At 70.0% G+C, this 53,279-nt stretch carries 55 protein-coding genes and 7 pseudogenes (2 of these 62 cut by a window edge); 28 read left to right on the top strand and 34 right to left on the bottom strand.

Features of this window, described 5'->3' with window-relative positions; all coding sequences use genetic code 11:
• The 6 genes and pseudogenes from ACYCO6_RS35325 to ACYCO6_RS35300 all read right to left on the bottom strand — a co-directional run.
• Window positions 1–160, bottom strand: a pseudogene (locus tag ACYCO6_RS35325) (rcc01693 family protein); its annotated part reaches 8 nt to the left of the window's first position; the annotation flags it as partial.
• Window positions 161–219: 59 nt separating this feature from the next.
• Complete coding sequence (locus ACYCO6_RS35320; protein WP_459768205.1) at window positions 220–552, bottom strand: gene transfer agent family protein; 333 nt, start codon at window positions 550–552, stop codon at window positions 220–222.
• A 3-nt stretch (window positions 553–555) separates the two neighbouring features.
• Window positions 556–966 carry a phage major tail protein, TP901-1 family gene (locus ACYCO6_RS35315; protein ID WP_459768203.1) on the bottom strand — a complete coding sequence of 137 codons (411 nt, stop codon included), beginning with the start codon at window positions 964–966 and terminating at the stop codon, window positions 556–558.
• Window positions 967–977: 11 nt separating this feature from the next.
• Complete coding sequence (locus ACYCO6_RS35310; RefSeq protein ID WP_459768201.1) at window positions 978–1,394, bottom strand: DUF3168 domain-containing protein; 417 nt, start codon at window positions 1,392–1,394, stop codon at window positions 978–980.
• Window positions 1,391–1,744 (bottom strand): head-tail adaptor protein, encoded by a 354-nt coding sequence (locus ACYCO6_RS35305; RefSeq protein WP_459768199.1) that lies wholly within the window; start codon window positions 1,742–1,744, stop codon window positions 1,391–1,393. Before ACYCO6_RS35305 ends, ACYCO6_RS35310 begins: the two co-directional genes overlap by 4 nt.
• Window positions 1,745–1,788: 44 nt before the next feature.
• Window positions 1,789–2,352, bottom strand: coding sequence for a head-tail connector protein (locus ACYCO6_RS35300; protein WP_459768196.1), 564 nt, complete (start codon window positions 2,350–2,352; stop codon window positions 1,789–1,791).
• A gap of 26 nt (window positions 2,353–2,378) precedes the next feature.
• On the opposite strand from ACYCO6_RS35300, the gene ACYCO6_RS35295 reads away from it, so the two are divergent.
• Window positions 2,379–3,116 (top strand): S1 family peptidase, encoded by a 738-nt coding sequence (locus ACYCO6_RS35295; RefSeq protein ID WP_459768194.1) that lies wholly within the window; start codon window positions 2,379–2,381, stop codon window positions 3,114–3,116.
• Between the two features lie 475 nt (window positions 3,117–3,591).
• Here ACYCO6_RS35295 and ACYCO6_RS35290 read toward each other — a convergent pair whose 3' ends face one another.
• Window positions 3,592–3,831, bottom strand: coding sequence for a hypothetical protein (locus ACYCO6_RS35290; protein ID WP_459768192.1), 240 nt, complete (start codon window positions 3,829–3,831; stop codon window positions 3,592–3,594).
• A gap of 427 nt (window positions 3,832–4,258) precedes the next feature.
• On the opposite strand from ACYCO6_RS35290, the gene ACYCO6_RS35285 reads away from it, so the two are divergent.
• Both ACYCO6_RS35285 and dps read left to right on the top strand, forming a co-directional pair.
• Window positions 4,259–5,170, top strand: a complete 912-nt coding sequence (locus ACYCO6_RS35285; RefSeq protein ID WP_459768191.1) for a S1 family peptidase — start codon at window positions 4,259–4,261, stop codon at window positions 5,168–5,170.
• A gap of 114 nt (window positions 5,171–5,284) precedes the next feature.
• The gene (gene dps / locus ACYCO6_RS35280; RefSeq protein ID WP_459768188.1) at window positions 5,285–5,830 is read left to right on the top strand and encodes a DNA starvation/stationary phase protection protein Dps; all 546 of its coding nucleotides are present in this window, start codon (window positions 5,285–5,287) and stop codon (window positions 5,828–5,830) included.
• Window positions 5,831–6,058: 228 nt separating this feature from the next.
• On the opposite strand, the gene ACYCO6_RS35275 is transcribed toward dps, so the two are convergent.
• The 6 genes and pseudogenes from ACYCO6_RS35275 to ACYCO6_RS35250 form a co-directional block, all read right to left on the bottom strand.
• Entirely contained in the window at window positions 6,059–7,351 is a 1,293-nt protein-coding gene (locus tag ACYCO6_RS35275; RefSeq protein WP_459768186.1) for a phage major capsid protein, read from the bottom strand.
• Between the two features lie 26 nt (window positions 7,352–7,377).
• A complete protein-coding gene (locus ACYCO6_RS35270) occupies window positions 7,378–7,890 on the bottom strand; it encodes an HK97 family phage prohead protease (RefSeq protein ID WP_459768184.1) in 513 nt (170 codons plus the stop codon).
• Window positions 7,891–8,078: 188 nt separating this feature from the next.
• Window positions 8,079–8,474 (bottom strand): annotated as a pseudogene (locus ACYCO6_RS35265) (phage portal protein); the annotation flags it as partial.
• A 98-nt stretch (window positions 8,475–8,572) separates the two neighbouring features.
• A pseudogene (locus ACYCO6_RS35260) lies at window positions 8,573–9,150 on the bottom strand (MFS transporter); the annotation flags it as partial.
• A gap of 189 nt (window positions 9,151–9,339) precedes the next feature.
• Window positions 9,340–9,597, bottom strand: coding sequence for a DUF6894 family protein (locus ACYCO6_RS35255; RefSeq protein ID WP_459768182.1), 258 nt, complete (start codon window positions 9,595–9,597; stop codon window positions 9,340–9,342).
• A 4-nt stretch (window positions 9,598–9,601) separates the two neighbouring features.
• Window positions 9,602–10,312: pseudogene (locus tag ACYCO6_RS35250) on the bottom strand (Crp/Fnr family transcriptional regulator); the annotation flags it as partial.
• A gap of 268 nt (window positions 10,313–10,580) precedes the next feature.
• On the opposite strand from ACYCO6_RS35250, the gene ACYCO6_RS35245 reads away from it, so the two are divergent.
• Window positions 10,581–11,714: a helix-turn-helix domain-containing protein gene (locus tag ACYCO6_RS35245; protein ID WP_459768180.1), complete on the top strand. Its 1,134-nt coding sequence runs from the start codon at window positions 10,581–10,583 to the stop codon at window positions 11,712–11,714.
• Window positions 11,711–11,956, top strand: a complete 246-nt coding sequence (locus tag ACYCO6_RS35240; protein WP_459768178.1) for a hypothetical protein — start codon at window positions 11,711–11,713, stop codon at window positions 11,954–11,956. Before ACYCO6_RS35245 ends, ACYCO6_RS35240 begins: the two co-directional genes overlap by 4 nt.
• Before the next feature lie 418 nt (window positions 11,957–12,374).
• Here ACYCO6_RS35240 and ACYCO6_RS35235 read toward each other — a convergent pair.
• Window positions 12,375–12,593 (bottom strand): annotated as a pseudogene (locus ACYCO6_RS35235) (MFS transporter); the annotation flags it as partial.
• Here ACYCO6_RS35235 and ACYCO6_RS35230 point away from each other — a divergent pair.
• Window positions 12,594–12,755: pseudogene (locus ACYCO6_RS35230) on the top strand (arsenical resistance protein ArsH); the annotation flags it as partial. It lies immediately after the preceding pseudogene.
• 62 nt (window positions 12,756–12,817) lie between these two features.
• Window positions 12,818–13,348, top strand: a complete 531-nt coding sequence (locus ACYCO6_RS35225; RefSeq protein ID WP_459773872.1) for a DUF6428 family protein — start codon at window positions 12,818–12,820, stop codon at window positions 13,346–13,348.
• 47 nt (window positions 13,349–13,395) lie between these two features.
• On the opposite strand, the gene ACYCO6_RS35220 is transcribed toward ACYCO6_RS35225, so the two are convergent.
• The 3 genes from ACYCO6_RS35220 to ACYCO6_RS35210 form a co-directional block, all read right to left on the bottom strand.
• A complete protein-coding gene (locus tag ACYCO6_RS35220; RefSeq protein WP_459768176.1) occupies window positions 13,396–14,277 on the bottom strand; it encodes a ParB/RepB/Spo0J family partition protein in 882 nt (293 codons plus the stop codon).
• Window positions 14,277–14,945, bottom strand: coding sequence for a hypothetical protein (locus ACYCO6_RS35215; RefSeq protein WP_459768174.1), 669 nt, complete (start codon window positions 14,943–14,945; stop codon window positions 14,277–14,279). Before ACYCO6_RS35215 ends, ACYCO6_RS35220 begins: the two co-directional genes overlap by 1 nt.
• Before the next feature lie 82 nt (window positions 14,946–15,027).
• Window positions 15,028–15,591 (bottom strand): recombinase family protein, encoded by a 564-nt coding sequence (locus tag ACYCO6_RS35210; RefSeq protein WP_459768172.1) that lies wholly within the window; start codon window positions 15,589–15,591, stop codon window positions 15,028–15,030.
• 331 nt (window positions 15,592–15,922) lie between these two features.
• Here ACYCO6_RS35210 and ACYCO6_RS35205 point away from each other — a divergent pair, with 331 nt between their 5' ends.
• Together ACYCO6_RS35205 and ACYCO6_RS35200 are read left to right on the top strand one after the other, a co-directional pair.
• Complete coding sequence (locus ACYCO6_RS35205; RefSeq protein WP_459768170.1) at window positions 15,923–16,138, top strand: hypothetical protein; 216 nt, start codon at window positions 15,923–15,925, stop codon at window positions 16,136–16,138.
• Between the two features lie 479 nt (window positions 16,139–16,617).
• Window positions 16,618–17,358: a hypothetical protein gene (locus ACYCO6_RS35200; protein WP_459768168.1), complete on the top strand. Its 741-nt coding sequence runs from the start codon at window positions 16,618–16,620 to the stop codon at window positions 17,356–17,358.
• Here ACYCO6_RS35200 and ACYCO6_RS35195 read toward each other — a convergent pair.
• A complete protein-coding gene (locus ACYCO6_RS35195) occupies window positions 17,341–18,963 on the bottom strand; it encodes a recombinase family protein (RefSeq protein ID WP_459773871.1) in 1,623 nt (540 codons plus the stop codon). The genes ACYCO6_RS35200 and ACYCO6_RS35195 overlap by 18 nt on opposite strands.
• A 46-nt stretch (window positions 18,964–19,009) precedes the next feature.
• Window positions 19,010–19,816, bottom strand: a pseudogene (locus ACYCO6_RS35190) (phage portal protein); the annotation flags it as partial.
• Window positions 19,817–19,886: 70 nt separating this feature from the next.
• On the opposite strand from ACYCO6_RS35190, the gene ACYCO6_RS35185 reads away from it, so the two are divergent.
• On the top strand, window positions 19,887–20,120 hold the full coding sequence (locus ACYCO6_RS35185; protein ID WP_459768165.1) for a hypothetical protein: 234 nt from the start codon (window positions 19,887–19,889) through the stop codon (window positions 20,118–20,120).
• A gap of 304 nt (window positions 20,121–20,424) precedes the next feature.
• Here ACYCO6_RS35185 and ACYCO6_RS35180 read toward each other — a convergent pair whose 3' ends face one another.
• From ACYCO6_RS35180 to ACYCO6_RS35170, 3 genes are all read right to left on the bottom strand, one after another.
• On the bottom strand, window positions 20,425–21,753 hold the full coding sequence (locus ACYCO6_RS35180; protein WP_459768163.1) for a DNA-packaging protein: 1,329 nt from the start codon (window positions 21,751–21,753) through the stop codon (window positions 20,425–20,427).
• Window positions 21,719–22,369, bottom strand: coding sequence for a helix-turn-helix domain-containing protein (locus ACYCO6_RS35175; protein ID WP_459768161.1), 651 nt, complete (start codon window positions 22,367–22,369; stop codon window positions 21,719–21,721). The genes ACYCO6_RS35180 and ACYCO6_RS35175 overlap by 35 nt, the downstream gene beginning before the upstream one ends.
• A gap of 259 nt (window positions 22,370–22,628) precedes the next feature.
• Window positions 22,629–22,964 carry a DUF3761 domain-containing protein gene (locus tag ACYCO6_RS35170; RefSeq protein ID WP_459768159.1) on the bottom strand — a complete coding sequence of 112 codons (336 nt, stop codon included), beginning with the start codon at window positions 22,962–22,964 and terminating at the stop codon, window positions 22,629–22,631.
• 285 nt (window positions 22,965–23,249) lie between these two features.
• Here ACYCO6_RS35170 and ACYCO6_RS35165 point away from each other — a divergent pair, with 285 nt between their 5' ends.
• The 4 genes from ACYCO6_RS35165 (at window position 23,250) to ACYCO6_RS35150 (ending at window position 26,195) form a co-directional block, all read left to right on the top strand.
• Window positions 23,250–23,981, top strand: coding sequence for a Crp/Fnr family transcriptional regulator (locus ACYCO6_RS35165; protein WP_459768157.1), 732 nt, complete (start codon window positions 23,250–23,252; stop codon window positions 23,979–23,981).
• A 4-nt stretch (window positions 23,982–23,985) separates the two neighbouring features.
• Window positions 23,986–24,408, top strand: a complete 423-nt coding sequence (locus tag ACYCO6_RS35160) for a DUF6894 family protein (protein ID WP_459768155.1) — start codon at window positions 23,986–23,988, stop codon at window positions 24,406–24,408.
• Between the two features lie 248 nt (window positions 24,409–24,656).
• The gene (locus tag ACYCO6_RS35155) at window positions 24,657–25,685 is read left to right on the top strand and encodes a sensor histidine kinase (protein WP_459768153.1); all 1,029 of its coding nucleotides are present in this window, start codon (window positions 24,657–24,659) and stop codon (window positions 25,683–25,685) included.
• An 81-nt stretch (window positions 25,686–25,766) separates the two neighbouring features.
• Window positions 25,767–26,195, top strand: coding sequence for a SufE family protein (locus ACYCO6_RS35150; protein WP_459768151.1), 429 nt, complete (start codon window positions 25,767–25,769; stop codon window positions 26,193–26,195).
• 9 nt (window positions 26,196–26,204) lie between these two features.
• Here ACYCO6_RS35150 and ACYCO6_RS35145 read toward each other — a convergent pair whose 3' ends face one another.
• Together ACYCO6_RS35145 and ACYCO6_RS35140 are read right to left on the bottom strand one after the other, a co-directional pair.
• Entirely contained in the window at window positions 26,205–27,047 is an 843-nt protein-coding gene (locus ACYCO6_RS35145) for a DUF6456 domain-containing protein (protein WP_459773870.1), read from the bottom strand.
• 102 nt (window positions 27,048–27,149) lie between these two features.
• Window positions 27,150–27,374 carry a hypothetical protein gene (locus ACYCO6_RS35140; protein WP_459768149.1) on the bottom strand — a complete coding sequence of 75 codons (225 nt, stop codon included), beginning with the start codon at window positions 27,372–27,374 and terminating at the stop codon, window positions 27,150–27,152.
• A gap of 210 nt (window positions 27,375–27,584) precedes the next feature.
• Here ACYCO6_RS35140 and ACYCO6_RS35135 point away from each other — a divergent pair, with 210 nt between their 5' ends.
• Window positions 27,585–29,720: a S9 family peptidase gene (locus ACYCO6_RS35135; RefSeq protein WP_459768147.1), complete on the top strand. Its 2,136-nt coding sequence runs from the start codon at window positions 27,585–27,587 to the stop codon at window positions 29,718–29,720.
• Between the two features lie 16 nt (window positions 29,721–29,736).
• Here ACYCO6_RS35135 and ACYCO6_RS35130 read toward each other — a convergent pair whose 3' ends face one another.
• Window positions 29,737–33,165: an AsmA protein gene (locus ACYCO6_RS35130; protein WP_459768145.1), complete on the bottom strand. Its 3,429-nt coding sequence runs from the start codon at window positions 33,163–33,165 to the stop codon at window positions 29,737–29,739.
• A 220-nt stretch (window positions 33,166–33,385) separates the two neighbouring features.
• On the opposite strand from ACYCO6_RS35130, the gene ACYCO6_RS35125 reads away from it, so the two are divergent.
• The 7 genes from ACYCO6_RS35125 to ACYCO6_RS35095 all read left to right on the top strand — a co-directional run bounded on the left by ACYCO6_RS35125 (window position 33,386) and on the right by ACYCO6_RS35095 (window position 40,217).
• Window positions 33,386–35,752 (top strand): ATP-dependent helicase, encoded by a 2,367-nt coding sequence (locus tag ACYCO6_RS35125; protein ID WP_459768143.1) that lies wholly within the window; start codon window positions 33,386–33,388, stop codon window positions 35,750–35,752.
• Window positions 35,753–36,170: 418 nt separating this feature from the next.
• The gene (locus ACYCO6_RS35120; RefSeq protein ID WP_459768141.1) at window positions 36,171–36,887 is read left to right on the top strand and encodes a PhoH family protein; all 717 of its coding nucleotides are present in this window, start codon (window positions 36,171–36,173) and stop codon (window positions 36,885–36,887) included.
• A gap of 133 nt (window positions 36,888–37,020) precedes the next feature.
• On the top strand, window positions 37,021–37,215 hold the full coding sequence (locus tag ACYCO6_RS35115; protein ID WP_459768139.1) for a hypothetical protein: 195 nt from the start codon (window positions 37,021–37,023) through the stop codon (window positions 37,213–37,215).
• Between the two features lie 166 nt (window positions 37,216–37,381).
• Window positions 37,382–37,666: an accessory factor UbiK family protein gene (locus ACYCO6_RS35110; RefSeq protein ID WP_459768137.1), complete on the top strand. Its 285-nt coding sequence runs from the start codon at window positions 37,382–37,384 to the stop codon at window positions 37,664–37,666.
• Window positions 37,667–37,956: 290 nt separating this feature from the next.
• A complete protein-coding gene (locus ACYCO6_RS35105; protein WP_459768135.1) occupies window positions 37,957–38,466 on the top strand; it encodes a type III secretion system chaperone family protein in 510 nt (169 codons plus the stop codon).
• Window positions 38,467–38,492: 26 nt separating this feature from the next.
• The gene (proC, locus tag ACYCO6_RS35100) at window positions 38,493–39,296 is read left to right on the top strand and encodes a pyrroline-5-carboxylate reductase (RefSeq protein ID WP_459773868.1); all 804 of its coding nucleotides are present in this window, start codon (window positions 38,493–38,495) and stop codon (window positions 39,294–39,296) included.
• Between the two features lie 105 nt (window positions 39,297–39,401).
• Window positions 39,402–40,217 carry a TetR/AcrR family transcriptional regulator gene (locus ACYCO6_RS35095; protein WP_459768133.1) on the top strand — a complete coding sequence of 272 codons (816 nt, stop codon included), beginning with the start codon at window positions 39,402–39,404 and terminating at the stop codon, window positions 40,215–40,217.
• Between the two features lie 63 nt (window positions 40,218–40,280).
• Here the strand turns inward: ACYCO6_RS35095 and ACYCO6_RS35090 are convergent, their stop codons facing one another.
• The 3 genes from ACYCO6_RS35090 to ACYCO6_RS35080 form a co-directional block, all read right to left on the bottom strand.
• Window positions 40,281–40,820 (bottom strand): methyl-accepting chemotaxis protein, encoded by a 540-nt coding sequence (locus tag ACYCO6_RS35090; RefSeq protein WP_459768131.1) that lies wholly within the window; start codon window positions 40,818–40,820, stop codon window positions 40,281–40,283.
• Window positions 40,775–42,235 (bottom strand): HAMP domain-containing protein, encoded by a 1,461-nt coding sequence (locus ACYCO6_RS35085; RefSeq protein ID WP_459768129.1) that lies wholly within the window; start codon window positions 42,233–42,235, stop codon window positions 40,775–40,777. The genes ACYCO6_RS35090 and ACYCO6_RS35085 overlap by 46 nt, the downstream gene beginning before the upstream one ends.
• A 601-nt stretch (window positions 42,236–42,836) precedes the next feature.
• Window positions 42,837–43,271, bottom strand: a complete 435-nt coding sequence (locus ACYCO6_RS35080) for a response regulator (protein ID WP_459768127.1) — start codon at window positions 43,269–43,271, stop codon at window positions 42,837–42,839.
• A 229-nt stretch (window positions 43,272–43,500) separates the two neighbouring features.
• Here ACYCO6_RS35080 and argJ point away from each other — a divergent pair, with 229 nt between their 5' ends.
• Genes argJ through ACYCO6_RS35065 form a run of 3 tightly spaced genes read left to right on the top strand, consistent with a single transcriptional unit; the run spans window position 43,501 to window position 45,886 of the window.
• Entirely contained in the window at window positions 43,501–44,751 is a 1,251-nt protein-coding gene (gene argJ, locus ACYCO6_RS35075; RefSeq protein WP_459768125.1) for a bifunctional glutamate N-acetyltransferase/amino-acid acetyltransferase ArgJ, read from the top strand.
• Window positions 44,748–45,461, top strand: a complete 714-nt coding sequence (locus ACYCO6_RS35070) for an SIMPL domain-containing protein (RefSeq protein WP_459768123.1) — start codon at window positions 44,748–44,750, stop codon at window positions 45,459–45,461. The genes argJ and ACYCO6_RS35070 overlap by 4 nt, the downstream gene beginning before the upstream one ends.
• Window positions 45,458–45,886, top strand: a complete 429-nt coding sequence (locus ACYCO6_RS35065; protein ID WP_459768121.1) for a (deoxy)nucleoside triphosphate pyrophosphohydrolase — start codon at window positions 45,458–45,460, stop codon at window positions 45,884–45,886. The genes ACYCO6_RS35070 and ACYCO6_RS35065 overlap by 4 nt, the downstream gene beginning before the upstream one ends.
• A 12-nt stretch (window positions 45,887–45,898) precedes the next feature.
• Here the strand turns inward: ACYCO6_RS35065 and ACYCO6_RS35060 are convergent, their stop codons facing one another.
• The 5 genes from ACYCO6_RS35060 to ACYCO6_RS35040 all read right to left on the bottom strand — a co-directional run bounded on the left by ACYCO6_RS35060 (window position 45,899) and on the right by ACYCO6_RS35040 (window position 49,107).
• A complete protein-coding gene (locus ACYCO6_RS35060; RefSeq protein ID WP_459768119.1) occupies window positions 45,899–46,195 on the bottom strand; it encodes a hypothetical protein in 297 nt (98 codons plus the stop codon).
• Entirely contained in the window at window positions 46,192–46,875 is a 684-nt protein-coding gene (locus ACYCO6_RS35055) for a Gfo/Idh/MocA family oxidoreductase (RefSeq protein ID WP_459768117.1), read from the bottom strand. Before ACYCO6_RS35055 ends, ACYCO6_RS35060 begins: the two co-directional genes overlap by 4 nt.
• A 147-nt stretch (window positions 46,876–47,022) precedes the next feature.
• On the bottom strand, window positions 47,023–47,454 hold the full coding sequence (locus tag ACYCO6_RS35050; RefSeq protein WP_459768115.1) for a DoxX family protein: 432 nt from the start codon (window positions 47,452–47,454) through the stop codon (window positions 47,023–47,025).
• 39 nt (window positions 47,455–47,493) lie between these two features.
• Window positions 47,494–48,126 carry an alpha/beta hydrolase gene (locus tag ACYCO6_RS35045; RefSeq protein WP_459768113.1) on the bottom strand — a complete coding sequence of 211 codons (633 nt, stop codon included), beginning with the start codon at window positions 48,124–48,126 and terminating at the stop codon, window positions 47,494–47,496.
• 57 nt (window positions 48,127–48,183) lie between these two features.
• A complete protein-coding gene (locus ACYCO6_RS35040; RefSeq protein ID WP_459768111.1) occupies window positions 48,184–49,107 on the bottom strand; it encodes a ring-cleaving dioxygenase in 924 nt (307 codons plus the stop codon).
• Between the two features lie 122 nt (window positions 49,108–49,229).
• Between ACYCO6_RS35040 and ACYCO6_RS35035 the strand changes: the two genes are divergently transcribed.
• The 3 genes from ACYCO6_RS35035 to ACYCO6_RS35025 all read left to right on the top strand — a co-directional run bounded on the left by ACYCO6_RS35035 (window position 49,230) and on the right by ACYCO6_RS35025 (window position 52,622).
• The gene (locus tag ACYCO6_RS35035; RefSeq protein ID WP_459768109.1) at window positions 49,230–50,186 is read left to right on the top strand and encodes a LysR family transcriptional regulator; all 957 of its coding nucleotides are present in this window, start codon (window positions 49,230–49,232) and stop codon (window positions 50,184–50,186) included.
• Window positions 50,187–50,503: 317 nt separating this feature from the next.
• Entirely contained in the window at window positions 50,504–51,199 is a 696-nt protein-coding gene (locus tag ACYCO6_RS35030; protein ID WP_459768107.1) for a GntR family transcriptional regulator, read from the top strand.
• Window positions 51,200–51,419: 220 nt separating this feature from the next.
• Entirely contained in the window at window positions 51,420–52,622 is a 1,203-nt protein-coding gene (locus tag ACYCO6_RS35025) for a pyridoxal phosphate-dependent aminotransferase (protein ID WP_459768105.1), read from the top strand.
• A gap of 16 nt (window positions 52,623–52,638) precedes the next feature.
• Here ACYCO6_RS35025 and ACYCO6_RS35020 read toward each other — a convergent pair whose 3' ends face one another.
• Window positions 52,639–53,279, bottom strand: partial view of a dihydrodipicolinate synthase family protein gene (locus ACYCO6_RS35020; RefSeq protein ID WP_459768103.1) — the 3' portion only. The gene runs 286 nt beyond the window's last position; 641 of the gene's 927 nt are visible here — the last part of the coding sequence; its start codon lies beyond the right edge, outside the window; it ends in the stop codon at window positions 52,639–52,641.

Here is a 53,279-nt window from a genome sequence, read left to right as displayed (position 1 = left end):
GGTCGGGAAAGGCGGCGAGCAGATGCTCGAAGGCGGCGCGGCTCAGCGGCTCCGGTCCGGCACGCCGCCCGAGCGCCGCGGCGAACTCGCGCGGCGTCACCGTCCAGAAGTCACGGGGGCGCCAGCGAAGCACCCCGAGGCCGAGCGCCAGGGCGTCGTCCCAAGGGAAGCCGGCGGTGTTTCGAGCCGTGGCCGGAAGCGGGGCGGCCGACCACGGCTCTAGCGAGGGTTTGCCGGGCCCGGCGCCTCCCCGAACGCGGCGGCGAGGACCTCTCCGAGGGCTGTCGAGACGGCGTCCAGTCCCCCCGCCAGCGGCAGCCGCGCGACCGCCGCGTCGTCAAGGTCGTGGCCGCCGCCCCGCAGGGCGACGCCCAGCAGGGCGATCAGGTCGCGCGCCGAGATCCGGCCGCCCGCGAAGCGCTCGGCCAGGCCCGCGAGGTCGCCGGCCTGCAGCGCGCTCTCCAGCTCGGCGAGCGCCCCGAGGGTCAGGCAGAGGGTGTAGCGCTGCCCACCCAGCGCGAGCGGCACCTCGCCGCGGATACGGTTCGCCATGGCTCAGGCCGCCGTGAAGGCGAGCGCGCCCGCCGAGTCGAGGCTCATATCGAAGGTGACCTCGCCGGCGTGGTCGCCCCGATATTCCAGGCTCGCGATCTGGAACGGGCCCTCCAGGAGTCCGAAGGCCGGCACCACGATCTGGTAGTTCTCGATGGCGCCCTCGAAGAAGATCAGCCGCAGGCGCGCATCCGAGGCCTGATCGCGGAACACGCCCGCGCCGGCGATGGCGGCCCGGCGGACGCCGGCGCCGGCGAGCAGCTCGCGCCAGCGGCCGGCGGAATCGGCGTTGGTGACGTCCACCGTCTCGGCATTGAGGGTGATCTGCCGGCTGCGCAGGCCCGCCACCGCCACGAAGCCCCCCGCGCCGTCCCCGGCCCGGATCAGCAGGTCCCTGCCCTTCTGCGCGCCCATCGACTGCCTCCTCACAGGGTCTCGGTGATCGCCTCGACGGTCAGGCTCGCCCGCGCCTCGCCGGTCCGGGTGTCGCGATGGGCCCGGATGGCCCGCACCCGCAGGGTGACGAGACGACAGCCCACGAGCGTCAGGCCGACGTCGCCGAGGAGCGCCGCCATGCGCTCGGCGGCGTCGAGCGCGGTCCGGACCGAGCCGGGCCGCGCGATCACCGCGATCTCGTGGCTGTGGCGATGGCGCTCGGCGCCGTCGACGGAATCGTCTTGGATCTCGGAATCGCCGAACAGCGCGTAGACGGGAACGGAGCCCCGGGGCGGCTCGTCGTAGAGCCGAACCCGGCCGCCCAGCAGGGAAGCGAGGGCGGCATCGGCGGCGAATCGGGCGATCAGGCCGGCGCGGAGCGCCAGAAGTGCGCTCGGATCCGTCACGACAGGCTCTCCCGCGGCAGCTCCTCGACATGGCAGACGAGGTCGCGACCCCGGGCGTCGGGCTCCGTCACCGCCCGGATCGCGAACCGGCGGGGTCTGGCGGCGAGACGCATGGTCGGGTCGAGCGCGGGCCGCCCCCGCAGGGTGATCCGGTAGGCGGGGAGCGTGTCGGTGCGTCCGCCCGCCGGCCGGTCGACCACGCCCGCCGGAACAAGCGCGCCCCACAGGACCGGACCAGCCACGTAGCGGCGCAGCACGCCCCCGAACCCGTCCGGCTCCTCCAGGGGCCGCTCGAGCACGAAGCGCCGCCGACGCGACCCGACGGCCGGCCGTTGGAACAGGGTTGCCATCGGGGAGGCTCCGGTGGATCGCGGACAAGGCGCGGAAGGCGGGCTCACAGCCGCATCCGGCGGAAGGGCGCCGCGAGGTCGGCGGCATCGGTGCGGACGCCGTCCGGCTCGTCGCCGCGGTGCTCGTAGCGGGCGGCGGCCAGCCGCAGGATCGCGAGGCGCAGGGCGGCCGGCAGCGGCGGCCCGTCGCCCCCGAAACCCGCCGCGACCTCAATCAGGATGGTGCGGCCGGCGGGGTCCGGCACGGCCGGATCGACCAGCAGGCACGGGGCCTCGACCGGGTCGGGTCCCAGGCGGACGAGGCCGGTGGCGAGGTCGGTCACGCGGCCCGCCGCCTCCACGAGGCCGGCGCGGACCGGCGCCACCAGCGGGCTCAACGGCAGCGGGATCTGCCCGTCCGCCGGCCAGGCGGCCAGGGCGATGCGGTAACGGCCCGGGACCAGGACACGCCGGGTCTCGATCTCCAGGCTCGCGCGCATCGCCGTGATCAAAGCCTGGAGCAGCCCGTCCTCGGCACCGCCGTCGTCGGGATCGAGGCGCAGATAGGCGCGGAGTTCGGCCACGCTCACCGGCTCGACGGCGGCGGCGTCGATGCGTAACGGGATCATCGCGCGTCCCTCTCGCAGGTGGTTCGATGCTGGTCTCGAAGCGCCGCCCGGCGGCTGTCGCCGTCCTCGCGGCGGCCCTGTCGCTCACAGGTCTCCCGGCCGGGGCGGTCGTCGGCGGCACGGAGGCGCCGCCCGGTGGGGCCGTGATGGTGCTGTCGTCGAACGGCGGCGTCTGCTCGGGCGTGGTCCTCGCCCCCGATACGGTGCTGACCGCCGGCCATTGCGCGGCCGCGGGCGAGCACCGCGTCCATTTCCGCGACGCCGCTGGTGAGCCGGTCCTCATCGAGGTCGCGGCGCGCGCCGTGAATCCGGGCTACGATGCGGGCGCCGCCAAGGCCCGGCGGCGCTCCATCGACCTCGCGCTCCTGCGCACCGCGACGCCGCTGCCGCCGCGCTTCGCCCCGGTGACCCTGAGCACTGCCCTGCCCCGGGCCGGTGAGAGCCTGACCCTGGCGGGCTACGGTGCCGCCACGCCCGGCGGCGATCCGCGCTCCACCGGCACATACCGGAGCGTCACCCTGCCGGTGATCGAGCCTCACGGGCCGAGCCGCATCCTGGTCTGGCTACAGGGCGCGGCCGGCGGCGCCTGCCAGGGCGATTCCGGCGGCCCGATCAGCGGACCGGAGGGCAACGTGGTCGCGCTCTCCGCCTGGATCGGCGGCACCTGCGGCGGCCTCACCCAGGGTGTCTTGTTGGGTCCGCAGCGCAGCTGGATCGACCGCGTGCTCGGCGGCTGGGACCGAAGCGCCCGCTGGACGGATTGATGCCCGATCGGCTGGCAAGGTCCAGAACGATCCGACCAGGCCTCGATGGCTCTGATGCGACGCCGTCAGCGGTCCCGGCGGGGCGCTCGCGGACGTAACCGTCCGCGGGTGCGTCGGCTCGATCGGCGCGATCGATGCGCCGTTAGCTGCCAGCGCATCAGCGTTACCAGATACGAATTGAATACCAATTTGGTCAGATTGACGGAACGCAGGTTTCTTAAGGTCTATATGAAAAAGCAGATTAGCGCATAATCGACGCCGTCATGGACGCAGTTGCAGGCCTCATACGTGAAGAGGCGTACATTCAAAGAATCGACATGATCGCGGATGATGGCGCGCCAATAATTTCATCTCAAGGCAATTTCGGCGGATGTTGACTCAACGGCAACGTTTAGGTCTGGGCCTGACGCTCGCGGCTGCGGCCATCCTTCTTTGGTCGACCGCGAGTTACCTCCGCGGCAGTTTCATTTGGTGGCTATAGACCGCATCCTCCGGCACGGCCACGCTTTGCAAAGGCTCCCAGCAAGAATCCACCCTGCAATGCGGCGAGATAGGCAAACAACAACAGAATATCTTCGAGCACGATATCGCGTTTCAGCACGATGTACCAGCCATCCAAGACGAAGAGCGCTACACTAGCCGCGACAAGCAGGCTGACCCTGAAAAACCAACTGATCAGGAATCCCGCCAGAGCCGACAGAATCAAGCCGATCATCACCCTCACCCCTCAGAACTGACGCGATGTCCAAGCAATTCATCGAAATATCTCCTGTATTTCTCTTCTGGTGCCCCGAAATTTGAACGCTAATCAGTATCAGTTATCAAGCTTCGCTTATCGCTAGGCGATGGGAACGCCCAGCTCTGTGATCGGTTGCTCGGCTTCGTTTTCATAGCGAGGTAGGGCTACCGGATTGCTGCGGGCCGCGACGGTATTTTCTGCAAACGGCTGCGCATTTCCGGCTCCGTCCGCCGCCCCAGCGCTCCGCCTCCTCAATCCTCCCGGGGGAGGCCAGCGGCGCGAACCGACGCGTCTCCGCAAGGAACCTCAGCTTGGCCGGGCCATTGCCTTGCTCTAGGCTCACCTGGCGCCGCGCTCCTGCCGTTGGCGCCCCTCACCGCGCCGCGCGCGCCCGGAGTGCCCGATGTCCCCTCGCCCGATCCGCAAGGCCGGCCTCCGCGAGCGCACCCTTCACGGACGCTTCGGCGGCGGCCTCCTCGGCGCCGCGCTGCTGGGCGCCCTTGCCGGCCTGATGCCAGGCCCGGCGGCGGCCGTCATCAACGGCACGACCACCCACGACCCGAACGGGGCGCGCACCTTCGTGGTGCGCATCGAGAGCACGGAGGGCGAGATCTGCTCGGGTACGCTGATCGCCCCGGATCTCGTGCTCAGCGCCGCCCATTGCGTGATGCGCCCGGCCGGCTACACGGTGATCAGCGTGGATCGCGGCTTCCGCCAGCAGCGGACCCCGGTCATCGCCGCCACGATGCATCCCGACTTCGTGCCCGGCACGACCCCGGAGGACCAACCCGGTGTCGATCTGGCGCTGCTCAAGCTCGAACGTCCACTCGGCAACGATTACGCGCCCCTCGACCCGCGCGGGGCCGCCTCGATCGGCACCGGCGAGAGCGTCGACATCGCGGGCTTCGGCGTCGTGGCCGAGAACCGGCGGAACACGGCGCGCATCCTGCGGCTCGCGCATCTCGTCTCGATCGGCTCGCTGCAGGTGGCCAACCGGGTGACCGTGGTGGCTGATCGGCGCCGTATGGCGGAGACGTCCGGAGCCGGCGCGTGCCTGGGCGATTCGGGCGGCCCGATCCTCGCCGGCGGTCCCGGTGGCTACCGGATCGTCGGCGTGGTGAGCTGGTCGAGCGGCGCCCTGCAGCAGGGCGCGCGCCGGACCGCCTGCGGCGGCTTCACGGCCGTGACGCCGGTGGCCGAGCATGCCGGCTGGATCGCCGCCCGGTCCGCGGAACTGTCGCGGATCCAGGTGGGCGACGCTCTGCCGCGCGGCAATCGTTCCGACTGGATGGCGCGTCCCGGCCGGCGCCGCTGAGCCACGCACCGTCGGGCGGCCCTCACGGTTCCGTGGATCCTTCGCGGCTGCGGGAACCAGCGGGCGCAGCAGCGCTTTCGCATCCGACCCATCGACGGATCACGGAGCGAAAGCATGGCTGAGACCGGCACCAGCAACACTCCCCGGGCGCACAAGACCCGCAACAACACCGACTCGAACGCCAAGAAGGTCTCGATCGAGGCCCTGAACGCCCGCCTGGCGGACGGGATCGATCTCGCCCTGGCGATCAAGCAGGCTCACTGGAACCTGAAGGGACCGCAATTCATCGGCGTCCACCTGATGCTGGACGGCTTCCGCACCGAACTCGACGATCTCAACGACAAGGTCGCCGAGCGCGCCGTGCAGCTCGGCGCCACGGCTTTCGGCTCGACCCAGGCAGTCGCCGAGCGCACCAAGCTGCCGCCCTACCCGACCGGTATCTACGCCGTCGCCGACCACATCGCCGCGCTGATCGACAGCTACGCCGGCTACGCCAACGCGGTCCGGCAGAACATCGACGAGACCGACGAGGCGGGCGACCCCGACACGGCCGACCTGTTCACCGAGATCTCGCGCGCGGTCGACAAGCATCTCTGGTTCCTCGAAGCCCACGTGCAGGAGCCGACCGGCACCCTGCGCGACGGCAACCAGGGGCGCTGAGGACGGTCGTCGACCTGCGGACCGCGCCACCGCCGCGGTGCGGTCCGGACCCGACACGCGCCCTCTCCCCTCGGCGGGCCATGATGTTCACGGATCGGCCTGGGAAGAGGGCGACGTGTTCCCTCTCCCTCCCGGCGCGGGAACACGCTCCTCATCCTCGGCCGGTACCGGTCTGCAAGTCCCTTGCGCCCGAGGCGTGCGGGAGACCCGCGCGACTAGCCGGTCGCCTCAGCTGAACTTCAACAGCTTGATCGCGTGGAAGTCCTGCACCCCGCCACCGACGCGCTTGGTGGTGTAGAACAGCACGAAGGGCTTGGCCGAGTACGGATCGCGCAGCACGCGGATCCCGGTGCGGTCGACCACCAGATAGCCGCGGCGGAAGTCGCCGAAGGCCACCGACAGACTGTCCTTGCCGAGATCGGGCATCGCTTCGGCCTCCGTGACCGGGAAGCCGATCAGGGTCGCGGCCCGGCCGGCGGCGAGCGGCGGCTGCCAAAGGTAGTTGCCCTCCGCGTCCTTGAACTTCCGGATGGCGCTCTGGGTGCGCCGGTTCATCACGAAGCCGGCATTCTGGCGGTAGCCCGCCCGCAACCCGTAGACGAGGTCGAACAGCACATCCCCCGGATTGCTCGACGGGAAGGCCCCGGCCGCTCCGGTGGCAACGAAGCCGAGCTTGCCCGGTCCCCAAGCGGTATTGGCCACCGCGTCGTAGCTCAGGAAGCCGCGCGGACGGCTCGCGCCGTTGCCGGACACGAAGGCGATCCCCTCCTGCTCGGCGAAGGCGGCCTCCACCTCGCTCGACAGCCAAGCGTCGAGATCCACCACGGCATCGTCGAGGAGCGACTGCGTGGCGGCCGGCATCGCGTAGAGTTCCATGGCGGGGAACGCGATCTCGGACAGAGCCGGCGCAGCGGTCTCCGGGCGCGGCGCCGTCTCGGCCGCCCAGCCGGTGGCGGGCGCTCCCACCGACACGGCGCGCTTGTACTGGGCGCCGGAGATCTGCTGCACGCTGGCGATGGACCGGATCGGCGACACCTCGGCGAGGCGCGCCAGCACGGTCCGCTCGATCGTGTCCGGCACCAGATAGCCGCCGTCCGGCCCCGAGCCGGCCGCGAGGGCCTTAGCCTCGAGGCGCTTGAGCCCGGCGCTCTCGCCGGCCCGGACGTAGAGATCGAAGGCCGCCTTGTGCTCGTGCGCGGCCACCTCCCCCCCGGACCCCGGCCGGCCCAGCGGCGGCCGGGCCTGCTCCAGGCTGATCCGGTCGAGGCGGGTGCGGGCGGCGTCGAGCGCCGCGTCGATCCGGGCCAGCTTCTCCTCGGTGAGCACGTCGGCGCCGAGGCGTCCCTCGATTGCACCGAGTCGGGCGTCGTTGGTCTCCTTGAACGCCGCGAAGGCGGCGGCGAGTTCGTCGAGAGCCGAGCGGACCGGCCCGCCCTCGGGCCGGGCGGCCTTGTTCTCCAGGTCGGACGGCCCGGTCCTGGTCTCGAGGGCGGTGCGCGCAATCAGGGTGTTGGCATCCATCGTGGGCCTCGTCGGCGGGGGTGAAGTCAGGGCCGGACGGCCGGCGTCAGCCAGGCAGCGGATGTCGGCGGACAGGCGGGCGCGATCCGTCGGGCGAGGCCGCGGATCGCGTCGGGCAAGGGGTCCGGGTCGGCGTCCGGACTGACCCGGGCGCCCGGCTGGAGCGGGAAGGTCACCAGGGAGATCTCCCAGAGATCGACCCGGTGGAGCCGGCGCACGCCGCCGGCGCCCGTCCGGGCCAGCAGCGTGCGGAAGCCGATCGACAGCCCGTCGAGCCCGCCCTGGCGCATCAGGGCGTCGACCTCCCGGGCGCGCTGCACCGCGAGGTTGAGCTGGCCTTCGGCGCGGAGGCCGCGGGAATCCTCGCGCAGGGAGAGCCAGCGGCCGATCGGCTCGGCCGGGTCGTGCTGGAACAGCAGCCGCACGCCCGCGGCCCCCCGCTGGGTCAGACTCGCCGCGAAGGCGCCCGGCATCACCACGTCGCGGCCGAGATCGGGCACGCCGAAGAGGCTGGCATAGCCGGTGAAATGGCCGTCCATGGATGGTCCTCGGCTGGGGAGCGGTTCTTGAGACGGGCGACCCGGACGCGCTCGGCCCGCTTCCATGCAGAGGCTGACGGGCTCCAAGAGCGCGGCGGGTGCAGGACCGGAGAGGGGGCACGTCGCGTCCCCAGGAGCCGTCGCGTGAACAGCGAGGCCCGCAGAGGCGGAGGGAGAGGCCCGGACCGTCAGGCCCGCATCCCTGGCGGCATCTCCGGCGGGTAGCCCACCGCCTCGCGTTTCTCCGCCACCGCCAGGAACTCCGCGGCCTGGACCCGGCGCGACAGGGATTCCCGCTCAGCCGAGAGAGCCTCGATCCGGTCGAGATCCGGCTCCAGGTCAACCGGTCCGAAGGCGGGTTCGAGCCAGACGGCCAATGCCTGCGCGGTCCGGGCGGCCAGGGGGATCAGGGTCTGGCGGTAGAGGGCCCGGTTGGCCTCGGCGTAGTTGGCGTGGGTGTTGTCGCCGGGCAGGCCGAGGAGAAGCGGCGGGACCCCGAAGGCCAGGGCGATCTCCCGGGCCGCCGCGTTCTTGGCTTCCACGAAATCCATGTCCCGGGGCGACAAGGCGAGCGGCTTCCAGTTGTCAACAAAGGACCTCGAAACGCAGACGCCGATGCGCGGGGCTTGCCGTCAGCGAGAGGACTTCGGTTGTATAAAAAGTACCCCGTAGGAGATGTACATCACCTCTGAGGAGCTGCCCTTCGAGTTCTCCAGATCACCCCGATCAAGGCGAGGTTCACGAGCGCAAAGAGGGCGAGCATCAGCCACAGGGCATCTGCGCCAACTCGCGTGAGGAGGAAGGCCCCGAGCGGGGGAGCCAGGGCCTGGGCGACCAAGCCTGGACGGGCCCCAGACGTCCGACCAGCCCGGCGTAGCGGTCAGGCCCGAACAAGGCCAGCGGCACCGTCCCGCGTGCGATCGAGTAGATGCCGTTCCCGCCACCGTAGAGCACCAGCCAGACGCCCACGCCCGGCACTCCAAGGGTCAGCAGGATCAGCCCGAGAGCGACCAGCCCGAACGCGGCGGTCAGCGTCCAGAGCGGATGATGACGGCCCTTGGTGGACATCTCGACCACCCGTGCCCCAACCTGCGCAGGGCCGATGATCGCGCCGTAGGAGATGGCCGAGACAAGCTCCACCCAACGGGCCTGCAACAGCGTGATCAGGTGGACCGACACCAACGACATGATCGCGCCGCCGACCACCAGCACAGCCGCGAACAGGAGGAACAGCCGCCGCTCAAGGGGCGGCAGGAACCCATCCGCGGTCGCATTCGTGCCAGCCTCCACTTGCCGCTCCGGGACGCCTCGTGGTCCAGATCTGACATTTGGCACCCGCAGCAGGGGTCTGCTCCCGACCCAAAGCAGGCCCTGAAGAGGGTCTACTCTCCCGCAGTAGAGCCGCAGGGTGGTCGTCCGCATACCCCGCCGGAACGGCGCAGATCGCGCTCAGTCCCAGTCACTCTCCGGCACGGTGTCGCTGAACGGGACCGTGAGCACAGGCTGACCGTCCTCGTCCGTGATCTCGAACGAGCACACCATCCAGTCGCCAATGAACGTGAGACGCTCCCGCGCGATCATCACACGCGCTTGCGACAGGGCACGCTCCCGCGCGACGTTCACGTCCGCCAACTCTTCGCCTTCCGGATCGACGGCGAGCCCCTCGGGTCCGGGACGATGGCGGACGTTGAAGTAGAAGCGCGGCATCAGCCCCCCCCCCGATCAGGCGGGCGTACTCGGCCTCGGGCAGGCCGTAGCCGTCGTCGGCCACCTGCTCCATGGCCTTGCGGTCCAGGATCGTGATCTTCCCGCGCCGCGCTTTGATCAGCCGGTTCCCCTCCAGCGCCTGGATGGCCAGGGTCGTGCTGGAGCGCTGCGCACCCAGCATGAGTGACAGGAACTCGTGGGTGATCCGGAGATCATCGCCGTCCAGCCGGTCATGGCACATCAGCAGCCAGCGCGCGAGGCGCACATCGATGGTCTGGGTCGCGTTCGCGTAGGCGGTCTGAGACGTCTGCGTGATCTGCACCTGGATCGAGCGGAGGAGCAGCTTGTGCAGGCTCGTGCTCTGCTCGACGGCCGCGCACAGCGCTTCCGTGGTGATGCACAGCATCTCGCCCGCGCTCTGGACGAAGTGGTCGTGCGGGGTGCGATCTGAGCCCAGCAGGATGGGCCAAGCACCCACCAGCCCCTCGCGGCCGATCATGCCGGTCTCAACCCGGCCATCCGAGCCTTGGGTGGTGATGGAGCTGAAGCCGACCTCGGGAAAGAACAGCTGCTTGACCGGAATGTTTGGCACGATCAGCGACTGACGCAGTTCGGTCGTGATCGGCTCCAGGTTCGGCCGGAGCAGCGCGAAATCGTCAGGTGAGAGCGCCTTCAGCAGGCGATTGCGGACACTGGATTGTTGAGGCGGAAACACGGCTCTGCTCCCTGTTGGGGCAAGAGCACACGCGGTCTCTCAAGCGCCTGCGCCCGGATCACCGGCAGGCGATAACCTCAATAATGGCGCGCCTCCGGTGATTGCAATACGGGAACATACTTTGTGGGGTATCGAACATTTCGGACCGTGGGGTACCACACCGAAGGTCAGCGACCCCTTCAAAAGCATTCCAAGCTGTGTTTATGGCCTATGTTATTGAGCCATGCACGATTGGATGGGTAAACGGCTCAGCTTGCTGGGGCCTTGAATGTCATCGATAGCTCGCCAGCCCGTAATCCTGCTCGCGGAGAGCGATGCCGTCATCGGCATGGACCTGAGCGACGCCCTGGAGCGGGCCGGCTACCGCGTGCTCGGGCCGGCGGACACGGAAGCCGAAGCGCTGCACCTGCTCGGGCACGAGAAGCCGACCCTGGCGGTCATCGACGTCGTCCTGAAGGACGGCCGCTGCACCGGATTGGCCCGAGCGCTACGGCAGCACGGCGTGCCGTTCCTCGTTCACTCAGGGTGCCGGCAGGATCAGCGCACGGCCGGCGACTTCCAAGGTGCCCCGTGGCTCAGCAAGCCGGCCCTATCCGCTGACGTGCTGATCAGCGCGAACGAACTCGCCGCCTCGACCCCCGCACCAGCGACCGCGGTACGGCGCCCCAAGTTGGACGCCTCGGACAATCCCCTGATCCGGAAGCTGGAGGGCTTCACGAACTTATCGGACGCGGATCGGGCCACGCTGGCCCGCATCAGCGCGGAGCCGCGCCTCGTCGCGCCGGGCACCGACCTCGTGCGCGAGGGCGACAAGCCCGACGGCGTGTTCCTGGTGATGGCGGGCTTGGCCTGCCGCCACAAGCTGCGGGCCAACGGCGCCCGCCAGATCATGGCCTACTTGGTGCCAGGCGACCTGTGCGACCTCGACGTCGCCCTGCTGAGCCGGATGGACCACACCATCAGCACGCTCTCCAGCTGCCGTGTGGTGCGCCTCGCGCCCGAGACGGTGGCCGACCTACTCGCCAACCATCCGCAGATCGCTAGAGGGCTGCGCAAAGCTCAGCTCGTCGACGAAGCGACCCTGCGCGAGTGGCTGGTCAACGTCGGTCGCCGCTCGGCTCCGGAGCGATTGGCGCACCTGTTCTGCGAGTTGCTCGTGCGCCTGGAGGTGGTCGGATGCGCCTCGGAGGATGCCTACGAGTTGCCGGTCACACAGGTGGACCTGGCCGACACCGCCGGCCTCACCTCCGTGCACGTGAACCGCTCGCTCCGGGAACTTAGGCGGCAGGGTCTGATTGAGCTCGGGAGGGGGCGGCTGAAGATCCTCGACCTGCCGCGCTTGCGGGCGCTGGCGGAGTTCCGGCCCGACTACCTGCACCTGAGAGATCAAGCCGCCGCATGAACCTGCGCCTGCAGCCCGTGCAGGTCGCCACGAACAGTGACGACACTGAAAGCCGGCTCGTCTTCGCGGACGGCTTTCTCGTCGCGGTCCTGGTCCGTCTCTCAGAGCAGCATGAGGACGAGGCGGGCAAGTGGTTTCTGGAGGCGGGGTTCGGTCCGGTCGATCCCCTTTTCCCGCCGCTGTTTGCCGATCTGGACGAAGCGCAGGCGTGGATACTGGAACAGCTGTCGTCCGAGTCGTGATGCCACCACGGCCTGGGCTAAAACCTGCGAAGAGAATGTCCGCTCTAGAGCGTGTTATTAAGATCCTTCTTCCGAACCAGTGCGGCTTTGCCAACCTTGATTGAAACGGTTGAAGTTTAACCAGCCTTGATCCACCGGTAAGTTGTCAATACAAGGCCGCAAGCGCGGACCGGGGCTGCCCTACACCCGCAGAGGCGGCCAAGCCTTCAAAACCAGCGCCCTTTGGAAGTTGTTTCGGCGGCCGCTCAGAAGAGCGTTCGTGCAAGGTTCATAATACGCTCTAGCGGCCTGAAGGTGGCATTCTGGGTAGCTCGTTGGGCCGGATGCGAAACGTCCGCTCGGGACAAGAAGCCAGGGTCCGGCTGCCCCCGTTGCAGAGTCCGTGAGCGGGTACCAACCATTGGATTTGGACCACTAGGATCAGCCCGAGCGCCAGCGGCAGGGTGATCAGGAGATGCAGACCGCCGTAGGTCAGGCACGTCCCTCGCCAGCCGACATGGGCCACGAGAAAGCCCGACAGCGGCCAGCAGACGGTGCTGGCGAACCCGCCCCAGAGCGTCAGTGTGGTGGTCGCCAGCCTCACTTCCGCATCGTAGAGGCGCCCGAGCGTGGCAAACGCCGGATCGTACATGCCACACCGCTCTACGACAGCGTGGTGGACGTCTGCGAGGAGTTGATGAAGTTCACGCTGCTCACCCGCGAGTACGCCGACTACCTCGTGGACCGATACAGCGAGCGCAAGGAGCGCGACCCGGACCGGCTCAAGGCCGTGGCCGCCGACATCGGCTTCGTGAAGCGGTTATGCTCACGAGCCGCCCTCCCCTCTCGCCCCCTGCTGACCATCCGAACATGGAGACCATCATGTTGGACGTTGCCCAGCCCGAAGCCGTCCTGGCGCCTCGCCGGCCCATCGTGGACATCAAGATCGGGGAGCTGCTTGCGGCTTGCGACGAGCAGCCGACAGCACCGCTGGTGTTCTTCTACGACGGCCGTCCTGTGCGCCCCGGCCACCACGTCACCGAGGTGAAGGCCGGCCAGTTCGCCGCTCTGGACTGCGGCGGCAACCCGGAGGCGTGGACCGAGGTCTTCATCCAGTTGTGGGACATCGTCGAAGGTGATCGCACCCACATGGTGGCGGGGAAGTTCGCCGCGATCATCCGCAAGGTGGCTGACCACGTCCGGCTCGATCCCGTTGCACGTCTCACCTTCGAGGTAAGTGACGGCGTTGCACCGATGCAGCTCCACCAAGCCGACAACCCCGAGCTGATCGACGGTGCTCTCCGTGTCGCGCTCTCGCCGCGCCCAGCGAGCTGCAAGCCGCGAGACCGCTGGTTGGAGGAGCAGAAGAGGGCAAGCGGCTGCTGCACCCCGGTCAGGACAGCAGCGACCTGAACCTCCCTGGCTGTACAAAAAACACACCGTAGGGGATGCATACCCCGTCAGAAGTCCGCCTCTTCGTCTCCCTCCTCGAACTCGTCAACGTGCCCTCGAAGCTCCCCTACGATCGCCGGTAGGCGGCGCCCGAAGTAGGTGGCCAGGGCCAGCGCGGTGATCTCGGGGTTGCTCGACAGCTTGTTCCCGAACTCCTTCTGGAGCCGGTCAGCCCAGCGGTTGGCCTGCTCCTTCTTCCACTCCTCACGCTCATCATCGGACATCTCGATGTCCTCGCCCTCGGCGGCTCTCCTGGCGAGCAACCAAGACCGATGGGCGGCAGCACCCTCTCCGAGCTTCTTGAGCACCTTGCGCATGGTTGCGACCTGGGACGTGCTCACCCCTGCCGAGGTCGCGATCTGCTCCTTCGAGTAGGCCTTCATCACCACGAGGCGCCACGCCAGGTTCATCCGCTCCCATGTTGCCATGGTCAGCTTGGCCTTCGAGTTGGCCTGACCGCTCTCCAACACGGCCTCTTGTGGCGTACCCTCGAAGTACCGGACGGGGATGTCGGTGGTCCGCTTGGCCCTCGTATAGGCTTCCACGCGATGATGCCCGTCCACGAGGATCACCTCCTCACCGGCCTGCAACACCGTGACCGGGTCCAGGCTTCCCGCCGCCTTGATCGCCCTCATCAGTTCGCTGACGTGCCGTTCGTCCATCGCACGCGGCTGGAACAAGGCCGGCAGGAGGGTGATCTGATCCAGCGGTAGGGCGGGGAGCTGCCGGCTCTTGGTCCCCGAGGCGACCTTCGCGTTCAGCTCGGCAAGGAGGCGTGCGGCTTCCGACACGCTAACCGCATCTGGGAGAACGGCTTCCTCCATACCCACGTCGTTCATCGTTGCGCCCTGTTGCTCTCCCGCGTCCATCACGTTCGCCCTGTCCTCCATCACTCCAGCTCCTCCAGGGCCTTCCGCAGCTCCTGCCGTTCATCCTGCTGCTTCTGCCGGTCTCGCTCCTCCATCTTGGCGAGGTGCGCCCCGGCTGGACCGAACGCCTCCGCGAGCCACTGGGCCATCACGACCACGGCGCGGGGAGCGAGGTCCTTGTAGACGCGCTTCACCTTGCCGACCTCATTGTCCCAGAAGCTCCCGACGTTCACGTCTGTGAGCCCCCGGACACGCCGCACGAGCTGCGCGCGGAAGGCCGCATCGGACCGGAAGCGCCGAGGCTGATCAGCTTCCAGCAGGTACATCGCCAGGGCGGTCTCCACGATCACGCTGGCCTCGACGTCCCCCGCGAGCTTCAACACCTCCTGCGCAGCCTTGCGCTCGAAGACGTAGCCCGTCTGCCCGCGATCACTGGCCGCCTGGATGCCCTGGGCGTGCTCCACCACGGTGCCCCACCGGCCCGCAAGCTGGCCCCACAGCGGGCTCGTAGGGTTCTTCTCGATGCGCGCCCGAACGAGGCGCCGATAAGAGGCGAGGTTGGCCTCGGTGACGCCCTTCTGGTCCACAGCACCGTGGCGACGAAGGCGCACCTTGTGGGCCTGGCAGTAGAGGCTGAAGCGGGAAGCAGTGGGGTTCGTGCATCCAGGCGCACGGCACATGCGGGTCATCGTTGATCTCGACTGGTTTTTCAAACCCGTCCCCCGGCAGACAGGGACGGAAACACTTTCGGGGATGAGGAGAAGGGTGCGGTCAGCCGGCTACATCGGCATCCTCGCTCTTGAGGATGCGGTAGACGTGCATCCGGGAGATGCCGAAAGCCTTCGCGATCTCGGCAGGACCCTTGCCCTCGGCGCTCATGGCCTTCACGCCCTCGCGGTCCACCCGGCGCCTCCCGCCTTTGTAGACCTTCGCCTGCTTGGCCTTCTCGATGCCGTCCTTCTGGCGCTCCTTGATGAAGCGGCGTTCCATCTGGGCGACCATGCCGAGCACGGTCAGCACGATGCGCCCCGGCTCTCCACGGGTTGAGACGTGCGGGTCGAGGACGGTCAGGAACGCCCCTCGCTGGTCGAGTTCGTGGACGATGTTCAGGACGTCCCGTGTGTCCCGGCCAAGGCGGTCCAGACGGACAACCACCAGCTCATCGGCTTCCCTGATGAAGTCGAGGATGGCGGCCAGCTCGTCCCTGCCGTCTCGGCTTGCACCGGACACCTTCTCGGACCTGATGGGCTTGCAGCCCTCTGCTTCAAGGCGCTCGATCTGGACTTCAAGGTCCTGATCCTGGGAGCTGACGCGGGCGTACCCGATGCGAGCCATGTGTAACCTCAGGCTTTAGACCTGAACAACATGGCGTAACATCTGACCGTCGTCAACCCTGATGTTACGCTCAAGTTCGTAACATGCTCACGTCATCCCAGAGTACACCCAGAGGTGACATGCTTGGCGCTACCTATCCCATTCGATCAAGCCATTGGAACAGAAGCATCACAAGAGAACGGCAGAGCACGAAAAAACTCAGTCGCAGAGGGCACACCTTCTTGGTGCGGATCGCCGCGGCTGCGTTGTGGACCTTGATGGCAGCGTCACTACCCAGGTGCCCTGATGTCGGGCCAAGGTGAGGCAGTCGGTCAGGAGTGCGCTCATCTCGATGGGGCGAGAGAAGTTCAAGGCGCACTTGGTCGCCGTCATCGAGGCGCACGGGGCCACCAGCGTCTACGCAGTTGTAGCCCTCACCTCCGAGGCGGCCTTGGCCCAGGTGCGAGCCATTGCCGCGGAGAACACGCAGGTGGAGATCGTTGGCGGCCTCTCGTGGGTTACGGCGCATCACCTGGGGCTCAAGCCCGGCGAGATGCGGCCGATCTGAGCGGATCGCCTTGCAGCCCCCCCCCCTCGTCCGAGTTCAACGCCCAGAGCATCCTGCCCCAGACCTTCCTTGATGGTCACGTCCCACGATGACGGAGTTCAAGCTGGTTTCGGAGCTGCAACTCGCGTCTTGTTTCCTCCCGGACCTCCTCCTGTGTCGCCGGGCCCTTGATCTTCCGCCGTCACGCCCTGGCGGATGTAGAGCCCGTCCCGTTGTTGCGGCCGGCTGCTTGTCTCATGTCGACGTGCCCCCGGCACGGGGGACATCAGCCACGATCCAGCTCGTCGATGTCGGCTCGCGTTTTTTCGCCGGAACTTCTGACCCCCTCCCGGGCGCCGACGACCAACCCCGCCAGCCGACCGCTGACTGTGGACTGCAACACCACTTCGCTGACACCCGGTGCCCGATGTGCAACGTGGAGTAGGGTGTCCTGCCGGCAGGCCCCTCGGCCGAAGCCGCTCTCAAGCATGGTGCATCCGATGATCGACCTCGAGGAACTGCATCGGATGCTGGACATCATAGAGGCTCAGATCGACCACTTGAGCGGGGTCGATGCTGAGTATGTCGATGTTAATCAGGTTGGCGACCTCTGCGGCGTCCTGATCGAGCTTCTCGACTACACGAGCATCTACGAGAGCCCGATCCTTGGGCTCAACCGCACCACCCTGACCCGATACGTGAAGTTCCGGGGTCCATACCCAACCAGCGAGGCCCGCTACATCGCCCAGCGCACGCGCAGCTTCCTTCGGAGCCTGGACCACGCGACCGACCCTCACCGTCCTCCCGTGAGGCCCAACGAGGATGTTCCTCGGCTACCAGAGAAGTCTGCCCAGGAAGGTCTCCAGACGTTGGACATCGCCGCTGAGGGCTGGCGCTATGTCGGCCCGTCGAGCGAACTCAAGGCCAAGATCACGGCTCTGTCGTCCTTGCTGGATAGCATCATCTTGAGGGTCGAGGGGTCGAACATGCCACCAGATCAGCAGGCCCTCACCCAACTGGAGCGGAACCAACTCATCGCGATGTTGGAGACCGCCCTTGCCGTGCTGAAGGCGCCGATGCTGGAACGGGGCCTCCTGAAGCGGCTGCGGAAGACCCTTGGGAACACAGCGGCGAAAGCGGCCGAGACGGAGGCGGAGCAAGGGCTGGGAAAACTGGCCGAACTTGCCGGCCAGTGGATCGGCGACTTGATCAGCAGTCTCTGGTCATCCGGCGGCAGTTGAACCCTCGTGGGCCGTCCCAGGGCCAGCGGAAGGCTGTTCATCACGCCCGCGACGAACTCGACGGACTGGGTCGAACAACGGACCAAAGCGGAGGTAGGTCGAGCTGCCAGCCTTCCAGATGAACTCGATCTGCCCTCTGGGCCTCCTCCGAGAAGTCTCTCGGTTGAAGTGGATCACCGCGCGATCGACGAGTTGCCGGAGCAGCACGTTCGTCCTACCCACGTCGATGGGGGCACCAGACCTGATCGCGGCTTCGAGGTCGTCCAGGCGCTTGGAGACGACAGGCTTCGCCGTGTCCCGCAGTTCTGCCTCCACCCGTTCACGGCGGTTCTTCAGCTCCTCCAGCACGATCTCCAGTTCGGTGAGCTTGTTCATGAGGCTCGGGAGCCGCTTGATCGCGATCGCCTCCACCACACTCGCGATCTGCTCCTGGGTGACCTCGATCTCGATCTCCAGCTTCTCGAACTCCGCAGTCAGCCCCTCATCGTGAGAAGGAGCATCAAGGACGAAGCGGTCGATGTTCTCGATCAGTGCATCCTCCAGAACCCGCTGCCGCACTGACCGGCTCTCGCATCCTTGGGCCAGTTTCGAGCCCTGGCAGACGAAGACGTAGTAGAGGCCCCTCCTGGCGTTCCCTTTCCTTGCCCTGATCATCGGCCCGCCGCACTCCTCGCACTTGGCCAAACCCGAGAAGATCGAAGCCGTGGCCGTGGGGGGAGCCTTGCCAACTGGCCTGTCGAGGGCCCTGACGGCCTCGAAGGTCTCGGCGCTGATGATGGCCGGGAAGTAGTCCCGGATCGGCTCCATCGGCTCTCTGCGGCCGTCCACCATCCTGTGCGGCGTGAAGGTCCCGATGACGGCGGGGTTCTCCAGTACGCGCTTGACGTAGCTCCGATGCCAGAGCCTACCCCCACCGAAGGCGGGCACGCCCTCCTTGCTCAGTATCGACGTGATCGCGTGCTGGCCTACACCACGAAGGGTCAGATCGAAGATGCGGCGGACTACGTCAGCCCGCTCGGGGATCTCGACCAGCTTCTTGCCGTCTCGCCGCAACCACGCCGGCACCAAGGACGTGATCGCCTCGCCCTTAGCTGCCCGCTCTCGCTTCTTCAGCCAGTCCGCCTTGATGCGGCCCGACTTCGTCTCACTCTCCTCCCGCGCTCGGATCAGCTCGATCAAGGAGATGAGCAGGTCAGTTGGGTTCGCGGTGACGGTCTCCCGCGAGTAGACCCGAGGCGACCCCTTCAACGTCACCAGCGTGATGCCGGCGTTGATGATCATCAGGAACGTGCCCTGGGCTTCAAGGATCGCCTCGCGTGAGATGCGGTCCAGGCTCTCGACGAGCAGGTAGCTGCCCTCTGGGATGATCCCTTCGTCCACGAGGTCGAGGAACGTGCGCAGAGCGCCCTTGCGCTTGTTGCGTCCAGAGAAGGCCGAGATGCCCCGGTCCTCGAAGGTCAGCTCGGTGTCCAGATCAAGCCCGTTCCTGCGGGCGTAGTCCTCTGCCAGAGCGGTCTGCCGGCGGAAGCTGTCACCCTTCGCCTGATCCGCAGTGGAGAAGCGCAGGTAGCTGTATGCTTTCGGCTTTTTCGGGGTCTCGGCCATCATGTGTCCTCGTCGAGGTAGCTGTACCTCCGAGGTCACTGGTTCACAACTGCTTCCAGTCGAGGCCGCCTTCCAGCAGCAGCGGCCGCCCGGCATTGGCGGCGCCCTGGTAGTTCGCCTCCAGCTCCGCCTTAAGCCGGTCGAATTGCGGCTCGGAGAGCGTCGCCCCGGCAAAGACCAGCGCCCCGGAGGGCCGGGCGGCGTTGTCGAGGAGCGCCTTGTTCCAGGCGCTGGCAGCATTGTGGATGTCGAGCGCGGTGGCCGCCGCCGTGATGGGTGCGAGCCCACCGGTCTCGTCCTCCGGGTGGAACAGGGCGAGCGCCAGGATCGGCGCCACCTCGGGCGCGCCGGGCGGCGGCAGGTCGAACCGGCGGCTGCGCCCACCCGCATCGTAGATGTAGGCCGCGGGCCAGCCGTCGGGCCCCGGCCGCATCCGCATCCGTCCCGGCCGCAGGGCCTGGAGCGCCGCGATCCGGCCATCGAGGGAGACCGCCTCCAGGTAGGCGGTCCCGGTGAGCTGGAGGTCGGCGTAGACGGTCTCCAGGAGATGCGTTCCGCTCTCCCGGGGGTTGGGCCGGGCGAGGAGCGCAAGCAGGTCGGCCGCGCGCTCTGCGCCGGGACCGGTGGCGATCAGCGGCAGGCTCGCGGCGCTCTCGGCGACCAGCCGGACCGCCCGGTGGACCACCGGGTTGGCCTGGTAGCCGGCCCGGGCGAGCGCCGCCGGATCGCGGGGGGTCCAGCTGGCTCGTCCCTCGGCGTAGAGGGTGAAGCCGGGAAGCGCGGCGGCCTTGGTGGCCGGCGCGCGGGCGGTCCGGCGCGCGACCCGCGCCAGCCGTTCGAGGACAGTCGACATGCCGGTCCGTTCCTGAGCTATGGTCTCGCAATGCAGCCCTGGCGCCTCTCGCGGTCCCGTGATCCTGGCGATGCCCGAAGGCTCGCACGCCCCGGCGGTCTGGAGCTCAAGCCCGCCGGCGCAGGAGGCCGGCGCCCCGCCACCCGGCTTCGCGGTTCAACCGCTCGGAGGCGCGACACGCCTCGGCTGCGCCTTCCGGGGGGCGCCCGCCGCGGCGGGCGCCCACGATTTCACCTGCGATGCCCTGGTCGCATCCCTGTCCGACGTGCGCGGCGCCTTGCGGAGCCTGACCGCACCCGAGTGACAGGCCCCAGCGACGCGACCCGGCATGGCACCGCCCGGGAAACAGGTCGGCTACCGCGGCGACCCGCCCCAGGCTGCGGCGGCGGCTGAAACGGCCGGCGCGCCATCGGCCCGGGCGCCAAGCGTCAGTAATTCCGGGGATACAGTGCGCGCGCGGAGACGGCGTGTCCCGATCGCTACAGCTTGGCGTGAGAAATTGTGTATACAGGATGCAGTTCGTTCCAGAGACCACGAACCGACTTCGGCGCGCTTCCCGCAGAAGCGCGCCGTATTGTTTTTGACGTCGGGCCTCTGCGGATGAGCCCTCACAGCCGCCGGATCCGCGGTTCGGGCCGCGTCTCCAGGAGCAGATGCGTGATCGCCCAGACCAGAGCGTCGAGCCGGTCGGGCGAGGCTCCGCCGGAGAGGCCGTCCGGACCGAAATCGCACAGCTCGTCCTCCAGCGCCGGGAACGCCCCGACATGGTGGATGAGGCCGCGGGCGTAGAGCAGCGAGACCGGTTCGGCCCGCAGATACTTGCCCCGTGTCGCATGAACCCGGGTGACCGGCACGGCGGGATCGCACTGCGCCAGCACGGCGGCGGCCATCTCCCCGCCCTGGTTGACCTCAACCACCAGGGCATCGGCCTGGAGCCGATGATAGAGCGCCAGGGCCGCCCCGGCCCAGACCTTCGGGCTGGCGCGGGCGAGGCTGGCATCGGCCAGCACGTAGGCCTGGGTGCCGGCGCGCCCGGCCGCGACGATGCCGCAGGCATCCGAGCGCGCGCCCGAGGTGGCGGGCGGATCGATCGCTACGACGATCCGGGCCAGGTCCGGCGCGGCGGCGACCCGGGCCGCCTCGATGGCGGTGCGTTCCCAGAGGCCATCGTCCCGGTCGGCGATGAGCTCGCCGTCGAGCTCCTGGCGGCCGAGCCGGGTCCCGGCATAGCGTCCGACGACGCGGTCCAGGAAGTCCGGGGCGAGGTGTTCGGCGTTGTCGTGGGTCCGGGCACGGCTCACCACGGTGTGCGGATCGGCGAGCAGGCGGCGGATCAGCGGCACCGGCCGCGGCGTCGTGGTGATGAGGTTGCGTGGGCGGGTGCCGAGCCGCAGTCCGAATTGCAGCATGTCGAAGGCCGCCTCGGGCCGGCGCCACTTGGCGGCCTCATCGCACCACGCGGCGCCGAATTGCGGGCCCCGGAGCGCGTCGGGCTCCTCCGCCGAAAAGGCGAGCGCGACCGCGCCGTTGTCCCATTCGAGACGGCGGCGGCTCGGCGACCAGGCCGGCCGGGCACAGCCGCGCCGTGGCAGGGCGAGGAGCCCCGAGGGGCCCTCGATCATCACGTCGCGCACGTCGAGATGCGTCTCGCCCACCAGCGCGATGCGCCCGACCGGTTCGGGCGTGAAGGCTGGATCGCCCCGGGCCAGCGCATCCACCCATTCGGCCCCGGTGCGGGTCTTGCCGCTGCCGCGGCCGCCGATCACCGCCCAGGTCGTCCAGGTTCCGGCCGGACCCGCCGCAGGCCCCGGTTCGGCGGGCGGAAGCTGGTCGGGCCGGGCCTGATGCAGCCAGTCGGTGGCGAGCACCCGGAGCAGATCCGGCGGCAAGGTCTGGAGGAAGTCAGAAAGCCGCCCGGCCGCCGACAAAGCCAGCATAGCGTCGCGCGATCGCCGCGCGCAGGGCCGGCAGGTCGAGTTCCGCACCGCCATCGCCGCCCTCCTCCGACGCGCGCCGCGCGTCTCCCGCCTCGACCGCGTCGAGCAGCCGCTTGAGTCCGCCCAGATCGCGCAGCACCCGGGCGGATTCGCGCAGAGCCACCCCCTCCGCGCTCAGCGCCGCGTCGAAGGCGGCGATCTGCCGGACGATGTGGGCGCGCAGCTGCGTCCGCAGCATCGACGGGTCGGCTGCCGCCGACCGGTCCGGGCCCTCCAACAGGGCCGGCGGGCGCCGCAGGGCCCGCCCGAAGACCCTGGCGACAATCTCCGGCGTGAGACGTCCCAAGCCCAGGGCCTCGGCGACGTCTCCGGGATCGGTGCCGGGGGCGTTCAACAGCCGGACGAGCGCGGCCCGGCGCCCCTCCGGCCATCGCTTCACCGGGATCCTGCGTGCGCCCGGCGGCCTGGGCCAGCCGGCCAGGGCATTCCAGCGATAGATCGTTCTGGGACTGACACCCATGCGGGCACCGATCGCGCTGATCGGCAGGTCGGTCTCGCGCAGCAGCCGCAGGATTTCCAGTCGCCGCTCCGGCGGATGGGGCTGGACCGACCGCATCGCCGCCTCTCCGCACACGTCTCGACCGTGCCTGGGTGATAGCCCAGCAGCGCCAAGGTGTCAAGCAATAATTCCTATTACGCCGCCGAACGTAGGATTTTTGGCTGAACCCTGGATCTCGCCCCTGCATGATCGACGGTCCCCTTGCCCAGGCCGGGTACAGGAAAGACCCTGCGATCTCTTGGAGGACGCCGCGCGTCGATCCGTCCGGATCCGGCAGCCCCGCGGCGCCGTCGGTCACCCGGCGCCGGGTCTCGCCTCACCCCTCCCAATGCGCCACGCCGCCGTGCCGCGAACAGGTGCCGCGGTGGGTGTGGCTGAAGCTCCAAGTGCCGTCGCGGCACTTCGCGGATGCGCCGTTCGGCTTCGCGCCGTCGAGGGACTTAGCCGGCCGGTGGACCTCGGAACCGTCCCGGCTGCGATAGTGGCCGTGCCGGTCCAGGCGGGACTCGTCGGGCTCGGGGAGCGGCCGGGCCTGCGCGCCGCCGGCGGCGCCGAGGAGAACGAAGGCGGCGAGCGCGAGCCGCCCGACGGTGCCCTGGTGACGGGGTGCGGGCGGCAGGACCAGAGCAGTCAGGATCGGGACTGGTCGCATCGTGCGCCCTCAAAGTTGTGTCTGGCGGCATAAGACACAACTAGAGCGCGGGCACTACGGACTATCTATGGTTATCCATAGCCGTGCATAGGTTGTAGATCCGAGGGCGGGAGGCGATCCGGACGGCGATGCTGCCGCTTGCCGGTCTTGGTCCTCCACCGGATGCGGCAGAACCCCGGGCGAACCGTCCCGCCCAGCTCAAGAGCAGAGCGCAGGCGGCGCGATAGAAGGGAGACCGATTTTCAGCCATAAGTCCTGGGTCAGCGGCGCAGGATATCCTTCACGTTGCAGAATCGCCTCATCCGGAAGCTGGTGCACGGCGCGAATCTCACCGAGGGGGATCGCACCTGCCTGAACCACCTCATCCGCCGCACGCGGGCGGTCGAGCCGCACCGGATCCTCGTGGCCGAGGGGGAATCCGCCCCGCGGACCCTGGTCATGCTGGAGGGGTGGGCCTGCCGGTCGAAGCTCCTGTCCGGCGGACAGCGTCTCATCACCGATCTCGTCCTGCCCGGCGACATCAGCCACGTGCAGACGAACCTGCTCGGCTACGCCGACCACTCGGTGACCACCCTGACCGGCGGCATCGTGGCCGAGATCGACCCTGCGGAGATCCCGGTGGCGCTCGACAGTTCGCCCACCCTCGCACGGGCGCTGCGCTGGTCCTCGCTGCAGACCGACAGCATCCTGCGCCAGGCGCTCATCAACAACGGGCGGCGCATGGCGGCGCCCCGCATCGCCCACCTGATCTGCGAGGCCCGGGCGAGGCTGCAGGCGGTGGACGAACCGGTGAAGGGCGACTTCCCGTGGCCGCTGACGCAGGACGACCTGGCCGACGTGACGGGGATGACCCCCGTTCACGCCAATCGCTCCCTGCGGCTGCTGCGGGACAACGGACTGATCCTGCTGGAGCGGCGGCGGATGTGCGTGCCGGACCCGGAGCGCCTCGCGGCGTTCTGCGAGTTCCGGCCGGACTACCTGCACCTCGTTCCTGCCCCCTGCGAGCAGATGCGCTGAGCCGATGCCGCACTTCTACTTCCACTTGCGAACCCCCGCAGGCCTGGAGCGGGACGCGTTCGGCCTCGACAGGCCGAGCCTGGAGGCCGCCTATCTGGAAGCGTGCCGCACGATCCCCGACCTGTGCGTCGACCTGCTCCACGAGGGCATCGCCCCGCTCGCCTGCAGCTTCCTGATCTGCGATGCGGCCGATGCCGAGCTGCTCGAAGTCCCGTTCGGCGAACGGCTGCACGATGGGTGCCGGCCCGGACGTCCCAGCCCGCTCCCTGAACAGCTGGCCTGTCTGGCGGAGATCCGGAAGGGACGGCGGCTGGGCGCGGAGATGAGGGCCCACATCGCCGACATGAGAGTCAGCGCCGCGCAGATGCGGGAAACAGCGCGGCAATCCTACCCGCTGCTCGGGGCGATCGGCCGGACGGAGGTCTAGCCGACTGTCCCTTTGGGGGGTTGCACGGGCGGGGCAGATCCCTATTCCGCTGTCCCTGTGCACGGCGGGCGCAATGGCGTCCCGGCGCCGGAACGGCAGACCGGCCGGCACGTTGACCGGCGCCATCCGCATGCAGTCCCAACGTCTCACGACACTCGTCAAAGCGAATCGGGTACAGAATGGTCGGTCAGCCACCAGGGTCCGGAACGGCTGAGCCGTTGGACAACGGCCCCGCGGGGGATCCTGGGATGGGTCCGGCGCAGGGGACCGCGGAGGCGGCGGCCGTGAGCGACAGCTTCAAGCGCTTCGCGGACGTCGTGCCGTTGATGATGTGGCGCTCGGACGAGAACGGCCACGCGATCCATCACAACGAGTGCTGGCTGGAATTCACCGGGCGTCCCCTCGAGGCGGAACTCGGCCTCGGCTGGCGCAACGGCCTGCATCCCGAGGATTTCGAGCGGCACGCCCGGATCGTCGCCGAGGCCTTCGAGGCCCGGCGTCCCTTCACGGTGGAGTTCCGCCTGCGGCGGCACGACGGCGAGTACCGCTGGCTGCTCGACACCGCGCGCCCCCTTGTCGAAGACGGCCGGTTCCAGGGCTATCTCGGCTCCTGCTTCGACATCACCGACCGCAAACACGCCGAGGAGCATATCGAGCACGCCTTGGCCGAGAAGGAGGCGCTGCTCGCCGAAGTCTACCACCGGGTGCGCAACAACCTTCAGGTGATGGTCAGCCTCATCGGCCTCTATGGCCGGGCGGCGCCGGATGCCTGCCGCGGCAGCTTCGAGGCGCTGGGCCAGCGCGTCCGGGCGATCGCGCTGGTGCAGCAGCACCTCCACGAGGCGCCCCATATCGCGTCGATCGACCTCAAGGATTACCTGCACCGTCTCGCTTCGGGACTCGGTCAGCTCCGCAGGGCCGGGCGCATCAGCGTCCAGGTCGGGGGAACCGGAAACGGGCTCGTCGAGCCGCGGACCGCCAACGCGCTCGGCATGATCGTCGCGGAGATCGTGGCCGAGTGCCTCGATGCCACCGCCGAGCATGTCGCCTGCTCGATCACCATCGATATCGAGGCCCGGGGCGACGCACCTCTGCATCTGTCCATCGTCTCGGGGGTGAGCGAGATGGTGGCCTCGGGCCGGCCCAACGTCCCCAAGCTCGGCCCGCGCCTCATCGCCGCCTACGCGGCCCAGGCCGAGATCGCGGTCACCGGCGATGCCAGCCCGGCGGCCCCCTTGAGCCTGACTCTGCCGCCGCCGCGCCCCGCCGCCTCGTGAGCGTCAGCACCCCGGGGCCGATTCGCCACGACCGTGCCGGCGGCCTATAGCGGCACGCACCACCCCCGGATTGCGCACACCATGCTGCCCCCGATCGACACCATCATCGACAATTTCGAGATCGTCGAGGACGACGACATGCGTCTCGAATACCTGATCGAGCTCGGCCGCGCCCTGGCGCCGATGCCCGACTCCCTGCGCACCGAGGAGAACCGCGTCCACGGCTGCGAGAGCCAGGTCTGGATCGACACCGCCGTCGAGGGATCGGGCGACCAAGCGCGCCTTGTCCTGCAGGGGTTCAGCGACTCGTTCATCGTCCGGGGCTTCGTCGCACTGATGGTCGCGCTCTACACGGGCAAGAGCCCGCGCGAAGCCGCCGAGACCGACGGCCTGGACCTGTTCCGGCAGCTTCGCTTCGGGGCGCATGTCACCTCGAAGCGGTCCAACGGCGTGCGGGCCATGGCCGACCGCATCCACCGCGACGCGGTCCGGCTCGCCGCCGCGGCCTGAGCGCCCGGCCTACCCGCGCCACAGGCGCAGGCGAGCGCGCTCCGGCCCGGTCGCCTCCCGTTCCAGCCCGTAATGCTCGGCGAGGCGCCCCAGGGCGATGCGCGCCACGACCTTTGCCGAGCGGGCCGGCCAGCGCCGCTCGGCCTCGATCCGCTCCAGCCCCTTCAGGAAGCCGCACAGATCGATCAGCAGCCCCGACAGGTCGCTTCCGACCGCGTCGAGGGCGCCGCGCACCCGCTGCCGGGCCGCGATCACGTGGTCGGACGCGGAAGCGGGGTCGCGGGCGCCACCCCCATCGACCCGGGGAGCGCCGAAATCCGCGCCCATCCGGGGAAGCATCGCGGCCGCGTTCATATCCCGGCGGAGCCGCTCGCCCGCCTGGAAGGAGGCCGCGTCGATGAGCGGCACGCCGTCCCGGTCCCGGCGGCGCATCATCCAGGCCAGGGGATTCTCCGAGGCGTTGCGCAGGGTCGGCCCCGCGCCTCCGCCGCCCTCCACCACGATCAGGTCGTGGTGCTGCGCCACGTAAGCCATGTCCCGCGAGGCTTCCTGCCGACGCAGGCGCGCCCGCCCCGCGGCGCTGATCGTCAGACGCCTGCCAGCGGGATCCCATTCCGCCAGATCGGCCTCGGTGAGGGCCCGGCCGGAGGCGGTCGCGAAACGCCCGCTCCCGACCGAGATCCCGTCGCCGCCCCGCCGGACCAGAAGGCTGTCCTCCACAAGGGGGTCGGGTCGGGCGTAGGCGCCCGCCTCGCCCAGCCGCGCCAGCAGGCGGCCCGCCTCCGCCGGCAGGTCCCGCGAGGCGCAACCCCGCTCCGGCCGCGCCGCTTCGGCAGGGCCGTTCCTGATCATTTTGTTCATGTTTTGTTCCCATTCGGGTACGCTACCGATGCAGAGAGCCCATCGTCTCAGGAAATTTTAGAAGGTCAAGGCTTTTTTACCTACAACCCACAGCTATGCGGTCGCGTTGCCCTGTGCCGGGCGGGTTGGAGGACGATGGAGGACGGCCGCGATCTCGTCCTCCGACTTGCCGCGAACCTCGTAGCCCATCGCCTCGAAGCGGTCGATCAATGCCGCGCTGTCGATGGCGGAACGCGCGGCCCATGCGGCCAGCACGTCGTTCATCCGCTCGAGATCCCACTCGGGATCACCATCCTGCCTTTGGGGGAAATCGGCCATGCTCAGCACCTCGGAGTCGAACGGACGGCCTCGACTGCGGCGCACATGCCGGGCGCCTGTCGGTCTAACGCCCGTTTCCAGCCCCGAGGTTCCGCGTGACGTCAGGGCCGCGCAAGCCATCCACCGAGCGGTCGATCGACGGCTTGCATCGCGGCGCCCGGCGCGACACATGCCCTAACCCGGACGCGGCAGAATCCGGCGGGAGATAAAATGACGGAGATCGAGCACGGCTTTCTTGCTCACGGGACCGACGCGCCGGTCGCCGAGGTCCGCCCGCGGCGGTTCAGCGTCCACGGGCAGGAGATCACCGACGACTACGCGTGGTTGAAGGCCGCGAACTGGCAGACGGTCCTCAAGGAGCCTGCGGCGCTGCCCGACGACATCGCCGCCTATCTCAGGGCCGAGAACGCCTTCGCGGAGGCCGCGATGGCCGGCGCCGCGGACCTGCGGCAGAGGCTGGTCTCCGAGATGCGCGGCCGCATCCAGGAGGACGAGAGCGGCGTGCCGGAGCCCGACGGGCCGTTCGCCTACTACACGCGCCACCGCGAGGGTGGCCAGCATCCGCTGATCTGCCGGCGGCCGGCCTCCTCGCCGAACGTGCCCGAATCCGGGCCCGACCCGGACGAGACGATCCTCATCGACGGCGACCGCGAGGGTGAGGGGCTGCCCTTCTTCGAGATCGCCGCGGCGGTCCATTCCGACGACCACACCCGGCTCGCCTGGAGCGTCGACATCAAGGGATCGGAACTCTACACGATCCGGGTGCGCGATCTCGCCACCGGCCAGGACCTCGACGACCGGGTCGAGGCGACCTCCGGTGAGGTGGTCTGGGCCGGCGACGGCACCAGCTTCTGGTACGTGGCGGTCGACGCCAACCATCGCCCCGCCAAGGTGATGCACCACCGCCTCGGCACGCCGCAATCGGCCGACGACACCCTCTACAGCGAGGCGGATGCCGGCTATTTCGTCCATATCAGCCGGACGCAATCCGGCAGGTTCCTCGACGTGACGGCGAGCGATCACGAGACCTCCGAGGTCCGCCTGCTCGACCGGCACGCGGAATCGGCCCGCCTGCATCTCGTGCAGCCGCGCGAGCCGCTGCTGATCTACGGGGTGGAGCACCGGGGCGACCGTCTGTTCATCCGCACCAACGCCGACGGGGCCGAGGACTTCAAGATCGTCACCGCGCCGCTCGATGACCCGGGCCGCGCCAACTGGACGGACCTCGTCCCCCACCGGCCGGGGGTGATGATCCGCCACCTCAACCTTCTGGCCGGGCACCTGATCCGGCTCGAGATCGAGAATGCGCGCCCGCGGATCATCGTGCGCGACCTCGGCGACGGCAGTGAGCACACGGTCGCCTTCGCCGAGGAGGCCTATGCTCTCGGCCTGCGCCCCGGCCTCGCCTTTGACACGGCGACGATCCGCTTCGTGTACTCGTCCATGACGACGCCGTCCGAGACCTGGGACTACGATTGCGGCAGCCGCGAGCGCGTCCTGCGCAAACGCCAGGCGGTGCCGAGCGGCCACGATCCGGCCGCCTACGTAACCCGCCGGCTCTTCGCCACAGCGCCCGACGGCGAGCAGGTGCCGATCTCGCTGCTGCACCGGAAGGGCCTCGCCCTCGACGGCAGCGCGCCGCTGCTGCTCTACGGCTACGGCTCCTACGGCACGCTGATGCCGGCCGCGTTCCGGACGAACCTCCTCAGCCTGGCCGACCGCGGCTTCGTCTACGCCATCGCGCATATCCGGGGGGGCACCGAGAAGGGCTGGCGCTGGTACCTCGACGGAAAGCGCGAGAAGAAGCCCAACACCTTCACGGATTTCATCGCCTGCGCGCGGGCCCTGATCGCGGCCGGCTACACGTCCGAGAAGCGCATCGTCGCCCACGGCGGATCGGCCGGCGGCATGCTGATGGGGGCGGTGGCCAACATGGCCCCGGAGCTGTTCGCCGGAATCGTCGCCGACGTGCCCTTCGTCGACGTGCTCAACACGATGCTCGATTCCGAACTGCCGCTCACTCCGCCGGAATGGCCCGAATGGGGCAACCCGGGCGAGAGCGAGGCCGCCTTCCGGACGATCCTCGCCTATTCGCCCTACGACAACGTCGCCGCCAAGGCCTACCCGGCGATCCTGGCGCTCGGGGGCCTCACCGACCCGCGCGTCACCTACTGGGAGCCGGCGAAATGGGTCGCGCGGCTGCGCGCCACCATGACGGGGGGCGGGCCGATCCTGCTGCGGATCAACATGGAGGCCGGCCACGGCGGCGCGGCGGGCCGCTTCGACCGGCTGGAGGAGGTGGCGCTGATCTACGCCTTCGCGCTGATGGCGGTGGGGAAGGCATAGGCTACCGTCGGGCCACCTACTGAGGCCGGATCTCGGGAGACGCGGGTGCCTGCCCCGCCGAGGCCCCCTCGCTCTGGGCCCGCGCCCTCTGGGCGGCCTCCTCGGCGGCGGCTTTCTCGGCGGCGGCCTTGAGGGCCGCGGCACGCGCCCGGTCCATCTCGATCCGGGCCCGCCGGCGCTGGCGTTCCACCTGATCGGCCTCGGTCAGCTCGATCGTCTCCAGTTCGCGCTGGAGCACGAAGGTTGCGAGCCCGTTCGACAGGGCGCCGACATCGAGGACGCGCTCCGGGGCACCGAGCGGACCCGCCAGGCCGAACTGGACCGCTGGCGGACCGGCGCTCCAGCCCCGGGGGGTCGGGCCGCCGACGAGGGTCCCGCGGGCGTCGAGACGCCCGTTGCGCAGGTCGTAACCCACCGTGCCCGACCAGCGCGCAGGCCCGAAATCGATGTCGAAGGGCCCGGCCCGAACGATCCCGCCTACGATGGTGGCCGCCGCGCGCGCGGGGGCCCGCGCCTGCGCGCCGCCCTTCGCGAGTTCCTCGGAAACCAGAGCCTGGAGCTTCCCTTCCCGCAGCGGGTCGTCGATCTCCGTGGCCCGGGACAGAGCGCGGCCAAGGGCCGCCGGATCGGCCTCCGGCACGCTGAGATCCTTGAAGCCGAGCGTGCCGCTGCCCGAGAGGTTCTCGGCCAGGCCCGCGACGGTCTCGGCGGTCGCAGCGAAGCGCAGGTCGGCATTCAGGCGGCCGCCGAGCGGGCTGCCGCCGGCCAGCGCCGCGATGCCGACATCGTCGAGGCTGCCCTCCCCCGTGACTGCCGCCGCGGTCCCATGCCGGGCGATCGTGACCGAACCCGCGATCCGCCCCCCCGCCAGCTTGGCGGTGAGGTTCTGCAGGTTCAGGCTCGCATCGGCGAGGCCGACGGCCGCGACCGCATCAGTGGCGACGAGACCCCGGCCGAGGGCAAGGTTCACGACCCGGGTATCGAGCGAGACCGGCGGGTGGGCGGCCGGCGGACCGAACCGTCCGCCCGTCCCGGCGGGCAGCAACAGCGCGGCCGTCAGGTCCGGGAGCGACAGACGATCGAGGGCGAGACGCCCGCGCAGGGCACCGTCCGGTGCGCGCAGGAGCATGGCGTTCACACCGCCTCCCGCAATCCAGCCGATGACCGCGGCGCCGACGTCACCCTCAGCGCGCGAGAGCGTCACGGTCAGTTCGGCCGGCCACGTGCCCGGCGGCAGGCTGGCGGCCCCCGCCAGCATCAGGAAGGGGGCGAGATCGGCCGTATCGGCGCGGACCTCGCCGCCGGCCGGCACCGCATCGGGACCGACGAGGATCGGCCGGCTCGTCGCCAGCCGGAGACCCGCCACCATGCCGTTGGCCGTGAGGGCGAGCGTCTTCTCGTCCCGGCGCTCGGCATTCAGGTGCAGCTCGGCGGGCTGCTGGAGGCCCGCGATGCCGGTCCGGCCGAACCAGGCGCCCGCCCGCGGCGCCGTGAGCGTCGCGGTCCCGCCCTCGATCCGCGTCCCGCGGCTCGCCAGCGTCAGGTCGAGGGTACCGCCGCCGGCGCTGCCCCGTGCCTGCGTGCGCAGGGCCTCGGCGGCACCGCCCTCGCGGTCGAGGGTGACGGCGAGGTCGAGGGGCGCGTCCCGGAGGAAGGCGGGGAGCAGGCGGATCTCGCCGACCCAGACCCGTTCGAGCAGGCCGAGCAACGGGGCCGCCACGGGAGCCTTCAGGCGCCCGGAGACACGGCCGGTCCCGTCCGCGCCGATCCGGCCGGACAGCTTGGCGCTCGCGCCCGCGAGGTCGGTCACGTCGAGGCTGTCGACCACGAGGCCCGAACCGTCCGACTGGATGCTCGCCGCGATAGTGCCGTTCCCGGAGCCCGCCGTCCCGAAGCGCACGTCCCGCGCCTCCAGTGTCAGGGCGAGGTCGTGGTCGCGCAGGCTGCCGAGGGCGGTCCCGAGGGGCGGCAGGCCGGCGATGTCGATGCCGCTCGCGCGGATCTGGGCGTCGAAGCGCCCGCGCGCATTCGCCTCCGGGGCCGTGTAGCGGGCGTTGCCGGTGATCCGCGCCGACCCGAGGGCGAGGCGCAGGTTGCGCAGGGACAGGCTCGAGGCGGCGGCGGAGAGATCCGCTGCGGCCTCGATCCGGCGCCCGTCGAGCAGCGCCGTCAGGGGCCCCTCCACGCCGAGACGGCGCAGGTAGCGGCCGAGCGCCTCAGAGTCGGGCGCGCTCAGCGCCACCGGGCCGGTCAGCCGGAGCGGCGCCGTCTCCACCTGCCCGCTGACGCTGATGCTCGACTCGGCCGGGCCCGTGACGGAGAGGCGGCGCAGCAGCAGGCCGCCCGCTCGCTCCAGGGTGCCGGTGAAGGCGAGGTTCGACCATTCCTCGCCCCCCAGCACGGCGCTGCCCACCGCGAGATCGAGGTCGAGCATCGCCGGCAGGCTGCCGGCTCGGCGCGGCAAGCCGCGGGCGATCATGCTCTGGCCCTCCGGCGAGGCCAGGAAGGCATCGATGTCGAGGCGGCGCGCCTCCAGGTTCAGGCCGGCGCGCCACTGGCGCAGGTCGAGCCGGCCGGTCCCGCCGAGCCGGAGCGTGCGGCCGCCCGGATCAATGGCGAGGTCGACACCCTCGAACCGCACCTGGGTGCCCCGGGCCTTGAAGGTCCCCCCGAGCGCGAACGGCAGGTAGGCGCCCGCGGCCTGCGTCGGCGGGCCGACCACCAGGCGGGCGGAGCCCTCGGCCTCGACCTGCGCGGCGCCGTCGGCTTCGGCAGGGACGAGGCCGAACCGGGCATCCGCCTCGAAGCGCGGATGCGCGTCGCCCCCGCCCGAAATCTTGACCGCGAGCCGCCCGTCCGGCCCGGGCGTGCCGCTCACCGCCCGAAACGGGATGCCGCCGGTCGTCCCCTCCATCCGCCAGGGCCCCACGAGGGCCGGCGCCTGGAGGGTCAGATCCTGGACGTAGAGCTGGTCGGTCCGGCCTGTGGCCGGCACCTGCGTGGTGACGAGGAATTGCTGGACGTGCAGGTTCTCGATCGCGAGGTCCCGGGCGCGCAGGGCCCCGCCGAAATCGGGGGGCAATCGCAGGGCGTCGCTGCCGGCGACCGGGAGCTTGATCTCCGCCCGCCCGATCCGGGTCTCGGTGAAGCGGAACTCGCCCTTCAGGAGCGGCGCCAGGGCAATCTCGGCCTTGACGAAGCGCGCGTCGAGGGAGGGCTGTCCGGTATCGCTCCCGAGATGCAGGCGGTCGATGCGCAGGCGCGGCGACGGCAGGAGCCGGACTTCGATCCGTCCGTCGGTCCGGGCCGGGACGCCCAGGGAACGGGCGAGCGCCTGATCGACGAGCGCGCGGTGGGCCTGCCAATCGACGAAGGGAGGAACGGCGAGCGCCGCCACGAGAACCAGGATGACGGCGCCCGCCAGCGCGGTCAGAAGATCACGCAATGGTCCTGTTCCGCACCTTCCCGCGCGAGGGAACGACATCGTGATGCCGCCCCCCGCGTGCCCCCGCGGGCAAGCCGTCAGGCCATAGCACGATAAGACGCAGAGGGCGCCAGCGGCGATCTGACGTTCCGGAGCCGCGCAGCGGCTCCGCACACACGCTCCGGTCGCATCCGGCCCGAACGGCCTCGACGCCGTTCGCGATTTGGTCCAGGGAAGCGGGATGCAGAATCGCCCGCACGCGCTGCCCGCCGGGGACGGCGCTCCGTCCTCTTCCATTGCCGCCCGCGCCATGGGCGCCCTGCACCGCGAGGCCACCGGCTACCTCGACGGGCTCAACCCAGAGCAGCGCCGCGCCGTCGAGACAACGGAGGGGCCGGTTCTGGTGCTGGCCGGCGCCGGCACCGGCAAGACCCGGGTGCTGACCACCCGCATCGCCCACCTGATCGCCACCGGTCGGGCGCGCCCCTTCGACATCCTGGCGGTGACCTTCACCAACAAGGCCGCCCGGGAGATGAAGCACCGGATCGGCGCCCTGATCGGTCCCGCCGGCGAGGGCATGCCCTGGCTCGGCACCTTCCATGCCATCGGCACCAAGATCCTGCGCCGCCATGCCGAGCTGGTCGGGCTCAAATCCGACTTCACCATCCTCGGCACAGACGACCAGCTCCGGCTGATGAAGCAGGTCATCCTCGACCAGAACGTGGACGAGAAGCGCTGGCCGGCCCGGGCCCTGTCCCACGCCATCGACGGCTGGAAGAACCGCGGCCTCGGGCCGGAGCAGGTGCCACCGGGCGAGGCCTCCGCCTTCGCGTTCGGCAAGGGCGGCGCCCTCTACACCGCCTATCAGGCCCGGCTGGCGACCCTCAACGCCGTCGATTTCGGCGACCTCCTTCTGCTCTGCCTCAAGCTCTGGCGCGAGAACCCGGATATCCTCGCGAACTACCAGGACCGGTTCCGCTACATCCTGGTCGACGAGTATCAGGACACCAACGTCGCCCAGTATCTGTGGCTGCGGCTGCTGGCCCAAGCGCGCAAGAACATTGCCTGCGTGGGCGACGACGATCAGTCGATCTACGGCTGGCGCGGCGCCGAGGTCGACAACATCCTGCGCTTCGAGCACGATTTCCCCGGCGCGGTCGTGGTGCGGCTGGAACGCAATTACCGCTCCACCGGCCACATCCTGGCGGCCGCCTCGGGCCTGATCGCACGGAACGAGAGCCGGCTCGGCAAGACCCTGCGCACCGACGACGAGCCGGGCGAGCGCGTCACCGTGACCGGCGCCTGGGACTCCGAGGAGGAGGCGCGGCTGCTGGCCGAGGAGATCGAGGCGCTCCAGGCCAAGAAGCACCCTCTTTCCGAGATTGCCGTGCTGGTGCGGATCTCGGCGCAGATGCGCGAGATCGAGGACCGGTTCGTCCAGCTCGGCCTGCCCTACCGGGTCATCGGCGGTCCGCGCTTCTACGAGCGGGCCGAGATCCGCGATGCGCTGGCCTACCTGCGCGTCACCATGAACGTCAGCGACGACCTCGCCTTCGAGCGGATCGTGAACACGCCCAAGCGCGGCCTTGGCGACGCGACGCTGCAGCAGCTCCACGCCTATGGCCGCGCCAACCGGGTGCCGCTGCTGATCGCCGCCCAGCGCCTGTGCGAGACCGACGAGCTGAAGCCCCGGGTCCGCTCGACCCTGAGGGCACTGACCGAGGGCTTTTCCCGCTGGGCGCGCCTTGTGGAGTCGCAGCCGCACAGCGAGGTTGCGCAGACCATCCTCGAGGAATCCGGCTACACCGAGATGTGGCAGAAGGACCGCTCGGCGGATGCCGCCGGCCGCCTGGAGAACCTGAAGGAATTCGTCCGCTCCATGGAGGAATTCCCCGACATGGCGGCCTTCCTGGAGCACGTCTCCCTGGTGATGGAGGCCTCCGAGGCCGAGGGCGCCGAGCGGGTCTCGCTGATGACGCTCCACGCCGCCAAGGGGCTCGAATTCGACACCGTGTTCCTGCCCGGCTGGGAGGACGGCCTGTTCCCGAACCAGCGGGCGCTCGACGAGAGCGGCCGGGCAGGCCTCGAGGAGGAGCGCCGTCTGGCCCATGTCGGCCTCACCCGGGCACGCAAGCGGGCGAAGCTCTCCTTCGCGGTGAACCGGCGCATCCATGGTCTCTGGTCTTCGACCATCCCGTCCCGCTTCATCGACGAATTGCCGGAATCGGCCGTCGACGTGGTCGAGGCGCCCGCCCATTTCTCGGCCGGCGCCTCGCGGTTCGACCGCAACCCGGCGCCGTTCGGGTCGAGCTACGGCACGCCCGGCTGGCAGCGGGCACAGGCCAACACCGCCCCGGGCCTCGGCGGCCGGTCGGGGGGCGGCTTCAGGTCGGCGCCGGGCGGCCGGGCCGGCGGCCCGCGGCAGATCGAGGGCGAGCTGATCGCCAAGTCCACGGGCGCACCCTCCGCGTTCCAGAACGGGCAGAGGGTCTTCCACACCAAGTTCGGGCCTGGAACAGTCGCGGGTGTCGATGGCAACAAGCTGACCGTTGACTTCGATAAAGCTGGCCGGAAAATGGTCCTCGACAGTTTCATCCAGGCTGGATGAGCCTAGTCCCGCCGATCAAGCCCGGACTTTTCAGGGCGGCAGGATCGGCCGGCTTCGCCCGGGCGGGCGGGGAGGATCGAGGTCGTGCCGGATGCCGCGTCATCGCGTCTCCCCCATCCTGGATCTGATGCATCCGTGCCAGCCGGGCGACTTTTTCCCGGCGACCGCCTCAACCGTCACCCCGTAGTCACACCACGCGCGCAATCGTCGGATGCGAATGACGCTGGTGCGGCAGTTGCATTGCGTATTCGGCCGCGTTCGGCACGTCGTGACGCTCTCCACAGGCGGACGAGCGCGGGGCGGAACCTTCGGTTAGGGGCCGGTATTAGTTCCGCAAACGAGTAGAATCGGGAGCAAGCAGGTAAACGGCAGTTCAGAGACAGATCCAGGTTGGCAAGTCCCGTTGGAGTGTACATCCATGAAGAGACGCCGCGCACGACTTGAACTGGTTGAAGACCGCACGTCCCGCATCCACCGCACGCGCTTCGACGAAGAACGCAACCTCAGCCCGATCCAACCTCTTACCGAACGCCAAGCCGAGTATCTCGAGGCCCTCGCGCGCTCCCAACAAGTCATCGTTCTGGGTCCCGCCGGCACCGGGAAGACCTACATCGCCGGCACCCGCGCCGCGGACCAGCTCCGCCAGCGCCGCATCGCCAAGGTCATCATCACCCGCCCGAACGTGCCTTCGGGCCGCTCGCTGGGCTACTTTCCCGGCACTCTCGAAGAGAAGATCGCCCCCTGGGTCGCCCCGCTGACCGAGGCCATGAAGGAGCGGATGGGCGCGGCCGCCTTCGAGATCGCCCTCAAGACCGGCGACATCGAGATCGTGCCGTTCGAGGTGATGCGCGGGCGCACCTTCAAGAACTGCCTCGTGATCCTCGACGAGGCGCAGAACACCACCACCAACGAGATCAAGATGTTCCTGACCCGGATCGGCGACGATTGCCAGGTCATCATCAACGGCGACGTGTCCCAGACGGACCTGCGCGAGACCTCGGGCCTGCGCACCGCCATGCACCTCGTGAAGAGCCGGATGATGCCCATCCCGGTGGTGGAGTTCACCCGCGACGACATCGTGCGCTCCGGCATCTGTGCCGAGTGGGTGAGGGCCTTCGAGGAAACGAATCTCTAACACAGAACTTGACCGCGGCGGGTCCTGCGAGGCCCGCCGTGCCGTCCCGCGGCACGAGACGACTCTCCGAACCGCCCGGCCGGGCGGATGAACCGGGCGCCGAACCCGGCCATCAGGAAGCTGGAGTCTCCTCGTGAAGAAACGGACCTTCGCCTTCGCGGTCCCGGCCTCGATCGGCTGCGCCGCCGTCGTGCAGCCCGCGTCTGCGGCCCCCGGCAGGCCGGGCGCGCTCGCCGCGCCGGATTCCGTCAGGCAGGTCCGCATGACGCCCATGGAGCGCCGGATGATGCATCGCCGCATCCACCGCCGCAGGATGCGCCCCATGTGAGATGCGCCACATGTGATTTTCGCGGGCTGAGCGGGCTCGATCGGCCCTGCTCCGCCCGCCCGGGCGGGCCCGGCCGTTGCTCACCACCTCGAAGATTCCTATCTCGTCACCTCGAATCGCGCAGTCAGGCGGCCGTCGCGGCAGCCGGCCGATCCGGGAGACCAGGATGCCCCCCTCCAACCGACTGTTCGACGACCTCGCCCGCCTGATGACCGACGCGGCCGGCGCCGCCCAGGGCGTGCGCCGCGAGGCTGAAACCGTGGTCAAGGCGCAGCTCGAGCGCGTCGTCCGCGACCTCGACATCGCCTCGCGCGAGGAACTCGATGTCCTGCGCGACCTCGTGACCAACCTGCAGGCGCAGAACGAAGCCCTCTCGGCCCGCGTCGCGGCCCTGGAAGCCAAGGCCGGCAGCGCCGGCGCGGGTACCGCCGGGCTGAGCGAGGTGGTTTGAGTCCTCGCGGCAACGCCAGGAGCTTTTACACAGGAAGCGGTGTCGACGATCCCGTTTCCTGTTCACTGAATGTGACCTGCACTTTGTGTCGCGAGTCACGGCCGGTCTATAGTCGGGCATAGGGTGATTCGGGGGCTGCGGGGCGATGTCCGCGGAGCTTTGACAGTCGATCGCTTCACCCCCGGCGCATATCTGCCGGCTGTTCCAGTTCTCGGAGTGTTCTCACGCTCCGGTTTCGCGTCACCGTCACGTCGGACCGGAGAACATCCGGGCCGTCCCTTTGGATCGTCATGCCGCTTCTCAACGTCGACTTCCACGACCCGGACCGGAACGAGCATCCGCTCGACGTCGTCGAGCGTTTGGCGTCCCTGCGCGACTGGATCTTCGACCGGGCCGAGACCGACGAGATGTCGGTCACGAGCCCCGGCCGGTGGACCGACTACAACGTGGCCTTCACGTGGATCGAGGACGTGGAGGCGCTGCACGTCGCCTGCGCCTTCGATCTCAAGGTGCCGGAGCGGCAGCGGACCGAGGTGATGCGCTTGATCGCGCTGATCAACGAGCAGCTCTGGGTCGGCCACTTCGACCTGTGGTCGAGCGACAGCGTGGTGATGTTCCGCCACGCGCTCCTGCTGGCGGGCGGGGCGGTTCCGACGCACCCGCAATGCGCCACGATGATGAAGACTGCCGTGGACGCCTGCGAGCGCTACTTCCAGGCGTTCCAGTTCGTGCTCTGGGCCGGCAAGAGCGCCCGCGAGGCGCTGGACGCCGTGCTGTTCGAGACCGAAGGCGAGGCGTGACGGCACCGGGCTCCCTTGCGGCGCGAATGCCCGCCTCCCTGGTCCTGGCCGGGGCCGGCAAGATGGGCGGCGCGATGCTGGCCGGCTGGCTCGAGGCGGGCCTCGATCCGCGCCGCACCACGATCATCGAACCGGTGCCGGCCCGGGAGATCACGGATCTCTGCGCGCAGCGCGGCATCGCCCTCAATCCGCCGGATCCCGATCCGGGCGCCGTGCTGGTCCTGGCGATCAAGCCCCAGGGCCTGGAGGCGGCCGCACCCGGTCTCGACCGGCTGATCGGCCGCGACACGCTCCTCGTCTCGATCCTGGCGGGCAAGACCATCGCGGACCTGCGCGGCCGGCTTCCGCGGGCGCGGGCAGTGGTCCGGGCGATGCCCAACCTGCCGGCCAGCATCGGCCGGGGGGCCACCGGCGCCTGCGCGAGTGCGGAGGTGACGGCCGAGCAGCAAGCGGCGGCCGGGGCACTGTTCGCCGCGAACGGGATGGTGGCGTGGCTCACCGACGAGGCCCAGATCGATGCCGTGACGGCGGTCTCGGGCTCCGGGCCCGCCTACGTCTTCCTCCTCGTCGAGGCGCTGGCCGAGGCCGGGATCGCCGCCGGGCTCGACCCGGACGTGGCGCGAGATCTCGCCCGGGCGACCGTGACGGGCGCCGGGGCCCTGCTCGACGCGAGCCCGGCGGAGGCCGCGGAGCTGCGCCGCAACGTCACCTCGCCGGGCGGCACCACGGCGGCGGCCCTCGACGTGCTGATGCGGCCGGACGGTCTCGGCACCCTGATGCGGGAGGCGGTGGCGGCGGCCCGGCGGCGGGCGGCAGAACTGTCCGGCTGACATCCGGCCGCCGCCCGTGCGGCATGGCCGCGCGACGGCCCTGCCCTTCGGCGCCGGCCTGCCTACATGAAGCGGGACGACCGACAGACAGCGGGCGATAGACCCATGACCGAGAGCAAAGCCCCTTCGAAGCGCCCCCGCAAGGCCGCGAGTCCCGCCAAGGCAGGCCGCACCCACGAGAGCGTCACGCAGGAGAGCGTTGTGCACGAGGCTCCCGCGCAGGAGAGCGCGGCCCAGGGCGCGCCGAAGCTGCCGCCCCGCGAGGCCGCCGTCGAGGCCCTGATGCGGCTCGCCGCCGAACAGCCCTGGAACGACATCGAGATCAGCGATGTCGCCCGGGAGGCCGGCCTGACGCTCGCCGAGCTGCGCGACCTGTTCCCGTCCAAGGGCGCCATCCTCGGCGGTCTCGCCCGGATCATCGACCGGAAGGTCCTGGAAGGCGACACCACGGGCCTGGAGGACGAGCCGACCCGGGAGCGTCTGTTCGACGTGCTGATGCGCCGCCTCGACGCCATGACGCCCTACAAGCCGGCCCTGCGCCGGATCGCCTACGCCATGCGGGGCGAGCCGCTTTCGATGCTGGCCCTGAACGGCGTCATGCTGAACTCGCACCGCTACATGCTGGCCGCGGCCGGTATCGACACCGAAGGACCGCTGGGTCAGCTCAAGCTCCAGGGCGTGGTGATCGCCTTCGCTCGCGTCACCCAGGTCTGGCTCGACGACGACGACCCGGCGCTGGCCCGGACCATGGCCCGCCTCGACAAGGAAATCCGCAACGGCGAGCGCTTCATGGAGCGGGCCGAGGATGTCCGCCGCCTGACGGCGCCGCTGCGCGCCCTGGGGCGGTCCTTCCTGGATCGGCGCCCACGCGAGCGCCGTGGACGGGACGGCGACGAGACCGATCCGGCCGCCGCGATCTAGACGACTCCGGCGGCATCGCCGCCGGCGGGCGCCCGCCGGGCTGGTCCGGGGCGCTGCGCGCCCTCAGGCGGCCTGGATGTCGTCCAGGAAGGTCTCGATCTCCTGCTTGACCTTCAGGGATTGCGCCGCCAGCGCGGTGGCCGCCCTCAGCACCTGCGCGGCGGCGCTGCCCGTCTCGCCGGAGGCGGCCAGGACCCGCGCCACGTTGGCCGACACGTCCTCCGTGCCCCGTGCCGCCTCGCCGGCATTGCGCGAGATCTCGCTCGTCGCCGCCGTCTGCTCCACCACCGTCGCGGCGATCGAACCGCTGATCTCGTTCACCGACGCGATCGTGCGCGCGATCTGCTGCATCGCCTCCGCGGCCTGACCGGATGCGGCCTGGATCGCCGCGATCTGCCCGCCGATCTCCTCGGTGGCCCGCGCCGTCTGGCCTGCCAGTTCCTTCACCTCCGCGGCCACCACCGCAAAGCCCCGCCCTGCCTCGCCGGCCCGTGCCGCCTCGATGGTGGCGTTGAGCGCCAGAAGGTTGGTCTGGCCCGCGATCCCCGAGATCAGCGTCACCGCCGCCCCGATCTGCTCGGCTGCCGCGCGCAGGCTCGCCATGACGGCATTGGTCGCCTCCGCCTCGTGGGCGGCATGTTCGGCCGCCGCGTTGGAGCGCACGACCTGACGCTCGATCTCCTGGAGCGATGCCACATCTCCTCGGCCGCCGCCGCCACGGTCTGGACGTTGGCCGAGGTCTGCTCGGCGGCCGTGCTGGAGGCCACCGCCTGGCTGTTGGTGTCGTCGGCCACCCGCGTCATCGACCGGGCGGTGGCATCGAGTTCGGCGGCGGAGGCGGTCACGACCTCCAGGGACCCCGCGACCGCCTGCTGGAAGGCCCGGACCCGCTGCTCCCGTCGTTCGGTCCGCCGCCGACGAGTCTCCAGCTCGGCCGCCTGAGCAGCCTCCAGCTCGGCACGCGCGATGGCGTTCTGGCGGAACACCTCGACCGCCTTGGCCATGGCGCCCATCTCGCCGCTCGCATGCTGCGAGGGCACCGCCACGGCGGTGTCCCCCGCGGCCAGCCGCCGCATCGCATCCGTCATCCCGATGATCGGTCCGCTGATGCTGCGGGCAATCAGGAAGGCCAGCGCTCCTCCGACGAACAGGGCCAAGCCCACCAAGCCGATCTCAATGCGCCGGGCGCTCGCCACGGTTTCGGCTGCCGCCGAAGTCCGTCTCTCGATGCCGGCGACGATCTTGCCGCGCAACGTCTCGCCGATCTGATCGATCGCTTCGATGCGCGGCTTGATGCCGGCCTCGAACGTCGCCTTCGCCGTGGCCATCGCGTGATCATAGGCATGGAAGCTGGCGGAAGCGGCATCGAGCGCGTCGCCGACCGCCTTCGCCTGCGGCCCCAACGAGACTCCACCCAGGCCCGTCCTGAACGCATTCAGCGCGGAGCGCGCCTCCTTGATCCTCTCGGCGTACGCGGTCCGATCCTGCGGATCGAGATTGATCGTGAAGCGGGCGGAGGCGATACGCGCCCTCAGAACGGCATTCTCGATGTTCAGGGCTCGATTGACCGTCGCCTCTCCGGAATGCGCCCGCACCTCCGCGATTAACCCGTTCAGGAGCCGGGCGAGGGTATTTCCCACCTCGAATAACTGCATCTTGGCGCCGCTCAGGGTAGTGCCCGCCCGCGCGAGCTGCTCCAGTTCCGGTTTCAGCGCCCGGGCGTCATCTTGCATCTGCGCGTAGAGCTTGCGCCCGAGATCCGTCAGGGCCTTGGCGAACTGTTTCTCGCAAGTCTCCTCGATGGTGCGGCGAGCCTCCTCCATCGCGGCGAGCCGCTCCGAGTTCGGAGACAGCCGATAGAGCTCCGCATGACTCTTGAGACGTGCGGCCAGAGCGTCGATCGCGAGGATTGCCTGTGCCTGCTGACTGAGGCGGGTGTGCTCCTCGTAATCGGAATTGAGTCCATCCTGCTGATAAATAGCGTGTGCACCGATCAAGGCGGCAATTGATACAAGCAAGATAAATCCGCTGTACAGCCTGGATCTTATTCCAAACTTCACAGATCCAACCCCCGAATCGTTCACCCGACGCGACATGTGTCAGGATCCGGACGACACATCAACGGTTTTTCCGCGCTAAAATTCTTTCTCCACCTAGAACAAAATTCGAGCATTTTTCATCTAATGCAGCGTCTAGAAAATATATTGATTCAACCGGCGCTAAATATGGAAATGACTTCGAGAAAATCTCAATTGTCATCTTTTCACGAGGCACGATACCGTCAATGCCGATCCACCGCTGAATGCGCAACGGGGCGACGTCAACGTACCGGCAGCAGTAAGGAGAGCCTTCGGCCGAGACCGGATCCCATCGAGTCGAACGGATCCGCGTGCAAGTCCGGGAGCCAGCCTATCCGGCTCGCACGCTGAAACGATTCGAGCGCAGCGGTTTGATGTCTGCGGGAAGGTCTGGCACGGGCGCGCGGAGCGGCATCCTTCGGCCTTCCGGAGCGAGGCAGGCGGCATTCTATCCGAGAGGGCGTGAGAAGGCGAAGCGCAGTCCGCCTGTCATGCGCGGAGCGCCGCCAACCGGCCGTCCCGAAGCCGGTCGCCTCCCCCGTCAGGCGGCGCGATTCGCCAGTGCCTCGCGCATTGTGATGGCGACCATCCCGTTCTGGAACTGATCGCGCCGGACGAGCAGCGCATCCGGCACCTGAGCCGAGGCCTCTCCATCCACGGCATCGACCAAGTCACTGGCGAGGACGATCCGTAGCCCCGGGCGGAGGGCCCGCGCCTCGACGGCGAGCTGTGCGCAACACAGGCCACCCTGCAAGGCGGAATCGACCACCATCACGTCGACGGGCAGCCCCAGAGCCAGGACCGTCATGGCATCGACCCCGCGGTCGCAGGCGGTCACCTGATAGCCCAGCAGGCGAACCTGCGCGGCCACCTCGTCGCGCCAGTGCTTGTGCCGGCCGACCACGAGGACCTGGATCCGGTAGCATCCGCCCTGCGGGAGCGTGCTGGAGTCGGTCTCGACGTCGGCTGTGGACATTCCGCACTCGACTTCGCGCTGGCTTTGCGATGCAGCATGCTAAGCCGGGACACAATCCTGGCGCAAGCCCGACGCCGCGAAGGCGCCGCATTCGGCGCCGCGGCTGCACAAAGGCGGTGCAGCCCGAAGCGTGGCCATAGGTTGGGCAAGCGGTTGACGCCGCGGGGGTCGCGCGGGCAACACCGGCCGGCCGCGGGACCTGAGCCGCGCGCTGCCGGAGCCCGAGCCGATGTCGTCCGCGAAATCCCCTCCCGTCTCCCCGCTGGCGCCGACCGCGATGCCGGAACTGCCACCGCTTCCCGGCGTGCGGATTGCCACCGCGCAGGCCGGGATCCGCTACAGCGGCCGGACCGACGTGCTCTATGTCGCGCTTGAGGCCGGGACCCGGGCGGCGGGCGTGTTCACCCGCTCGAAATGCCCGTCGGCGCCGGTGGATTGGTGCCGGGAGGCCCTGGCCGACGGTTCGGCGCGGGCGCTGATCGTCAATTCCGGCAACGCCAACGCCTTCACGGGCCGCCTCGGCCGGGAGGCGGTGGCGCGGACCGTCCAGATCGCCGCGCAGGCGGCGGGCTGCGGCGGGCGCGAGGTCTACGTCGCCTCCACCGGCGTGATCGGGGAACCACTTCCCGCGGAGCGATTCGAGGGCGTGCTCGCGGATTGCGCGGCCCGGGCCACGGAGGGACCCGCCGCCTGGGCCGAGGCGGCGCGGGCCATCATGACCACCGATACCTTCCCGAAGCTCGCCACGCGCACGGCCGAGATCGACGGCGTGCGGGTGACGATCAACGGCATCGCCAAGGGCGCCGGCATGATTGCCCCCGACATGGCGACGATGCTGTCCTTCATCTTCACCGACGCCGCCCTGCCCCAGGCGGTGCTGCAGGACCTGCTGTCGGCGGGCACGAAGACCAGCTTCAACTGCGTGACCGTGGACGGCGACACCTCCACCTCCGACACGCTGATGCTGTTCGCCACGGCCAAGGCCGGCCACGCCGTGGTCTCCGATCCCGCCGACCCGCGGCTGGCCGCCTTCCGCGATGCGCTGGAGAGCCTGCTGATCGAGCTGGCCCAGCTCGTAGCCAAGGATGGCGAGGGCGCGCGCAAGTTCGTCACCGTGCGGGTGACGGGCGCCGAGAGCGACGCCTCCGCGCACCGCATCGCCATGTCGATCGCCAACTCGCCGCTGGTGAAGACCGCGGTGGCCGGCGAGGACGCCAACTGGGGCCGGGTGGTGATGGCGGTGGGCAAGGCCGGTGAGCCCGCCGATCGGGACCGGCTGGCGATCTGGTTCGGCGATGTGCGCGTCGCCGTCCAGGGCGCCCGCGACCCGGATTACAGCGAGGCTGCCGCGAGCGCCGTGATGCGCGAGCCGGAGATCGGGATCCGGGTCGATCTCGGACTCGGCGACGGCCAGGCCCGCGTCTGGACCTGCGACCTGACGAAGGCCTACGTCGAGATCAACGGGGATTACCGCTCGTGAGGTTCGTGCCGGCCGGTTTCGTCCTCCTGACGGCGTGCACCGCCCCGGCGCTCGCCGACGATTCGGCCTGCAAGCGCCACATCAGCGTTGTCGGACGGGCCGCGGAGGTGCGGGCGCCCGACTTCGCCGAGGTGACGGTCGGGGTCGAGGCGCGGGGCGCCACCGCGGCCACGGCCCTCGACGCGGCCTCGAAGGCGGTGACCGGGATCTCGGCGCAAGCCCGCGCCCTCGGCGTGCCGGCGGCGGATATCGGTACGGCCGCGGTGACGCTCCAGGCCGCAACCCGCTCGGTGGTCCGGCCCGGCGGCGGGACCACCGAAGAGCCCGACGGCTACCGCGCCGGCAACCTCGTGACCGTCCGGCTCGCCGACATGGACCGCCTCGGGGACCTGCTGCGCCAGGCCCTCGATTCGGGAGCGAACCGGATCGATTCCGTCAGCTTCGGCCTGCGCGAGCCTGACAAGGCCGAATCGGCGCTCCAGGTGGCGGCGGCGCGCGACGCCCGGGCTCGGGCCGAGGCGCTCGCCGCGGCGCTGGGCACCAAGCTCGGCCCGCTCTGCACCCTCTCGGCCCAGGGCGGGGCGCCGTTCCCGATGGCCAATCGCGCCCTCGCGGCGCCCGTGGCCGCCAAGGGCCGGAGGGTCCCGATCGAAGCCGGCACGATCCAGATGTCCTCCGAGGTCTCGGCCACCTTCGCGGTGGCGCAATGAGCCAGCCCGAACCGTCCCCCTTGCGCCTCCTCCTCGTCGTCGCGGTGGCCCTCGTCGATGTCGACGGCCGCGTGCTCGTGAGCGAGCGTCCGGCGGGCAAGCAGCTCGCCGGTCTGTGGGAGTTCCCCGGTGGCAAGGTCGAGCCCGACGAGCGCCCCGAGCAGACGCTGATCCGGGAGCTCGCGGAGGAACTCGGCATTCGGGTCGAGGAGCCGTGCCTCGCGCCCCTGACCTTCGCCAGCCACGCCTATCCGGACTTCCACCTGCTGATGCCGCTTTACGTCTGCCGGCGCTGGACGGGCACGCCGCGCCCGATGGAGGGGCAGGCGCTCAAATGGGTTCGGCCGCGAGCGCTACGCGATCTCGCCATGCCGCCGGCCGACGCGCCGCTGATCCCGTTCCTGGTCGACCTCCTGGAAGTCTGAGGGCACCCGCCCTCACAGCGCCAGGATGCCCTCGACCGCCTCCTGCACGGCGAGCGCCTCCGCGAAGGTGGCGAGGTGGTGGGGCTCGCCGCGCGCCATCCGCACCACGCCCTCGATCTGGCGCCGGAGGGTGATCGGGCGCAGCCGCTCGTTGGGGATCGCGTCGGGTTCCGGCTCGAAGTGCCCGTCCGGGCCGCGGCGCTCGGCGATGGCCCAGTCGCGCAGCCGCACGGCCCCCGCGTCGCCCTCCAGCGTCCAGGTGTTGTGGTCGTCCGCGGTGACACCACCGACCCGGCCGGTCAGCGTCACGGGAAGCCCCCCGCCGTGAGCGTAACGTCGACCGCCCGCTCGGACCGGCCGGCCTCCGGGAAGTCGATGCGTCCCCGGAGGTCCTGCAAGGGGCCCAGCAGGCGGCGGGCCAGGAACAGGAAGTGCGAGACCACCTCGCGGGTGAAGCCGCCCTCTTCCCGCGCGTCGAGCCATCGCGCCGCGTCGGCCTGCCAGGGGCGTGGCCAGCGGGCGAATTCCACCGCGACGCCGAGCCGCCGCGGCGTCCCGACCGCACCCTCGGCGATCCAGCGCTCGATCGCCGCCACGCCCGGCGCGGAGGCGAAGGGGAAGTTCACCGCGCCGGCAGCCCCGGCCTCCGCCACGAAGGCCCGGGCCTCGCTGAGATCGATGGCGAGCGGCTTCTCGCAGAAGACGCTCCGCCCCGCGGCGCGGGCGGCGCGGGCGTAGCCGAGATGCGAGGCGGGCGGCGAGGCGACGTAGACGCAGGCGCTCGCCGCCACGACGGCGGCGGCGTCGGCGACGCGGGGCACCGCCGGAAACGCCGCGCCGATCCGCGCCAGGGCCTCCGGAACCGGATCCCAGATCGCGGCGATCCGGACGGGCGAGTCGGGCGCTGCGTGGATGGCGTTGAGCAGGCGCTCGCCCATGATCCCCGCGCCGATGATCCCGAGGGCAAGAGGGGCGTCGGTGGTCGGCATCCGCGGTTCCGTGTGCTGGCAGGCCCCGGTCCGAGGCCCCGCCAGCCTTTAGGCGCACCGCCCGGCGCGGGAAAGGCCGCCACCCGGCTCAACTCTGGATGAAGGCCAGGGGCCGGTGCCGCGGCTCCGTCCGAAGGGGGCGTCCGGTCACGCCCGGCCCTGTCGCGCGTCGAGGCTGAGCGGGCCGGACCCGAAGGCCGCGACCTGAAGCAGCCCCCCCGCCATGGCGAGGTTCTTCAGGAAGTGGAACATCTGGTTGGGGTCCGCGACGGCCGTATGAAAGGTCAGCGCGGTGGCCACCGCGAAGGCGGCCAGGATCAGCGCGACGAGCCTGGCTCGGTAGCCGGCGATCAGCAGCAGGCCGCCGGCGATCTCCACCAGAGCCGCGGCGGCGAAGGAGACTTCCGGCAGCGGCAGGCCGGCGGCCCGGATGGTGGCGAGCGTCGCGGCGGGTGCGGCGAGCTTGCCGGCGCCGCTCACCAGGAAAAGCGCGCTCATCAGGACCCGGCCGGTCACCGGCAGGAGAGCGGCCGGCAGCGCTCCGGAGACGGTCGGGGCGGGGGCGATCGAGGAGGCCATGGTGCGTATCCGTGCTGTGCTGTTGGGGGCTGGCGAAGATCAGGCCGCGTCGGGGATCGCGCGAGCGCGAACCCAGTCGGCGGCGAGGCTCACATCGGCCTGGGACAGGCCGTGGCCGGTGGGGAGGATGCGGTGCTCGACCTCGGCTCCGGAGGCCGCGAGCTGTCCGGCGAGACGGCGGGCGTTCTCCGCCGGCACGATCGGGTCCATCGCCCCGGAGAGGATCAGGACCGGCCGGCGCGCGAGGTCGGCCGCCGGGGGCTCGGCGAAGGGCACCATCGGGCGGATCAGCACGGCGCCCGCCAGGATCCCCGGCCGCAGCATCAGCAGCGATGCGGCGATGTTGGCGCCGTTCGAGAAGCCCAGCGCCAGCGGCGCCCCGAGTCCGTAACGGTCGCGCGCCGCCGCCACGAAGGCGGCCAGGTCCTCGGTGCGGCGGCGCAGGTCCGCCTCATCGAACACCCCTTCCGCCAACCGCCGGAAGAAGCGCGGCATCCCGTTCTCGGAGACGGTCCCACGCGGAGCGAGCAGGGCAGCGCCGGGGGCGACCATCCGGCCGAGCGGCAGGAGGTCGCTCTCGTTGCCGCCGGTCCCGTGCAGGAGAAGCAGCGGGTGCGCGGCATCCGGGCCAGGCTCGAAGCGGTGGATGAAGCCGAGGGATTGGTCGGTCATGGCAACCTCGCGGGGGTCTGGATCCCGCCCCGCTCTGCGCGGGGCGGGCTTGAGGGTTCAGGCGACCTTGGGCAGCACGGCCTCGATCTGGGCCCGGTGCGGCTCGAGTCCGGCGGGCAGCTTCAGGGCCTGGCCGAGAGCCTCCTCCGGCTCGTCGACCGCGAAGCCGGGCGCGTCCGTGGCGATCTCGAACAGCACGCCGCCGGGCTCACGGAAGTAGATCGAGCGGAAGTACTGGCGGTCGCGCTGCTCGGTGACGTGGAGACCCCGCGCGGTGAGCGCATCGGCCATCGCGGCCTGCGCGGCGTCGTCCGCCGCCCGGAACGCGATGTGGTGGACCGAGCCGGCGCCCTGCCGGCCGCGGAGGAACCCGCCGACCGCCCGCAGGGTGACGAGGCCGCCGAGGTCGGCGCTGCCCGCAAACCGGATCAGGCTGCCCTCGCGGCCCACCTCGCCGAGGCCCAGCACCTCCGTGAGGATCGCGGCGGTGGGCTCGGCCTTGTCGAGGAGGAGCGTCACGCCGTGCAGGCCGCGGATCGCGTGCTCGGCCGGCACTTCGGCCGAGGCCCAGCCCGACTCATCCCCGACATCGACGCCCACCAGCGCCAGCATCATGCCGTCGGGATCGCGGAACCGCAAAGTCGGCTCGCCGAACACCTGGACGAGGGGCTCGTGGGTGAGGCCCTTCTCGATCAGCCGGTGAGTCCACCAGCCGATGGAGGCGCGGGGCACCCGGAACGCCGTCTCCTGGGTCTCGCCGATCCCGACGCGGCCGGGGGCGGCGTGCTCGATGGGGAAGAAGGTCAGGATCGTGCCGGGCCGCCCGGCCGCGTCGCCGTAATAGAGGTGGTAGGTGCCCGGATCGTCGAAGTTGACGGTCTTCTTCACCAGCCGCAGCCCGAGCACACGGGTATGGAAGTCGAGGTTGCGCAAGGCCGGGCCGGAGAAGGCCGTGACGTGGTGGAGGCCGGTCTGAACCATGGCGATGTCTCCCGGGAGTCCGCCGCGAGAGGAGCGGCGCGTTTCCGATGACGGGAATGTGCCCCTTGCCACGGCTCGGAAAAATAGAAACGATGGAAACCTATCGTTTCCGGATCTGACACATGCGGCTTCCCGATTTCGAGGCCTGGGCGGTGTTCGCCAAGGTCGTGGAGACCGGCTCCTTCGGCGGGGCCGCGTCGGATCTCGGACTCTCGAAGGGTACCGTCTCGAAGGCGGTGAGCCGGCTGGAGGCCCGGATCGGCGCCCGGCTGTTCAACCGGACATCGCGCAGGCTCGCGCTCACCGAGGCGGGACAGGCCGCCCGGACCAGCGCGGCGCGCATCCTGGCGGAGGGCGAGGCGGCCGAAGCGCTCGCCATCGCGGGCGCCGCCGAGCCGCGCGGGCTGGTGCGGCTGGCAGCACCCATGACCTTCGGGATCATGCATGTCGCGCCGCTTCTGCCCGATTTCCTGGCACAATACCCGTCCGTGTCGGTGGACCTGCACCTCTCCGACGCCGTGGTGGATCTCGTGGGCGGCGGGTTCGACATCGGGCTGCGGATCGCGGCCCTGCCCGACTCTTCCCTACGGGCGCGCCGGCTCTGCGCGATCCGGCGCTCGCTGGTGGCCACCCCGGCCTATCTCGACCGGCACGGCCGGCCGCGGCATCCGGACGACCTCGCCCGCCATGCCTGCCTCGGCTACGCCTACCTGCCGACGCCCGACCGCTGGCGATTCGTGGACGAGGCCGGAGCGGAGGTTGTGGTCGCGCCCGGCGGCCCATTGCGGGCGAACAACGCCGAGGCGCTGGCGCCGGCGCTCCGGGCCGGCCTCGGCCTCGCGCTGCAGCCCGATTTCATGATCTGGGACGACCTGGAAACGGGCCGCCTGGAGCGCGTCCTGCCCGGCTGGTCGCCGCCCCCGATCGCCCTGCACCTCGTCACGCCGCCCGGCGACCCGCGCCCGGCCCGGATCACCGCACTCATCGGGTATCTCGGACAGAGGCTCGCCCAAGCGCCCTGGGCGAATCCGAACGCATCCTCGGAGCGATCCGGGATCGGGCGCGTGGGGCAAACCTAACGTACTTGAGGGTGCCAATGTCGCGCGTGGAGTATGTTCCTTCGTCGCGCTCGCGGGAAGACCGGCGGAACCCAGGCGTGGAACATGCCTTGTAGGGAAGCGCGCGGTGACGGCCACAATGACCTGGCGCGTGCTCTTCGGATCCCGCACGATCCGGTCAGGCGCTCGTGGTTCGATGGCGGGTGGAGCGGGCCGCGCGCGCTCACCGCGACGGTGGCGCCCTGACATCGCCCGCGGCGAGAAACGTGTCGTCCTCGACGAGGATTTCTCAGTTCCGCACGCTTATGTATGATTGTGTACCTATTTTCGAGGCGTCGATGTCCCCAGCGGCTCCGGCACGACCCGCACCCGACCGGCTGCGCCACAAGACCATGGCTGCGGCCGTGGCCGATTCGCTGCGGCAGCGGATCCTGAATGGGGAGTTGCTTCCCGGCGTTCAGCTGCGCCAGGATGCCCTGGCCGAGGAGTTCGGGATCAGCCGGATCCCGGTGCGGGAAGCGCTGCTGCAGCTCGAAGCCAGCAATCTGGTCAAGATCGCCCCTCACCGCGGCGCCGTGGTCTCGGGCCTCTCCCTGGAGGAAGTGGAAGACATCTTCCAATTGCGCGGCCAGCTCGAGCCGCAGCTCCTGGTGCTTTCCGCGCCCCATCTCACGAAGAGCGACTTTCAGGAACTCCGTGCGGTCTCGCGCGAGTATAGCCAAGCCCTCGAAGCCCGAGAGGTCCTCCGCTGGGGCGAGCTGAACCGGCGCTTTCACCTCGATCTCCTGCGGTACTCGGATCGTCCGCGCTCGATGACGATCTTGTCCGGCCTGCTGCAGGATTGCGACCGTCCGGCCCGCATCCAGCTCTCGACCCCCGACGACATCGCCCGCGCCGAGCGGGAGCACACGCAGATTCTCGACCTGTGCGAGGCGCGAAAGGCCGACGCGGCGGCGGACCTCATGCGCGCCCACATCGAGCATGTCGGAACCTCCCTGATTGCGATCTACCGGCGCACGCTGGCCGTCGCCTGACCGCGGATACGATCCTGCCCAGAGGGCGCGACGTCCCGGCCGACCGCGATGGCTCGCCGGCCGGATCTGCCTCTCCAGGCCTGGACGTGCCGGCCCGAACCCGTCAGGGTCCGGCCGATCACCCATCTATCGGGATCCTGCAGGCGCGATGCCCGCCATCGGCCTGCTGCGGCGCGCGGCATCGCCCGCATCCCGGCGCGAGGAGAGCAGTCGCGAACCCATGACCGATTCCGTCGTTTCCGCCGCGTCCGTCGATCTCGCGGCCGCCCTGTCGGCGCGCATCCGCGGCATCGGCACGAGCCAGATCGGCCTCGTGGCGGACCGCGGGCGCGACGATCCGGAGGTCGTGAAGCTCTGGATCGGTGAGGGCGACCTGCCGACGCCGCCCTTCATCGTCGAGGCGGCGCACCGGGCGATGCTGGCCGGGCATACGCGCTACACGACCTCGCTCGGCCTACCGGCCCTGCGGGAGGCGCTGGGCGCCTACCATGCCCGCCACTGGGGCGTGGAGATCCCGCCCGACCGGTTCGCGGTGACGGCTGGCGGCATGAACGCGATCATGCAGGCCGCGCAGGTGCTGCTGGAGCCCGGCGACGAGATCATCATCCCCTCCCCCGCCTGGCCGAACCTGCGCGAGGCGGTGCGCATTGCCGGCGGCGTGCCCGTGACCGTCCCCTATCGGACCCTGCCGGACGGGCGCTTCGCCCTGCCGCTCGCTGACATCGAGGCGGCGCTGACGCCCCGCACCCGCGTCATCATGGTGAACTCGCCCTCGAACCCGACCGGCTGGACCATGCCGCTTTCGGAGATGAAGGCGCTGCGCGACCTCGCCCGGGCGCGCGGCCTGTGGATCCTCTCGGACGAGGTCTACGCGCACTTCACCTACGGGAACCGCATCGCGCCGTCGTTCCTGCAGATCTGCACCGCAGACGACCGGCTGATCGTGACCAACACCTTCTCCAAGAACTGGGCGATGACCGGCTGGCGCGCCGGCTGGCTGATTTTCCCGCGCGGGCTGGCGCCGACCTTCGCCAAGCTCGGGCAGTACAGCACGACCTCGATCTCGACCTTCGTCCAGCACGCCTGCATCGCGGCCCTCGATGAGGGCGACGGCTTCATCCGCACCATGGTGGACCGCTGCGCCGAGGCCCGGGCGATCCTGGTGGACGGGCTCTCCCGGCTGCCGGGCGTCACCGTCGCGCCGCCGGACGGGGCGTTCTATCTCATGGCCCGGTTGGGGGGCGACGAGCCGAGTCTCGACCTGGCGCTACGCCTGTTGCGCGAGGCGAAGGTCGGGGTGGCGCCCGGCACCGCCTTCGGGCCGGAGGGCGAGGGCTTGGTGCGGATCTGCTTCGCCATCAGCCCGGCCCTGGCGCGGGAAGCGGTGGAGCGCCTCTCCGCCGTGCTCGGACGCGCGAGCTGAGCGCCCCCTACCTGCGTCACCGCCCCCAGCGCAGCACCAGCGCGTCGTTCCGGCGGGCGAGCTCGATCAGGCCGGCGCGGGTCGCCGGATGAAGCGGCTGGATCGGCAGGCGCGCCGTCTCGTGGGCGATCACGCCGCCTTCGGCCATCAGTGCCTTGCAGGCCAGCAGCCCGCATTGCCGGTTCTCGTAGTTGATCAGCGGCAGCCAGCGCGCATAGGCGTCCATCGCCGCGTCCCGGCGGCCCGCCGCGTAGGCGTCGGTGACCTGCCGGATCCCGTCCGGATAGCCGCCGCCGGTCATCGCCCCCGTGGCGCCGGCATCGAGATCGGCCATCAGGGTGATCGCTTCCTCGCCATCCCAGGGGCCGACCACCGCATCGCCGCCGAGCGTGATCAGCTCGCGGAGCTTCGCCGCGGCGCCTGCGGTCTCGATCTTGAAATAGGCAACGTTCGCGATCTCGCGGGCCATGCGGGCGAGGAACGCGGCCGAGAGCGGGGTGCCCGCCACCGGCGCATCCTGGATCATGATCGGGATCGAGATCGCGTCCGAGATGGCGCGGAAGAAGTCGTAGATGCCCAGCTCCGGCACGCGGATCGTGGCGCCGTGATAGGGCGGCATGATCATCACCATGGCGGCCCCGGCGGCCTGAGCGCGGC

This window comes from Methylobacterium sp. CM6257, assembly GCF_054611515.1.
Note: the sequence above shows the minus strand (reverse complement) of the source record. Positions and strands in the feature narration are given on the sequence as shown.

What these genes read in the sequence shown, in the direction of transcription:
- ACYCO6_RS35320 (WP_459768205.1), bottom strand. Translation starts at nt 552, where the DNA reads ATGGCGAACCGTATCCGCGGCGAGGTGCCGCTCGCGCTGGGTGGGCAG.
- ACYCO6_RS35315 (WP_459768203.1), bottom strand. Translation starts at nt 966, where the DNA reads ATGGGCGCGCAGAAGGGCAGGGACCTGCTGATCCGGGCCGGGGACGGC.
- ACYCO6_RS35305 (WP_459768199.1), bottom strand. Translation starts at nt 1,744, where the DNA reads ATGGCAACCCTGTTCCAACGGCCGGCCGTCGGGTCGCGTCGGCGGCGC.
- ACYCO6_RS35300 (WP_459768196.1), bottom strand. Translation starts at nt 2,352, where the DNA reads ATGATCCCGTTACGCATCGACGCCGCCGCCGTCGAGCCGGTGAGCGTG.
- ACYCO6_RS35295 (WP_459768194.1), top strand. Translation starts at nt 2,379, where the DNA reads ATGCTGGTCTCGAAGCGCCGCCCGGCGGCTGTCGCCGTCCTCGCGGCG.
- ACYCO6_RS35290 (WP_459768192.1), bottom strand. Translation starts at nt 3,831, where the DNA reads ATGATCGGCTTGATTCTGTCGGCTCTGGCGGGATTCCTGATCAGTTGG.
- ACYCO6_RS35285 (WP_459768191.1), top strand. Translation starts at nt 4,259, where the DNA reads ATGTCCCCTCGCCCGATCCGCAAGGCCGGCCTCCGCGAGCGCACCCTT.
- dps (WP_459768188.1), top strand. Translation starts at nt 5,285, where the DNA reads ATGGCTGAGACCGGCACCAGCAACACTCCCCGGGCGCACAAGACCCGC.
- ACYCO6_RS35275 (WP_459768186.1), bottom strand. Translation starts at nt 7,351, where the DNA reads ATGGATGCCAACACCCTGATTGCGCGCACCGCCCTCGAGACCAGGACC.
- ACYCO6_RS35270 (WP_459768184.1), bottom strand. Translation starts at nt 7,890, where the DNA reads ATGGACGGCCATTTCACCGGCTATGCCAGCCTCTTCGGCGTGCCCGAT.
- ACYCO6_RS35255 (WP_459768182.1), bottom strand. Translation starts at nt 9,597, where the DNA reads ATGCCGCGCTTCTACTTCAACGTCCGCCATCGTCCCGGACCCGAGGGG.
- ACYCO6_RS35245 (WP_459768180.1), top strand. Translation starts at nt 10,581, where the DNA reads ATGTCATCGATAGCTCGCCAGCCCGTAATCCTGCTCGCGGAGAGCGAT.
- ACYCO6_RS35240 (WP_459768178.1), top strand. Translation starts at nt 11,711, where the DNA reads ATGAACCTGCGCCTGCAGCCCGTGCAGGTCGCCACGAACAGTGACGAC.
- ACYCO6_RS35225 (WP_459773872.1), top strand. Translation starts at nt 12,818, where the DNA reads ATGTTGGACGTTGCCCAGCCCGAAGCCGTCCTGGCGCCTCGCCGGCCC.
- ACYCO6_RS35220 (WP_459768176.1), bottom strand. Translation starts at nt 14,277, where the DNA reads ATGGAGGACAGGGCGAACGTGATGGACGCGGGAGAGCAACAGGGCGCA.
- ACYCO6_RS35215 (WP_459768174.1), bottom strand. Translation starts at nt 14,945, where the DNA reads ATGACCCGCATGTGCCGTGCGCCTGGATGCACGAACCCCACTGCTTCC.
- ACYCO6_RS35210 (WP_459768172.1), bottom strand. Translation starts at nt 15,591, where the DNA reads ATGGCTCGCATCGGGTACGCCCGCGTCAGCTCCCAGGATCAGGACCTT.
- ACYCO6_RS35205 (WP_459768170.1), top strand. Translation starts at nt 15,923, where the DNA reads ATGGGGCGAGAGAAGTTCAAGGCGCACTTGGTCGCCGTCATCGAGGCG.
- ACYCO6_RS35200 (WP_459768168.1), top strand. Translation starts at nt 16,618, where the DNA reads ATGATCGACCTCGAGGAACTGCATCGGATGCTGGACATCATAGAGGCT.
- ACYCO6_RS35195 (WP_459773871.1), bottom strand. Translation starts at nt 18,963, where the DNA reads ATGGCCGAGACCCCGAAAAAGCCGAAAGCATACAGCTACCTGCGCTTC.
- ACYCO6_RS35185 (WP_459768165.1), top strand. Translation starts at nt 19,887, where the DNA reads ATGCCCGAAGGCTCGCACGCCCCGGCGGTCTGGAGCTCAAGCCCGCCG.
- ACYCO6_RS35180 (WP_459768163.1), bottom strand. Translation starts at nt 21,753, where the DNA reads ATGCTGGCTTTGTCGGCGGCCGGGCGGCTTTCTGACTTCCTCCAGACC.
- ACYCO6_RS35175 (WP_459768161.1), bottom strand. Translation starts at nt 22,369, where the DNA reads ATGCGGTCGGTCCAGCCCCATCCGCCGGAGCGGCGACTGGAAATCCTG.
- ACYCO6_RS35170 (WP_459768159.1), bottom strand. Translation starts at nt 22,964, where the DNA reads ATGCGACCAGTCCCGATCCTGACTGCTCTGGTCCTGCCGCCCGCACCC.
- ACYCO6_RS35160 (WP_459768155.1), top strand. Translation starts at nt 23,986, where the DNA reads ATGCCGCACTTCTACTTCCACTTGCGAACCCCCGCAGGCCTGGAGCGG.
- ACYCO6_RS35155 (WP_459768153.1), top strand. Translation starts at nt 24,657, where the DNA reads ATGGGTCCGGCGCAGGGGACCGCGGAGGCGGCGGCCGTGAGCGACAGC.
- ACYCO6_RS35150 (WP_459768151.1), top strand. Translation starts at nt 25,767, where the DNA reads ATGCTGCCCCCGATCGACACCATCATCGACAATTTCGAGATCGTCGAG.
- ACYCO6_RS35145 (WP_459773870.1), bottom strand. Translation starts at nt 27,047, where the DNA reads ATGATCAGGAACGGCCCTGCCGAAGCGGCGCGGCCGGAGCGGGGTTGC.
- ACYCO6_RS35140 (WP_459768149.1), bottom strand. Translation starts at nt 27,374, where the DNA reads ATGGCCGATTTCCCCCAAAGGCAGGATGGTGATCCCGAGTGGGATCTC.
- ACYCO6_RS35135 (WP_459768147.1), top strand. Translation starts at nt 27,585, where the DNA reads ATGACGGAGATCGAGCACGGCTTTCTTGCTCACGGGACCGACGCGCCG.
- ACYCO6_RS35125 (WP_459768143.1), top strand. Translation starts at nt 33,386, where the DNA reads ATGCAGAATCGCCCGCACGCGCTGCCCGCCGGGGACGGCGCTCCGTCC.
- ACYCO6_RS35120 (WP_459768141.1), top strand. Translation starts at nt 36,171, where the DNA reads ATGAAGAGACGCCGCGCACGACTTGAACTGGTTGAAGACCGCACGTCC.
- ACYCO6_RS35110 (WP_459768137.1), top strand. Translation starts at nt 37,382, where the DNA reads ATGCCCCCCTCCAACCGACTGTTCGACGACCTCGCCCGCCTGATGACC.
- ACYCO6_RS35105 (WP_459768135.1), top strand. Translation starts at nt 37,957, where the DNA reads ATGCCGCTTCTCAACGTCGACTTCCACGACCCGGACCGGAACGAGCAT.
- proC (WP_459773868.1), top strand. Translation starts at nt 38,493, where the DNA reads ATGCCCGCCTCCCTGGTCCTGGCCGGGGCCGGCAAGATGGGCGGCGCG.
- ACYCO6_RS35095 (WP_459768133.1), top strand. Translation starts at nt 39,402, where the DNA reads ATGACCGAGAGCAAAGCCCCTTCGAAGCGCCCCCGCAAGGCCGCGAGT.
- ACYCO6_RS35090 (WP_459768131.1), bottom strand. Translation starts at nt 40,820, where the DNA reads ATGGCGAGCCTGCGCGCGGCAGCCGAGCAGATCGGGGCGGCGGTGACG.
- ACYCO6_RS35080 (WP_459768127.1), bottom strand. Translation starts at nt 43,271, where the DNA reads ATGTCCACAGCCGACGTCGAGACCGACTCCAGCACGCTCCCGCAGGGC.
- argJ (WP_459768125.1), top strand. Translation starts at nt 43,501, where the DNA reads ATGTCGTCCGCGAAATCCCCTCCCGTCTCCCCGCTGGCGCCGACCGCG.
- ACYCO6_RS35065 (WP_459768121.1), top strand. Translation starts at nt 45,458, where the DNA reads ATGAGCCAGCCCGAACCGTCCCCCTTGCGCCTCCTCCTCGTCGTCGCG.
- ACYCO6_RS35055 (WP_459768117.1), bottom strand. Translation starts at nt 46,875, where the DNA reads ATGCCGACCACCGACGCCCCTCTTGCCCTCGGGATCATCGGCGCGGGG.
- ACYCO6_RS35050 (WP_459768115.1), bottom strand. Translation starts at nt 47,454, where the DNA reads ATGGCCTCCTCGATCGCCCCCGCCCCGACCGTCTCCGGAGCGCTGCCG.
- ACYCO6_RS35045 (WP_459768113.1), bottom strand. Translation starts at nt 48,126, where the DNA reads ATGACCGACCAATCCCTCGGCTTCATCCACCGCTTCGAGCCTGGCCCG.
- ACYCO6_RS35040 (WP_459768111.1), bottom strand. Translation starts at nt 49,107, where the DNA reads ATGGTTCAGACCGGCCTCCACCACGTCACGGCCTTCTCCGGCCCGGCC.
- ACYCO6_RS35035 (WP_459768109.1), top strand. Translation starts at nt 49,230, where the DNA reads ATGCGGCTTCCCGATTTCGAGGCCTGGGCGGTGTTCGCCAAGGTCGTG.
- ACYCO6_RS35030 (WP_459768107.1), top strand. Translation starts at nt 50,504, where the DNA reads ATGTCCCCAGCGGCTCCGGCACGACCCGCACCCGACCGGCTGCGCCAC.
- ACYCO6_RS35025 (WP_459768105.1), top strand. Translation starts at nt 51,420, where the DNA reads ATGACCGATTCCGTCGTTTCCGCCGCGTCCGTCGATCTCGCGGCCGCC.